Annotated in this window: 55 protein-coding genes and 3 pseudogenes (2 of these 58 cut by a window edge); 33 read left to right on the top strand and 25 right to left on the bottom strand. The window is 65.6% G+C overall.

Annotation, left to right across the window (positions count from 1 at the left end; all coding sequences use genetic code 11):
- Nucleotides 1–213 carry the beginning of a DUF1349 domain-containing protein gene (locus ACFY10_RS14580; RefSeq protein ID WP_390665430.1) on the bottom strand. It extends 411 nt beyond the left edge of the window, so 213 of the gene's 624 nt are visible here — the first part of the coding sequence; the start codon lies at nt 211–213; its stop codon lies off the left edge, out of view.
- Here ACFY10_RS14580 and ACFY10_RS14575 point away from each other — a divergent pair.
- The 5 genes from ACFY10_RS14575 to ACFY10_RS14555 all read left to right on the top strand — a co-directional run bounded on the left by ACFY10_RS14575 (nt 205) and on the right by ACFY10_RS14555 (nt 5,700).
- Nucleotides 205–552, top strand: coding sequence for a hypothetical protein (locus ACFY10_RS14575; protein ID WP_390665429.1), 348 nt, complete (start codon nt 205–207; stop codon nt 550–552). The two genes, ACFY10_RS14580 and ACFY10_RS14575, sit on opposite strands and share 9 nt — an antisense overlap.
- Before the next feature lie 1,199 nt (nt 553–1,751).
- Complete coding sequence (locus ACFY10_RS14570; protein ID WP_390665428.1) at nt 1,752–2,762, top strand: ATP-binding cassette domain-containing protein; 1,011 nt, start codon at nt 1,752–1,754, stop codon at nt 2,760–2,762.
- 1 nt (nt 2,763) lies between these two features.
- Complete coding sequence (locus tag ACFY10_RS14565; protein ID WP_390665427.1) at nt 2,764–3,567, top strand: ABC transporter permease; 804 nt, start codon at nt 2,764–2,766, stop codon at nt 3,565–3,567.
- Between the two features lie 70 nt (nt 3,568–3,637).
- Nucleotides 3,638–4,384, top strand: a complete 747-nt coding sequence (locus ACFY10_RS14560) for an ABC transporter permease (RefSeq protein ID WP_390665574.1) — start codon at nt 3,638–3,640, stop codon at nt 4,382–4,384.
- 227 nt (nt 4,385–4,611) lie between these two features.
- Entirely contained in the window at nt 4,612–5,700 is a 1,089-nt protein-coding gene (locus tag ACFY10_RS14555; RefSeq protein ID WP_390665426.1) for a ParB/RepB/Spo0J family partition protein, read from the top strand.
- Between the two features lie 2,337 nt (nt 5,701–8,037).
- On the opposite strand, the gene ACFY10_RS14550 is transcribed toward ACFY10_RS14555, so the two are convergent.
- Nucleotides 8,038–8,811: a class I SAM-dependent methyltransferase gene (locus tag ACFY10_RS14550; RefSeq protein ID WP_390665425.1), complete on the bottom strand. Its 774-nt coding sequence runs from the start codon at nt 8,809–8,811 to the stop codon at nt 8,038–8,040.
- A gap of 225 nt (nt 8,812–9,036) precedes the next feature.
- Between ACFY10_RS14550 and ACFY10_RS14545 the strand changes: the two genes are divergently transcribed.
- From ACFY10_RS14545 to ACFY10_RS14520, 6 genes are all read left to right on the top strand, one after another.
- Nucleotides 9,037–10,617, top strand: coding sequence for an AMP-binding protein (locus tag ACFY10_RS14545; RefSeq protein WP_390665424.1), 1,581 nt, complete (start codon nt 9,037–9,039; stop codon nt 10,615–10,617).
- Between the two features lie 5 nt (nt 10,618–10,622).
- Nucleotides 10,623–10,859: a hypothetical protein gene (locus ACFY10_RS14540; protein ID WP_390665423.1), complete on the top strand. Its 237-nt coding sequence runs from the start codon at nt 10,623–10,625 to the stop codon at nt 10,857–10,859.
- Between the two features lie 62 nt (nt 10,860–10,921).
- Entirely contained in the window at nt 10,922–12,154 is a 1,233-nt protein-coding gene (locus tag ACFY10_RS14535) for a type III PLP-dependent enzyme (RefSeq protein ID WP_390665422.1), read from the top strand.
- Nucleotides 12,151–12,411 (top strand): hypothetical protein, encoded by a 261-nt coding sequence (locus ACFY10_RS14530; protein ID WP_390665421.1) that lies wholly within the window; start codon nt 12,151–12,153, stop codon nt 12,409–12,411. Before ACFY10_RS14535 ends, ACFY10_RS14530 begins: the two co-directional genes overlap by 4 nt.
- A gap of 23 nt (nt 12,412–12,434) precedes the next feature.
- The gene (locus ACFY10_RS14525) at nt 12,435–13,583 is read left to right on the top strand and encodes an acyl-CoA dehydrogenase family protein (RefSeq protein WP_390665420.1); all 1,149 of its coding nucleotides are present in this window, start codon (nt 12,435–12,437) and stop codon (nt 13,581–13,583) included.
- A gap of 101 nt (nt 13,584–13,684) precedes the next feature.
- On the top strand, nt 13,685–14,803 hold the full coding sequence (locus ACFY10_RS14520) for a glycosyltransferase family 2 protein (RefSeq protein ID WP_390665419.1): 1,119 nt from the start codon (nt 13,685–13,687) through the stop codon (nt 14,801–14,803).
- Nucleotides 14,804–14,834: 31 nt separating this feature from the next.
- Here ACFY10_RS14520 and ACFY10_RS14515 read toward each other — a convergent pair whose 3' ends face one another.
- From ACFY10_RS14515 to ACFY10_RS14500, 4 genes are read right to left on the bottom strand one after another with little or no spacing between them, the layout of a single operon-like run.
- Nucleotides 14,835–15,683: a PHP domain-containing protein gene (locus ACFY10_RS14515; protein WP_390665418.1), complete on the bottom strand. Its 849-nt coding sequence runs from the start codon at nt 15,681–15,683 to the stop codon at nt 14,835–14,837.
- On the bottom strand, nt 15,680–17,350 hold the full coding sequence (locus tag ACFY10_RS14510; protein ID WP_390665417.1) for a carbamoyltransferase: 1,671 nt from the start codon (nt 17,348–17,350) through the stop codon (nt 15,680–15,682). The genes ACFY10_RS14515 and ACFY10_RS14510 overlap by 4 nt, the downstream gene beginning before the upstream one ends.
- A 58-nt stretch (nt 17,351–17,408) precedes the next feature.
- The gene (locus ACFY10_RS14505) at nt 17,409–18,311 is read right to left on the bottom strand and encodes a hypothetical protein (protein WP_390665416.1); all 903 of its coding nucleotides are present in this window, start codon (nt 18,309–18,311) and stop codon (nt 17,409–17,411) included.
- Between the two features lie 8 nt (nt 18,312–18,319).
- On the bottom strand, nt 18,320–18,589 hold the full coding sequence (locus ACFY10_RS14500; protein ID WP_390665415.1) for an acyl carrier protein: 270 nt from the start codon (nt 18,587–18,589) through the stop codon (nt 18,320–18,322).
- 830 nt (nt 18,590–19,419) lie between these two features.
- On the opposite strand from ACFY10_RS14500, the gene ACFY10_RS14495 reads away from it, so the two are divergent.
- The 5 genes from ACFY10_RS14495 to galE all read left to right on the top strand — a co-directional run bounded on the left by ACFY10_RS14495 (nt 19,420) and on the right by galE (nt 26,212).
- Nucleotides 19,420–20,595 (top strand): hypothetical protein, encoded by a 1,176-nt coding sequence (locus ACFY10_RS14495; protein WP_390665414.1) that lies wholly within the window; start codon nt 19,420–19,422, stop codon nt 20,593–20,595.
- Between the two features lie 122 nt (nt 20,596–20,717).
- Nucleotides 20,718–23,069 carry a carbamoyltransferase C-terminal domain-containing protein gene (locus ACFY10_RS14490; protein ID WP_390665413.1) on the top strand — a complete coding sequence of 784 codons (2,352 nt, stop codon included), beginning with the start codon at nt 20,718–20,720 and terminating at the stop codon, nt 23,067–23,069.
- 91 nt (nt 23,070–23,160) lie between these two features.
- The gene (locus ACFY10_RS14485) at nt 23,161–24,153 is read left to right on the top strand and encodes a glycosyltransferase family 2 protein (protein WP_390665412.1); all 993 of its coding nucleotides are present in this window, start codon (nt 23,161–23,163) and stop codon (nt 24,151–24,153) included.
- 35 nt (nt 24,154–24,188) lie between these two features.
- A complete protein-coding gene (locus tag ACFY10_RS14480; RefSeq protein WP_390665411.1) occupies nt 24,189–25,166 on the top strand; it encodes an NAD-dependent epimerase/dehydratase family protein in 978 nt (325 codons plus the stop codon).
- A 50-nt stretch (nt 25,167–25,216) separates the two neighbouring features.
- Nucleotides 25,217–26,212 carry a UDP-glucose 4-epimerase GalE gene (gene galE / locus ACFY10_RS14475; protein WP_390665410.1) on the top strand — a complete coding sequence of 332 codons (996 nt, stop codon included), beginning with the start codon at nt 25,217–25,219 and terminating at the stop codon, nt 26,210–26,212.
- A 14-nt stretch (nt 26,213–26,226) separates the two neighbouring features.
- Here galE and ACFY10_RS14470 read toward each other — a convergent pair.
- Nucleotides 26,227–26,492: pseudogene (locus ACFY10_RS14470) on the bottom strand (transposase family protein); the annotation flags it as partial.
- A gap of 611 nt (nt 26,493–27,103) precedes the next feature.
- Between ACFY10_RS14470 and ACFY10_RS14465 the strand changes: the two are divergent.
- Nucleotides 27,104–27,967, top strand: a complete 864-nt coding sequence (locus ACFY10_RS14465; protein WP_390665409.1) for a class I SAM-dependent methyltransferase — start codon at nt 27,104–27,106, stop codon at nt 27,965–27,967.
- 177 nt (nt 27,968–28,144) lie between these two features.
- On the opposite strand, the gene ACFY10_RS14460 is transcribed toward ACFY10_RS14465, so the two are convergent.
- The 12 genes and pseudogenes from ACFY10_RS14460 to ACFY10_RS14405 form a co-directional block, all read right to left on the bottom strand.
- Nucleotides 28,145–28,732 carry an RES family NAD+ phosphorylase gene (locus tag ACFY10_RS14460; RefSeq protein ID WP_390665408.1) on the bottom strand — a complete coding sequence of 196 codons (588 nt, stop codon included), beginning with the start codon at nt 28,730–28,732 and terminating at the stop codon, nt 28,145–28,147.
- 116 nt (nt 28,733–28,848) lie between these two features.
- Entirely contained in the window at nt 28,849–29,469 is a 621-nt protein-coding gene (locus ACFY10_RS14455) for a hypothetical protein (protein WP_390665407.1), read from the bottom strand.
- Nucleotides 29,470–29,629: 160 nt separating this feature from the next.
- Entirely contained in the window at nt 29,630–29,902 is a 273-nt protein-coding gene (locus ACFY10_RS14450) for a hypothetical protein (RefSeq protein WP_390665586.1), read from the bottom strand.
- A 9-nt stretch (nt 29,903–29,911) separates the two neighbouring features.
- Nucleotides 29,912–30,172: pseudogene (locus tag ACFY10_RS14445) on the bottom strand (Ku protein); the annotation flags it as partial.
- Nucleotides 30,141–30,455: pseudogene (locus ACFY10_RS14440) on the bottom strand (Ku protein); the annotation flags it as partial. The pseudogenes ACFY10_RS14445 and ACFY10_RS14440, both read right to left, overlap by 32 nt.
- Before the next feature lie 73 nt (nt 30,456–30,528).
- Nucleotides 30,529–30,690, bottom strand: coding sequence for a hypothetical protein (locus tag ACFY10_RS14435; RefSeq protein ID WP_390665406.1), 162 nt, complete (start codon nt 30,688–30,690; stop codon nt 30,529–30,531).
- The gene (locus tag ACFY10_RS14430; protein ID WP_390665405.1) at nt 30,687–30,908 is read right to left on the bottom strand and encodes a hypothetical protein; all 222 of its coding nucleotides are present in this window, start codon (nt 30,906–30,908) and stop codon (nt 30,687–30,689) included. Before ACFY10_RS14430 ends, ACFY10_RS14435 begins: the two co-directional genes overlap by 4 nt.
- 50 nt (nt 30,909–30,958) lie before the next feature.
- Nucleotides 30,959–31,468, bottom strand: coding sequence for a hemerythrin domain-containing protein (locus ACFY10_RS14425; RefSeq protein WP_390665404.1), 510 nt, complete (start codon nt 31,466–31,468; stop codon nt 30,959–30,961).
- Nucleotides 31,469–31,630: 162 nt separating this feature from the next.
- Nucleotides 31,631–32,584, bottom strand: coding sequence for an aminotransferase class IV (locus ACFY10_RS14420; protein WP_390665403.1), 954 nt, complete (start codon nt 32,582–32,584; stop codon nt 31,631–31,633).
- 588 nt (nt 32,585–33,172) lie between these two features.
- Nucleotides 33,173–33,652, bottom strand: a complete 480-nt coding sequence (locus ACFY10_RS14415) for a hypothetical protein (RefSeq protein WP_390665573.1) — start codon at nt 33,650–33,652, stop codon at nt 33,173–33,175.
- On the bottom strand, nt 33,649–33,867 hold the full coding sequence (locus ACFY10_RS14410) for a hypothetical protein (protein WP_390665402.1): 219 nt from the start codon (nt 33,865–33,867) through the stop codon (nt 33,649–33,651). The genes ACFY10_RS14415 and ACFY10_RS14410 overlap by 4 nt, the downstream gene beginning before the upstream one ends.
- Nucleotides 33,864–35,411, bottom strand: coding sequence for a class I adenylate-forming enzyme family protein (locus ACFY10_RS14405; protein WP_390665401.1), 1,548 nt, complete (start codon nt 35,409–35,411; stop codon nt 33,864–33,866). The genes ACFY10_RS14410 and ACFY10_RS14405 overlap by 4 nt, the downstream gene beginning before the upstream one ends.
- Before the next feature lie 335 nt (nt 35,412–35,746).
- On the opposite strand from ACFY10_RS14405, the gene ACFY10_RS14400 reads away from it, so the two are divergent.
- Nucleotides 35,747–36,664, top strand: a complete 918-nt coding sequence (locus ACFY10_RS14400; protein WP_390665400.1) for a metallophosphoesterase family protein — start codon at nt 35,747–35,749, stop codon at nt 36,662–36,664.
- Nucleotides 36,665–36,722: 58 nt separating this feature from the next.
- Here the strand turns inward: ACFY10_RS14400 and ACFY10_RS14395 are convergent, their stop codons facing one another.
- Both ACFY10_RS14395 and ACFY10_RS14390 read right to left on the bottom strand, forming a co-directional pair.
- Nucleotides 36,723–37,565 (bottom strand): phytanoyl-CoA dioxygenase family protein, encoded by an 843-nt coding sequence (locus tag ACFY10_RS14395; protein ID WP_390665399.1) that lies wholly within the window; start codon nt 37,563–37,565, stop codon nt 36,723–36,725.
- 40 nt (nt 37,566–37,605) lie between these two features.
- Entirely contained in the window at nt 37,606–38,547 is a 942-nt protein-coding gene (locus ACFY10_RS14390; protein ID WP_390665398.1) for an SDR family NAD(P)-dependent oxidoreductase, read from the bottom strand.
- Between the two features lie 209 nt (nt 38,548–38,756).
- Here ACFY10_RS14390 and ACFY10_RS14385 point away from each other — a divergent pair, with 209 nt between their 5' ends.
- The 14 genes from ACFY10_RS14385 to ACFY10_RS14320 all read left to right on the top strand — a co-directional run bounded on the left by ACFY10_RS14385 (nt 38,757) and on the right by ACFY10_RS14320 (nt 54,142).
- Nucleotides 38,757–39,662: a phytanoyl-CoA dioxygenase family protein gene (locus ACFY10_RS14385; RefSeq protein WP_390665397.1), complete on the top strand. Its 906-nt coding sequence runs from the start codon at nt 38,757–38,759 to the stop codon at nt 39,660–39,662.
- The gene (locus ACFY10_RS14380; protein ID WP_390665396.1) at nt 39,649–40,617 is read left to right on the top strand and encodes an SDR family NAD(P)-dependent oxidoreductase; all 969 of its coding nucleotides are present in this window, start codon (nt 39,649–39,651) and stop codon (nt 40,615–40,617) included. Before ACFY10_RS14385 ends, ACFY10_RS14380 begins: the two co-directional genes overlap by 14 nt.
- 218 nt (nt 40,618–40,835) lie before the next feature.
- Nucleotides 40,836–42,203, top strand: coding sequence for a hypothetical protein (locus ACFY10_RS14375; protein ID WP_390665395.1), 1,368 nt, complete (start codon nt 40,836–40,838; stop codon nt 42,201–42,203).
- Nucleotides 42,204–42,323: 120 nt separating this feature from the next.
- The gene (locus ACFY10_RS14370) at nt 42,324–43,022 is read left to right on the top strand and encodes an L-threonylcarbamoyladenylate synthase (RefSeq protein WP_390665394.1); all 699 of its coding nucleotides are present in this window, start codon (nt 42,324–42,326) and stop codon (nt 43,020–43,022) included.
- 233 nt (nt 43,023–43,255) lie between these two features.
- The gene (locus ACFY10_RS14365) at nt 43,256–44,893 is read left to right on the top strand and encodes a B12-binding domain-containing radical SAM protein (protein ID WP_390665393.1); all 1,638 of its coding nucleotides are present in this window, start codon (nt 43,256–43,258) and stop codon (nt 44,891–44,893) included.
- On the top strand, nt 44,890–45,561 hold the full coding sequence (locus tag ACFY10_RS14360; RefSeq protein WP_390665392.1) for a hypothetical protein: 672 nt from the start codon (nt 44,890–44,892) through the stop codon (nt 45,559–45,561). The genes ACFY10_RS14365 and ACFY10_RS14360 overlap by 4 nt, the downstream gene beginning before the upstream one ends.
- Complete coding sequence (locus tag ACFY10_RS14355) at nt 45,558–46,643, top strand: radical SAM protein (protein ID WP_390665391.1); 1,086 nt, start codon at nt 45,558–45,560, stop codon at nt 46,641–46,643. The genes ACFY10_RS14360 and ACFY10_RS14355 overlap by 4 nt, the downstream gene beginning before the upstream one ends.
- Nucleotides 46,640–47,737: an enolase C-terminal domain-like protein gene (locus ACFY10_RS14350; RefSeq protein ID WP_390665390.1), complete on the top strand. Its 1,098-nt coding sequence runs from the start codon at nt 46,640–46,642 to the stop codon at nt 47,735–47,737. Before ACFY10_RS14355 ends, ACFY10_RS14350 begins: the two co-directional genes overlap by 4 nt.
- The gene (locus tag ACFY10_RS14345; RefSeq protein ID WP_390665389.1) at nt 47,730–48,764 is read left to right on the top strand and encodes an HAD family hydrolase; all 1,035 of its coding nucleotides are present in this window, start codon (nt 47,730–47,732) and stop codon (nt 48,762–48,764) included. The genes ACFY10_RS14350 and ACFY10_RS14345 overlap by 8 nt, the downstream gene beginning before the upstream one ends.
- Nucleotides 48,761–49,564 carry a class I SAM-dependent methyltransferase gene (locus ACFY10_RS14340; protein WP_390665388.1) on the top strand — a complete coding sequence of 268 codons (804 nt, stop codon included), beginning with the start codon at nt 48,761–48,763 and terminating at the stop codon, nt 49,562–49,564. The genes ACFY10_RS14345 and ACFY10_RS14340 overlap by 4 nt, the downstream gene beginning before the upstream one ends.
- Nucleotides 49,555–51,531 carry a hypothetical protein gene (locus ACFY10_RS14335; protein WP_390665387.1) on the top strand — a complete coding sequence of 659 codons (1,977 nt, stop codon included), beginning with the start codon at nt 49,555–49,557 and terminating at the stop codon, nt 51,529–51,531. Before ACFY10_RS14340 ends, ACFY10_RS14335 begins: the two co-directional genes overlap by 10 nt.
- The gene (locus ACFY10_RS14330) at nt 51,528–52,448 is read left to right on the top strand and encodes a TIGR03621 family F420-dependent LLM class oxidoreductase (RefSeq protein WP_390665386.1); all 921 of its coding nucleotides are present in this window, start codon (nt 51,528–51,530) and stop codon (nt 52,446–52,448) included. The genes ACFY10_RS14335 and ACFY10_RS14330 overlap by 4 nt, the downstream gene beginning before the upstream one ends.
- On the top strand, nt 52,445–53,224 hold the full coding sequence (locus ACFY10_RS14325; RefSeq protein ID WP_390665385.1) for a phytanoyl-CoA dioxygenase family protein: 780 nt from the start codon (nt 52,445–52,447) through the stop codon (nt 53,222–53,224). The genes ACFY10_RS14330 and ACFY10_RS14325 overlap by 4 nt, the downstream gene beginning before the upstream one ends.
- Before the next feature lie 30 nt (nt 53,225–53,254).
- Entirely contained in the window at nt 53,255–54,142 is an 888-nt protein-coding gene (locus ACFY10_RS14320; RefSeq protein ID WP_390665384.1) for an SMP-30/gluconolactonase/LRE family protein, read from the top strand.
- Nucleotides 54,143–54,168: 26 nt separating this feature from the next.
- Here the strand turns inward: ACFY10_RS14320 and ACFY10_RS14315 are convergent, their stop codons facing one another.
- Complete coding sequence (locus tag ACFY10_RS14315) at nt 54,169–54,600, bottom strand: hypothetical protein (protein WP_390665383.1); 432 nt, start codon at nt 54,598–54,600, stop codon at nt 54,169–54,171.
- A gap of 112 nt (nt 54,601–54,712) precedes the next feature.
- Between ACFY10_RS14315 and ACFY10_RS14310 the strand changes: the two genes are divergently transcribed.
- Nucleotides 54,713–55,126, top strand: a complete 414-nt coding sequence (locus ACFY10_RS14310; protein WP_390665382.1) for an acyl-CoA dehydrogenase family protein — start codon at nt 54,713–54,715, stop codon at nt 55,124–55,126.
- Between the two features lie 4 nt (nt 55,127–55,130).
- On the opposite strand, the gene ACFY10_RS14305 is transcribed toward ACFY10_RS14310, so the two are convergent.
- The 3 genes in view from ACFY10_RS14305 to ACFY10_RS14295 are tightly spaced (at most 37 nt apart) and all read right to left on the bottom strand, a layout consistent with a single transcriptional unit that may run on beyond the window.
- The gene (locus ACFY10_RS14305; RefSeq protein ID WP_390665381.1) at nt 55,131–55,694 is read right to left on the bottom strand and encodes a flavin reductase family protein; all 564 of its coding nucleotides are present in this window, start codon (nt 55,692–55,694) and stop codon (nt 55,131–55,133) included.
- A 5-nt stretch (nt 55,695–55,699) separates the two neighbouring features.
- Complete coding sequence (locus tag ACFY10_RS14300; protein WP_390665380.1) at nt 55,700–56,728, bottom strand: LLM class flavin-dependent oxidoreductase; 1,029 nt, start codon at nt 56,726–56,728, stop codon at nt 55,700–55,702.
- Between the two features lie 37 nt (nt 56,729–56,765).
- Nucleotides 56,766–56,780, bottom strand: the 3' end of a protein-coding gene (locus tag ACFY10_RS14295) for a phosphopantetheine-binding protein (protein ID WP_390665379.1). 261 nt of this gene lie beyond the right edge of the window; only the last 15 of its 276 coding nucleotides appear in the window; its start codon lies off the right edge, out of view; the stop codon is at nt 56,766–56,768.

The raw sequence follows: 56,780 nt of genomic DNA, 5'->3' as shown, positions 1-56,780 counted from the left end.
CGTCAATTGGAAGTCGCCAGTGACATCTCCAACGATCCGCAGAAGGTCAGCACCCGTGGTGGGATCCTTGCGTGCCGGATCGAGGAACAGGTCGGTCCGTGGACCTGCCGTAATGCACAGAGTCTCATCCTCGACACGCCATGTGGTGCCGACAGACGGTCCCTCCGGCGCGATATCGAAAGGAAGACCGGGCACGGTCAATGAATGATTCATGAATTTCCTTGCATCGGCGTTGCTACCCCTGCACACCAAGAGGCAGCGCAGGCCGCCTCAGGCTGTCTGTTCGCCATCGCGTGGGAAAAGGGAGCAAATTCCCTCGGCAGTGGGCGTGATGCGGCTCTTACTCCGCAGGGCGTTGAAATGATTGCCCATTGCGACGCGTTGCGTAAGAGGCATAAACCTGTAAAAAAGTATCATAGGACCCAAACGGTACAAATAGAGTGCGTGATGTGGCGTGATCAAGTCGTGAGGGATAAATATTATCAGATCGGGATAAATGGCTCACTTTGGAAACCGCTTTCTCTTGCGGTGGTGGCGCGATACGCCCAATAGATTCCTTTTTCTCCGATGCGTTGGGGCGCTTGAGGTTGGCGGATTTTCGCCTATCGGAAACAGGGCCGTACGCGGGGGGCCTTGACGCGGCGATCGCCCTCCATGTCTTGATCAAGGAATTGTCAAAAGTGGGAGATGGGCGTTTGCATGAATCGCGGGGTCGCAAAGCCTGCAACTGCTTCGAATGGCCCACTTATGCGGTCAATTCGGGCGAGATGTTCTCACGTTCGAGGATTCGAACCTGCTTTGGCGCACTTCTCGTACCCCTTGTGAGAAGCCCTTGACGATCGGATTTGCTCGTGTCAGTCTCGACCTTGCTCGCTGGGAGAAATACGGATGGAGCTGGTTCATGTCCAGAGTCGATCACGGTGAAGAAGGGTCGCGCCGATTGTTGAGCGTCTGCGGGATCTCGACCCGGACTAATCGTTCGCTGGATTCAATGCCTTTGCGGGCGCGAGCTGGCGCTGGGGTCTACTTGCCTTTGTGAGGGCGTGTCTCGTTTCGGGACCCTCGATCATGAGATGAGGCTTGTCGCGATCCGCGGAGATCGGATCTGTGTCCTCGCCTCTCTCTTGGTTCTGGCTTGTGCTTGTCGAGCACTGTGCAAGTGACGTCGATGAAGCCGGCGTCGTCGAGCCGGTGCGGCGCGGCTTCGTGTGGGTGGCCCGGGATGCCAGCCCTCGAGCGGAGCAGGAAGCGGCCGTGCGGTCGACTTGAGTATACGAAGCGCGGCGTAAGCCGACGCCATGCGCAGCCGCTCGCCAGGACGCAGACGATGGCCGAGAACAGCGTTTCATCGGGCGTGGTCCTGTGGAAACCGTTTGTTGACCGGAGCCGCCCTGCCTACATAGTCGCTCCTGCCACCCTCTGGATGGTCGGTTGTGGGGGTTGGTTAACCCTTTCTATTTCCCTTGTCCCGCGGTCCGGCTGAGGTCGGTTCCATTTCAACCCTGGCGTAAGGAGGTAAAGCCTCCGTGAAGTTTCGGCCCATCTTCTAAGGGAGGCTGGGATTTCGCATAATGCGACATGTCCGTATCGACGGCAGGGGTCGTGTCTTCAGGAAACGGTTGAAGGACACAGCCCTCTTCTCGTCGCAAGCCATCGTTCACAAGGTCGCCGCGGTTCGCGCGCCGCCGATCCTCTGTCTCACGTCCACCCCTCCTCCATCGTTCCTTGCATCTCACCTGAAGGCTCATCGAGTGACTGACAGCATCGAAGTGCGGGGCCTGTCCCGGACCTTCCACACCACTGTGCGCCGCCCGGGCTTAACCGGCACGCTGCGGTCCCTGGTCAATCCGGAACGGGTCGCCAAGCGTGCCGTCTCTGACATCACCTTCGACGTGGTTCCTGGCGAACTCCTCGCCCTGCTAGGCCCGAACGGCGCCGGGAAGTCCACCATCATCAAGATGCTGACCGGCATCCTCACCCCCACCGCCGGCGAGGCTCGCGTTGCCGGTGTAGTGCCGTACGAGGAACGGGAGCGCAACGCCCGTAACATCGGTGCGGTATTCGGGCAGCGTACGCAGCTGTGGTGGGACCTGCCGGTGCGCGAGTCGTTCGCGATCCTGCGGGACATCTACGAAGTTCCGAAGGCCGAACACGCCGCCCGCCTCGCGGACTTCAACGACCTGCTGGACCTGTCCTCCTTCTGGGACACGCGCGTACGGCATCTCTCGCTGGGCCAGCGGGTGCGCTGCGACCTGGCAGCGGCCCTGCTGCACGACCCGCCGGTGGTCTTTCTTGACGAGCCGACGATCGGTATGGACGTGGTGGTCAAGGAGCAGGTCCGCGAGTTTCTCCGCCACCAGGTGGAGGAGCGTGGTCGTACGGTCCTGCTGACCACGCACGACATGACGGAGGTCGAGCGGCTCGCGGAACGGGTCGTCCTGATCAACCACGGGCGGCTGGTCCTCGACGGCACCCTCGACGAGATCCGCCGCAAGTTCGGCTCGACCTGGCAGGTGCGGGCGACACTCGCCGACGCGCGCACCGACGTCGTACCGCCACCACCGGGCATAGCACTGCTGCGGCAGGACGGCAGGCAAGTGGTGTTCGGGCCTGATGGGGTCGACGCCCCGACCGTCAACCAGGCACTCAAGGCGGTCATCGAGCGGTACGAGGTGACGGGCATCGCCATCGACGAGGCCGACCTCGAGGACGTGATGCGGGCCGCGTACACGCATGTGGGGGCCGCGGCGGAAGGGGGCTGAGATGGCTGTCCTGCATGCCTGGCGCACCGCCCGTGTCACCCCGCTCAGTGAGCTGCACGCCCCGCCCCGGATGACCGCCGTCCTGGTCAGACTGGCCGTGCAGGTGGTGCTGGTGGCGTCCCTGTGGAACGGTCTGTACGCGCACACCGGCATCACTGCCGGCATGAGCCGTGAGCAGGCGGTCACATACGCCGTGCTGGCCGTGCTCGCCTTGCGCCTCAGGGAGTTGGACCAGGGCACGGGCCGGGACGCCGTCCAGCAGCACATGCACTTCGGGACCATCGTCTACTGGTACCTGCGCCCGCTGTCGCCCCAGCGCTACCACGTCCTGCGCGCCCTTGGCGAGCAGATATACGGGTTCGCGTGGGCTCTCGGCGGATATCTGGTCTGCCTGGCCTTCGGTGTCGTCGAACCGCCCACGTCCGCTGCGACGGCTGGGGTATTCGCGCTCAGCCTGGTGCTGGGCCAGTGGGTCTTGTACTACGTGATGCTCCTTATCGACCAGCTGTGCTTTTGGACGCTCCGCAACGGTGCCGCGCTGCTCATCCTGCTCTTCGCGCAGAAGCTCCTCGCCGGCATGTACGCACCGCTGTGGTTCTTCCCGGACTGGTTCATCACGCTGAGCGGCTTCCTGCCGTTCCAGGCCACGCTGAGTGTGCCGTTGTCGATCTACGTCGGCCGGACCGAACTACCCGACGCGGGAGTTCAGTTGCTCATTCAGGCCGCCTGGATCGTCGTGCTGGCGCTGTTCACCCGGTGGGTGTGGCGGCGGGCCGCGCGGCGCGTTGTCTCGCAGGGAGGCTGAGGTGTCGCTGAAGTCTGTGAGGTCTCTGCGCATCGTGTGGCGCATCACGCTGCTCAACATCCGTGCCTCGATGGAGTACCGCGCCGAGTTCCTGCTGAACATCGCGATCGGCGCGATCTGGCAGGTGTCGGTGATCGTGTTCGCGACGGTGCTGTTGGCGCGGTTCACCGGGATGGGCGGCTGGGACAGCTCGGACGTGCTGCTGATCCCGGCGATCCGGATGCTCGCGCACGGGTTGTTCGTGCTCCTGCTGGGGCGTATGCACTTCATCGGCCGGCAGATCCAGGAGGGGAGGATCGACGTATATCTGTTGCGCCCGATGCCGGTGCACCGCCAGGTCCAGCTCGCCTACTTCCCGACCAACGCCATCGGTGACCTGACCGTCGCGGCGGGTCTGATGGTGGGCGCGCTCAGCCGCAGCCACCTGGAATGGACGGCGGGCCGGGTCTCGTACCTGATCGCGGCGGTGATCGGCGGTATGTTCCTGGAGGCAGCCCTCTTCACGACGATGGCCTGCGCGGCTCTGCGCTACCCGGCCGCCGATTACTGGAGCCGTTGGCTGGAGGAACTGCTCGGCACGTTCGGCAGCTACCCGCTGAACGTACTCCCGAAGGCGGTCGGCGGCTTCCTGACGTTCGGCCTCCCGCTGGCGTTCGTCGCCTACTTCCCGGCCGCCGTGCTCGCCGACAACGGTCATGAACTCGGCCTTCCATACTGGGCAGTTGCGGCCTCGCCGCTGCTCGGCGCGCTCGCCTACCTGGGGGCACGGCTGCTGTGGCGGTGGAGTCTGGGGCACTACACGGGAGTGAACGGGTGACGGCATCGGAGCAAGCGCTGTCTGGTGCCCGGTCTCCGGGGCTGCTCGGTGTCGAATACCTTGACCGCATCACGACCGTTCCAGAAGCACGGTCCGTATCAACTTCTCTACTGGTCCTTCGACGTGAGTGTGACCCATGAGATCCGAGTGCGAATTCGCACCACCGACGAACCTGACAGTGCAGCGTCCAATGTTTTGTCAGCGAACTACGGGCAGGGATGTCAATTATGAATTCGGGGATTCATAAGAACAACACGGCGAGTACTTCGGGACAAACCTCCAGGCCGATCGACGATCTCGTCGGATGCGAGGGGGAGGTCGTATCGGTAGCTGTCTCTGATCTGCTTCCCGCCGACTCCCCGCGGCTGGCGGGAGAAGATGACGAGCACATAAGCATGCTCGCTGACGCGGAGACGGAGCTTCCGCCGATCGTTGTGCATCGGCCCACGATGCGCGTGATCGATGGGATGCACAGGCTCCGCGCCGCCATGCTTCGAGGTTCCGAGCGAATCAAAGCGCTGTTCGTCGACGATATGGATGGAACAGATCTGTTCGTTCTCGCCGTCAAGGCGAACATCGCGCATGGCCTGCCGCTCGCCTTGGCCGACCGGAAGGCGGCGGCGGCGCGTATCGTCAGCTCGCATCCGCAATGGTCGAATCGCTACATCGCGAAGGTGACGGGGCTGGCGGCGGGGACGGTGCGAAGCATCCGCGAGCAGACATTGGGAGGGGCATCGCCGCAGCAGAGCAGAGTCGGCCAGGACAGCAAAGTACGACCGCTGAGCACAGCCGCGGGACGCAAGGCAGCCGGTGAGATCCTGAGCGCCAAGCCCCATACGTCGCTGCGGCAGGTTGCCAGGGACGCAGGCATCTCACTCGGTACCGCCTTCGACGTAAGGAAGCGGCTGCTCAGCGGCGAGGATCCGCTGCTCTCTCGGCAGTGCGGCCCGTTGCCGGACGAAGAGTTGAGCCATTCTGCTGACCAGCTCGCGCAGAGAGCGGGCCAGGCTAAGGGTCATGACAGGCCGTCAGCGGGCCAGCGAGAGGGAAGGCGGGCGGAGCATGTAGGCGTGCGGGACTCCTCGGCGATCATGAGCATGCTGATGAGGGACCCGTCCTTGCGCTTCACCGACTCTGGCCGGCTCCTGCTGCGCCAGCTGCACAGTCGAGGTATATGCCTGTCGGACTGTGAGGAGATGATTGAGAGCGTGCCCCCACACTGTCTGCGCACGGTGGCCGATTACGCGCGTCAGGTAGCCGAGTCGTGGGCGCAGTTCGCCGAACAGCTGGAGCAGCGCGAAAGGGCGATGGCGTGACCGAGCCGTTTGGCGGGGCACGTCATCCAAGGAGGGCTGGTCTGCAGCCACTCGGATAGGGGCGCAGCGGGAACGGATGGCCGGACGTGAGCTCAATTCTGCATGGGCGAAGTGGTGTTGACCTGGAGCGCCAATAGACGGTGACCTCGACGTCCTCGTCGTTCACGACCTCGCCAGGCACCTGTCGGTCGGTGCGATGGAGGATGTGGGTCCGGCGACTGCTGCTTCGCCATTTGATGCCACCGACCTCGATCTCGGAGGGCGCCGACGGCTAGCGAATCAACGCGGTCGGCGCGCTCCCGCTCTCCGTACACTGGATCGCCTGGACGCTTGCAAAAGACCTTGATCTCGGATCGGTGCTGGTCAGCCGAGTCCGAGGAGGGGCGAGTAGCCGCTCGAAGGGTCGGGAGTCCGGGGGGAATCCGGCGGCGATGTCGGTGAGGCCGGCGGGGCGGAGATGACTGACGGTCAGGCTGCGCAGGGTGGCAGTGTTCTCCGGCACGTGTCCGGTGTGCACCTTCGATGCGCCCTCACGGAAGGTGCTGGGCGGATGCAGGGGAGCCGTTTTACGATCAGCCGCTGCGATCTGACGATCCGTTCCGGGGGTGCCTGGCGGCTGGTCATGGCGGTGATGGACCTGTCCCTGAGTGGTGGACCTCTGAGCCCGACCCCGGCGGGGCCGCGCAGGAGGTATCTCTGATGGTGATGAAGGTCTACTCGCCCGAGTTCAAGGCGGATCTTGTAGACGCTGCGCAACTGGTCCGGGGCCGGGCTGCCCGCTACGGCCGGGGCAGCATGACGAGCACGGGCACAGAACGCGGTGAATTCCCCTGCTGACGGCTGAAAAGATTCAGGCAACGCAGCCCGCGCCGCATGTGAGCAGGCTGATGTTGCGCTTGCCGAGCGGATCCGGACGGTGCATCCCGAGTAGGGCGGCCCCTACGGCCGCCTCCCGGATGACATGCGGCGGCGAGCTCGTGAACCACAAGCGCGTCGGGCAGATGATGCGGAAGTTCGGCATCGCGGGCTGCGGCTGCGCAGGCGCGTGACCACCACCGTGCACGTACTGTCCGTCACCCCGTGTCGGACCTGTTCGGCGCGACGGTGATCGACTGCTCAGTCCGGCACCTGCACATGGGCACGGTCTTGCCGCTGCCAGTCATCGCGACGGCAGGTGCGCGGCGAGCGTGGTGTCCTGCCGAGAGCCGCGGGTGCTCCGGATGAGTCGTCGGCGGTCGCGGTGCTGGACGTGACGCAACGTGGAAGGCGCCCATATGAAGGGCGCCGAGTACTGCGGCGCGCCTTGGCCCGCTACCTGGTGGCCGCGGACACCTTCGCCGCGGCCACCACCGCCGGGCAGGCCACCAGCAGCACAGCCGACAGGCTTCTCAGATCAAACCGCGACGCGCAGCCCACACAGCTGCTTCGATGGGGGTGCGGACGCCGATCTTGTGGCAGAGAGCCCGTATACGTCGCCGAAGAGTCCGACCGGATGTGCAGAGAATCCGAGCGATCTTTTGAGCTGGAAGTCCCTGCGCCAATAGGAGAAGCAATTGGAGATCCTCGACGGTGATCTCCTCCGTACGCGATCCCGTTTTGAGGAGCGTCGTTGGAGGACAGCCAACGCCATGGGATTCACTGGTCAGCCCCCTACTGCTACTGGGGCCCATCTGTTTAGGTAGGGCGGACATCTCAGTGGCGACCTCCGTGGTATGCCGCTCGCCTGTACGGTAGACTGGATCAATTTCGATATGGGAGGGAGGCATGCGCATTCATGATTCGTCAAGGTGTTCATCCGGAGTGCAAAGTAAATCCTTCCGGTCCGCAGAGGCGACCTGTTCGAAATAGCGAATCACCCTCAACGGGCCCACCCTGCCGAACGTCACGGTAGCCCATCTCTGAGTTGTATGCTGGTTCGCGCGCAAGCCATGGGTGTCGATAATCAGCCTGCGAAGCGAGGCGGTCGGAAACGTTATCGGCGGGGCTTATCCGCGCCAGGTCCACTCGGATGAGCATGAGGTAGGGGCCTCTCGAACAGCGGCGTGGTAAGAAGCTGTCGGCACCCGGCACTGGGCCTCGCTCCCAGTCGACGCACCGATAGCCTGCGTTGCCAAAGTCAGCGCCTCACGCCGCGATGCGGAGAACTGACTGATCCCGGGCGTTCAACTGGTCGTATTCCTCGGTTGAACGCCATCTCGGATTCTCGATCGAGGCACATGAACGACGGCATGGCTATGCCGACGATGGTTTCCGCGTGATCCCAAGGCTCTTGCCACCGCAGCTCGCCGCCGACGTCGTGGGGGGCCGAGAGGTGGCGCTCGAAGGCCAGTCCATCAGTCACACCTTGCGCGCACTCCAGATCGCCTCGATCGGCCATCGGCTCGTCCACTCGAGGGGCCGGTCACTGAAACTGGTGGAGGCGCCGGGAGGCGGCGGCTCCTCGATGAGTGCCTCCAGCATCAGGCCACAGGAGTGCAGCAGTTGTACCCAACCCCCGTAACTCAGCACGTAGTCGACGGCGGTGGGCGCGACCTGGCGGGTATGCAATCCGAAATAGGCGCGCCGCAGCGCGGGCGTCAGCGTGCGGTCGTCGCTGTCCCAGCACATGGCGAAGAACGGCGTATTCGTGCAGAAGGCGAGTTGGCCGCCGGGACGCATGACTCTGGCGACCTCGGGGACCGCCAGGTGGGGGTCAGCCCAGGACATCCCGCCGTAGTCGGAGAGCACGAGATCGAACACCGCGTCGGCGAAGGGTAGAGCCTGGGCATCGCCGAGCACGGGCGCGAAGCGATCCGCGCGTGGAGCGTGGCCGAGCTGCGCTCCGGAGATGTCCAACCCGACGACCCGGGCGCCGCGCCCCGCCAAGGAGGCCGACCAGTGGGCTGCCCCGCAGCCGAGTTCGAGCACGGTTTTCCCCTTGACCGGGTCCAGAACTCGCAGTTCGCTCTCAGGCCGGCGCCACAGCCCCCAGGCCTCGGCATTCGGCCCGTGCAGCAGTCCACCGTGCTTGCGCTGGTAGCCGTCGCTCCAGTCGTCCCAGGTACTGCGGTTGTCCCGAGTGATCTGCCGGGCGCGTTCCCCAACAGTGCCGTATTCCAATTCTGAGCTCATGGTTCGGACTCCGTTTCGCTGGGCTCGGCACATTGCTCTTGAATGAAGGGAACTTTCGCTGTCATCCTTCGGGCGATTCAGCCCCGCTCCTCGCCAGCCCCGGCGACTTCCTAGCCGCAGCCGATGGCGTCGATCTGGCCCTCTGAGGGGGCAAGTCGCCCTCAGGAGCGGATATGCCCCCGCAAGGGTGTGACCGTCTCACGGTTCCCTAACAAAGGATGCGCGATGACCACACATCCCTCCCTCCTTGCAGCCACGGGACCGGTCGAGTCTGATGACGGTGATCCGGCGCTGCGGCTGGAGGAGTTGGTGCGTCGCAGTGCCCGTCGGGACCCGGGCAAGGAGGCTCTCCGGATCGGTTCCCTCAGTGTCTCCTACGGCGAGCTGATGGGGATGGCCGAGAGCTGGGCGGCGGTCCTGCGCGCCGCTCATCCCGCCGATACGCCGCAGTTCATCGGGGTGCTCTGCGATCGGACGTTCACCGGGTACACCGGGATACTGGCGGCACTTTGCGCTGGGGCCGCGGTTGTCCCCCTCGCCGTGGACACACCGCCTGGGCGGCTTGCCGGCCTTCTCCGCGACCAGCCGTTGGACGCGCTGATCGTGGACGAAGCGGGAGCTGCGAAAGTCAAGAACGTGGCTGCGCTGTGCCCCCTACCGCCGCTGTACGCCCCCGAGTCCGATCCGACGGCGGTGACCAGTGGTCACGTGGTGCGCACCATACGAGAGTGCCAGAACGAGACGGCCTACGTGATGTTCACCTCGGGGTCGACGGGTCGGCCCAAGGGGGTCTCGGTCACTCATGCGAGTGCCTGTCATTTCCTGACGGTGGTCTGCGAGCGCTACGGACTCACAGCTCGTGACGTCTTCAGCCAGACCTTCAGCCTCACATTCGATCTCGCCTTCTTCGACTTGTTCGCGGCCTGGTCGTGCGGCGGCACGCTGGTATACGTGCACTCCGCAGCACTCGCTCGGGTGGCGCGGGTGGTGGAGAGAGAAGGACTGACCGTCTGGTTTTCCGTCCCGGGCGCGATCCAGTTGGCGCGGCGGTCGGGGGCACTGGACCCCTGCAGCATGCCCTCCCTGCGATGGAGCCTTTTCTGCGGGGAACCGCTGCTTGCCGCCGATGCGGCGGCCTGGCAGCGTGCGGCCTCCGGCTCCACGGTCGAGAACCTCTACGGCCCGACCGAGTTGACGATCGCCTGCACGGCCTACCGTTGGGACCCCGCACGCGAAGAGGAGGGGGCCCACGGCATCGTGCCCATCGGGGAGCTCTTCCCGGGCCTGGAGAGCATCCTGCTGGCAGAGTCCGACGAGCCTGCCACGGAGCAAGGAGAACTGTGCGTGACGGGGCCGCAGATGTTCTCCGGCTATCTCGACCCCGCGGACGACGAGGGGCGTTTCTTTTACCACGACGGTCGGTGGTGGTATCGCACCGGTGACCTGGTTCGCCGCAGCAGCCATGCCGGCTTGATCTTTCTGGGGCGCACTGACCTTCAGATCAAGATCAGGGGGTACCGCATCGAGCCAGCGGAGGTCGAACATCACCTGCGTCTGCTGCCCGGTGTGGAGGACGTGATCGTTCTCGCTCTCGGCGAAGGGGCCGCCCGCAGCCTGGTCGCCTTCTGTGCCGGATCGGACCTGGACTCTGCCCGGCTGGAGAGTCAACTGCGCGAAGAACTACCCGCGTACATGGTTCCACGTCGATACGTTGTGCTTGACCGCCTTCCGGTGAACGAGCGCGGCAAGACGGACCGCAAGGCGCTCGCCACTTCCTTTTCCCCATCCGACCCCGCCCGACCCTGACGAGGGTGTGTCACACGTACCCCTCCCCTGTCGGAGCGGCCAGCACGGCGGAGATCGAGGCCACTGCCCTGGACGTCCCCTGTGTCACACAGGCCGCCGTGCGGCCTCCGGGCCCGGACGGCGAGTTGCACCTGTGGGTCGCCACGGAGCACAGCGCGGAGGAAGTGCTGCGGTCCCTGTTCGAACGGCTGGAGGCAGCCAAGGTTCCCGACCGCTGCTGGGTCCTGGACCGGCTGCGTTAGACAGCCCATGGAAAGGTGGGTAAGAAGCGTCTGTGGGAATCCCTAAAGTCGTCCACGACGACATGACGAAGTGGGGAGACCAGTACGGCACCCCGCTATACATCTATCAGCTGGAGGCGGTACGAGAGGCCGCCAAGGCCCTGTTGCGCAGTATTCCAGAGGAGGCGCACCTCTATTACTCGCTGAAGGCCAACCCGCACCCTGCCTTGGTGCGGGAGCTGGTGTCGCTCGGCATCCGCGCGGAAGTGAGCTCGACCGGCGAACTCACCGCCGCGCTGCGCGCCGGAACGCCCACGGCGGCGATCCTCTTCACCGGTCCGGGCAAGACAGATGCTGCCCTGCGTGAAGCCGTCGGTGCCGGCGTGCGCCGGTACTCCGTCGAGTCCGCCGCCGAGCGGACAAGGCTGGCCGCTGCCGCACGGGCGCGCGGAGCCCGCGTGGAGTACCTGGTGCGGGTCAACGCCACCACCGCCCGAGCGGGCGGGGTGGGGTTGCGGATGACGGGCACTCCATCGCAGTTCGGTATCGACGCCGACCAGCTGGACACCCTTCCGGAACTGTTCGAGGCGGATGACGCGACACAGCCGTTCGGCTTCCATCTATTCCCCGCTACCAATATCGCCGAGCCGTCGGCGCTGCACCGGGAGTTCGAAGCCAGCGTCGCAACCGTGGCCGAACTCATCAGATGCACAGGGTTCGAACCGTCCATGGTCGACCTGGGCGGCGGCTTTGCCGCACCGTTCGCCAAGCCGGGCTTGCTGCCCGACTACGGAGGCCTGCGCAGATCGCTCTCCACGGAGCTGGACAGGCATCTGCCCGGCTGGAGGGAAGGCCGCCCGGCCATTGCGTTCGAGTCGGGTCGGTATCTAGCCGCCACCTGCGGCACCCTGCTGACCACGGTGCTGGAGGTGAAACGCAGTGGCGGCAGGAGGTATGCCGTGCTGGACGCCGGCACTCATGTGCTGGGGGGGATGGCGGGGCTGGGGCGGATCCTCGCTCCAGGAGCGGAGCCCGAACCGATCGGCACCGCAGAGGACGGGCCGGTGAGCCTTGTCGGGCCGCTGTGCACCCCCCTCGACGTGCTAAGCAGGGCCGCCGTGATCGGCCCAGTGGAACCGGGGGATGTGTTGCGCATCCCCAATACCGGTGCCTACGGCCTGTCCGCCAGTCTGATGGGCTTTCTCAGCCATCCCATCGCTGCCGAGGTTGTCCTCGACGGTGTCCGGGACATTGACACCCGCCAGTTGCGGCTGACCCCGGTCGCGCTGAAAGCATCGGAAGGATCAGAGATATGACGCCCCCGTGGGATTCCTCTTTTGAGCATGTGATTCGCCCTCTGCTGCGCTCGCTCCCCGTGGACACCCCGCTCCTGCCGCAGCAGGACCTCGCGACTATGGGATTGGACTCGATGACCACCGATGAGCCGTTGTTGCAGTTGGAGGCGACGTACGCCATCGAGATTCCGGACGACCTGCTCCGCCCCAGCACCTTCGCCAGCCCTGCCAGTCTCTGGCAGACCGCGCAAACGCTGCGAACGGAGCACAAGGGATGACAACCCTCGATAGGGAGTACGGCGTGCCGATCGCCGAAGTGCTCGGCGTACTGCGGGAGCACGCCGGCCATGCCGACAAGCGGGCCGCCTTCCCCGTCGCCAGCATGGATGCGATCAGGAAGGCGGGGTTGCTGGGTTTCCTGGTGCCTGCGGAGTACGGCGGCCGGGGTGCCGGGCTGCAGGACTTCGTCGGCATGGCTCAGCGGCTGGCGGGAGCCTGTACTAGCACGGCATCCATCTGGGCCATGCACTGCCAACAGGTTGACGCCGTGGTCCGATACGGCGCCGACGCGCTCAAGGACGAGCTGCTGCCGTCCGTCGCCCGAGGCGACACCTACCTGGCGTCAGTGACCACGGAGGAGGCCAAGAACTGGAGCTTCATCACAGCCCATGCGCCGGTCACTTCGGACGTGAACGGTGTACACCTCGACCGCCTGGCGCCGGTCGTCTCCGGCGGCGAATACGCCGACGGGTTCCTCATCACCATGCGAGCGGGCGAAGACGCCTCGGTGCACGATGTGTCGCTTGTGTACGCCGCACGGGGCCACGTGGCGATAGAGAGCTCCGGCGATTGGGACACCCTTGGCATGCGAGCCATGGACAACGTGTCACTTCGGATCTCCGGCATGGTTCCCGAGCACCACGTGGTCGGCGGCCCCGGCGCGTTCCGCGCTATCGCCTCGGAATCCGCCATTCCGTTGGCTCATCTGGGTCTGTCTGCTTGCTGGCTGGGCGCCGCTCGGGAGGCGTTCGCAGAGTTGGTGCGTCATCTGCGCAGTCCCCGGCGAAAGGGCGGGCCGTCGCTGTCGTCCGATCTGGTACGTGAACGGTTGGCCCGGATCCGCTTCGACCTGGAGCTGGTGCATGCCTATCTGTATCGGGTTACGAGCGAAGTGGCCGAGTTGCGCGAGGGCGGCGACAAAGTCTCCCCGCAGGTGATGCAGATACACCTCAACACACTGAAGCTGGCCGCGTCTGAGCTGTCGTTCCGCGCGACGGACCGCATGATCGATCTTGCAGGGCTCTCCGTAGGGTACTCGGCACAATCACCGATCCCACTGGAACGGGTCTTCCGGGACTTGCGATCGGCGAGCCTGAATTACTCCAACGACCGGCTGTGGACGGCCAACGGCGCATTGACCCTGTGGGATCGGCACATAACGCTGGCCTGATTGGGCCGCCCGTTTCGGCCGTGCGCCAGTTAAGCACCGGTCCGTAAGAGCGTTGGGCATATCGCCGTGCAGCATTCGAACAGACGCCGTCAGGAGTGCCGATGAAGGTCAGTGTCGTCATCCCGTCCTACAACGCCGGCGAGCAGCTCGGTCGGCTGCTGCTGAGTCTCACCTGGTGTCGGCTCGACGCCGGCGACTCGCTCGAGGTGATCGTCGTGGACGACGGATCGACCGACGGCACCCGCGAACTGGTAGCGGGAGTCGGCGGCGACCTGGACCTCGTCTACATCTTCCTGCCGCGCTCTGCCGCCTCCGGGCGCGCGGCCGCACGCAACGTCGGCATCGAGAAGGCGAGCGGCGAACTCGTCGTGATGGTCGACGCCGACCAGATCTGCGAGCCGGGCTTCGTCGCCGCGCACGTCGGCTTCCACCGGCTTCGCGAGGATCTGGTGGTCGTCGGACCGCGGCGGGATCTCGGGGAAGGGCGCTTCGACGACGCGCGACTGGCCGCGGGATTTGCCAGGTCGGCCATCCCCGAGGTGGTCCGTGGCGACGGCCGCGAGCTGGTCTTCGCCGAGTTCTCCGAGAATTTCAACCAGCTGGAGACCTGCTGGCACCACATGTTCAGCTGCAACGTCTCGGTCCGACGCGAGCACGTGATGGCCGTGGGCGGCTTCGACGAGGGCTTCACCGGATGGGGCCTGGAGGACTCAGAGCTCGGATACCGGCTGCGGCGGGCGGGGCTCGCTTTCGCTTACCAGCCGGCCGCCGTGGCCTACCAGCGGGGCCATGGTGTCACGCCGGAGATGTTCGTCGAATGGCAACGCAATCTCGCCCACTTCGCGGCCAAGCACGCCGATGCCCCCGAGGTCTGGGCGCAGGCAGTCATCGGTATGGCCTTCAACCCGGCTGACCGCAGCATCGGCTGGCTGGAGAGCATGTGCCGACTGGAGTTCGCGGCACGTGCGCTCGCCGGCAGGCTGCCCGCGCTCACCGGGCTCGCGTGGATCGAGGCGAACGACGGGAACGCCGCCCGGGTCCTGGCCGACATAAAGGACCGTGTCGCCACCGAGGACCTCATCGTGATCGACGACAGCGACGGCGCGGTTCTCGCCGGCCCGGTGCAATGTCTCGACACGACCAGGGCGCTCCTCTACTTCTGGCGCCCGACCGCGCAGGCCCGTGACGCCCTCCGCCGGCGCCACGTGATCATCGACTGAGCAGGTGCCGATGCAGCCGGTCACACCGGAGTCAGCGGGCCCGCCACAGGCCGTGCGGGTCCACCGCGGCGAAACCCGCCGCCTCGGCGAGCGTGGCTGCCTCCTCGAAGCGGCGTGCCACCTGCTCCGGACGGTGGGCGTCGCTGGCGAAGGTGATCGCCGACCCCTTCAGTTCGTGCCACCAGCGGAGGATGTCGACATGCAGCGGACCGCATGTGTTCACCTCCAGCGCCTTGCCCCTCGCCGCCAGCATGGACAGCACCGCTCTGTATTCGTCCTCGAAGTCCTCCGGCCGGTACTCGCCCGCGCTGGAAGGCCAGTAACGCGCTGCATAGTCGATGTGGGCCAGGACGTCGAAGTCGCAGAAGCCCGACACGAGGCTGAGGACCTGGCGCAGATAGGTACGGACGACGTCTGCGGCGGGGGCGTTCGCGAATGCCGCATCGACGGTCGTCCGGCCGGAGTCGGCTGAGGGCAGTGTGTGCATCGAGACGAGTACGCGGTCGAACTCCGCACGGCGGAGGGTCTCCACGACCCGCCGCTCATGCAGATGGGGCTCGCCCAGTTCGACTCCGCTGAGGATCCTGATGCCCGGAAAGCGTTCTCGACAGCGATTGAGGCACTCCGCGTAACCTTCGACGTCGAAGGGCGGGGGAGTGAGCATGCCGTCCGTCACCAGGGGCCGCTGCCACTCGGACGGCTCGATGTGCCCGATGCTCCGCACCGTGAAGTCGGCATGCTCGGTGAACGCGATCGATGGCAGCCCGAGTCCGATCGCCCGCTCACAGGCCGACACCATGGATGTGTAGGGAGCGTCCCAGGACCATTCGCTGTGCACATGGCTGTCGCCGGGCAGCCCCGGGCGCCGCTCCTCGCTCATCCGGCCGGCTTTCGCACGAGCATGGAGCCGATGGCCAGGGCGTCGAGACCGGAGCCGTAGAACGAGCGCAGCGCGTCGAGAGGCGAGTTCACCACCGGCTCGTTGGCGAGATTGAACGACGTGTTCAGCACGATCTCGGGGTGCCCCAGCGTACCGACGCTCTGGAGAAGGCGGTGGTAGGTCGGAGAAGACCCGTCGTCCACGATCTGAGGGCGGCACGAACCGTCGACGTGCACGACGGCGGGGATCTGTGCGCGCTCGGACTCCCGGACCGCGCACGCCGCCAGCATGAACCGTTCCGGGCCTGTGCCCGCCCCCGGATTGACCAGGTATGCGTCGGCCGCGGCGCGCGTCAGGCTGGGCGCCAGTGGTCGCCACTGCTCCCGGTTCTTGATGGTGTTGACTCGTTCGTGCATCGACCGGGTCAGCGGCGAGGCGAGAATGGAGCGTTGCCCCAGAGCCCGCGGACCCGCCTCCGCCCGGCCCTGGAACCAACCGACCGTCTTTCCGTCGACGAGCAGAGCGGCGACGGCCCCGGCGATGTCGTCCTCCGCCGTGAACGGCACCGCGTTCGCCCGCAGTACGTCGGCGATGTCGGCGTCCTCGAATTCGGCGCCGAGCGCGGCAGTGGCCAGCGGCTCGCCCCTGTGTTCCCCCGCCGACGCGGCGACCGCGAGCGCAGCACCCGCACTAGTGCCCGCGTCTCCGCTGGCGGGGAAGACGAAGAGCCGGTCGACGAGCTTCGATTCCCGGATCGAGCCGTTGGCGGTGCAGTTGTAGCCTACGCCGCCGCCGATGACCACGTTCCGGCAGCCCGTCTCCCGCACCGCACCCTCCACGATGTGCGACAGCACTCGTTCCAGGACGTGCTGGCCGGACGCGGCCACGCTCTTGCGCCACGCGTCCGGTTCCAGGTCTACGTTCGACCGTGCCGTGGAGCGGGAGTAGGAATAGCCAGGCCGGCGCGGGGGACCGAACCGCTCCGCCACCCGCGCCTTCCAGGCCTGCACGAGCGGCGGGCCGAAATCCGGTCGCTCGGGATCCTGCAGAGCAAGGCCGCTGCGGATTCCTTCGTCGTCGAGGGTGAAGGGCATCCAGTCCTCATCGGGCTTGGCGTACGATGCCAGGCCCATGACCTTCCCCTCCTGGCCGAACCGGAACCCGAGGTAGTTGGTGACCCCCAGGTAGAACATACCGAGGGAATCGGCGATGTCGTATTCGCGCAGCACGCGCATGCTCCCGCCGCGGGCGTGGCCTATGAGGGTCGAGACGCCATCGCCCACACCGTCGACGCTCACGACGGTCGCCTCGTCGAATCCCGAGGTGTGAAAGGAGGCGGCCGCGTGTGCGAGCGGGTGTTTGACCTTCTCCCATTGCGGCCGCCTTCCCCCGGCGAAACACGGATGGTCGACCATCGTCCTGTACATGTCCCGATGGGCGTTGTCGCGGTCCGCCTCGAGCCAACTGGTCGCGATGACGTCGACGTCGGCCATGGTGATCCCGGCGGACGCGAGACAGTGGGCGGTGCTTTCCAGTGGCAGGCAGTTGGGCGCGTGCCGGAGCCGGTTGAATCGTTCCTCTTCGGCGAGAGCGTGAAGCCGTCCGTCGATCACCAGCGCCGCAGAGGCGTCGTGTCCCAGGCCGCCGGCCAGTCCAAGGATGATCATTTTTCGCCCTTTCCCGTATACGACGCTTTGGTTGCCGTTGCGGCCCCACAGGTGTGCGTCAGCGGATGCGGTAGCGGAGCGCGAGCACGGAGTACGCCCACCTGTTGGAGGTGAGCACGAGCACAGGCGCGCCGTCCGGCAGCGCATCTCGATCCGTCAATTCCGCCAGCCCGCGGATGGCGTCGACGCTGAAGCAGTGACCCGCTTGAAGGTCGGGAACGAAATGGTGCGCGATTCCCGAGGCATGGGCCAGAAATCGCCGTGACCCGGTCGAGTACGCTCCGATCAGCATTCCCGCCGCTTCCTGCGCTGTCCAGCCTGCAGCCTTTAGGGACGCGCGCGTGGCCGCACTTACGCCGTTGATCACGGATCGTAGGGCCGCCGTGGCGGGCAGCGGCCCCGGTGGCGGGGTCTGCGCCGTGGAGCGCAAGGCCACCAATTCGAAGCTCGGCCCCGGCGGCTGTTCCCGCGTGACGACGCAGACCCCGGCGGCATCGCCGAGGACGGTCATACTGTCCGCAAGGATCCGCCTGTCCGGCCTGGCCGCGTCGGAGGCGACGACCGCAGCCGGGCCGACCTCACGGCACTGCCCTGCCGCGGCGAGGACCGCGAATCCGAAATTTCCGCAACCGTTGCCGGTCACGATGAAGGCCGGGGTTCGCTCGTGGCCGGACTGCGACTGCAGGGTGCCAAGCAGCTCGTGCGGAGGCGTGTGTTCGAGGTTCTCGGTGGCATGGACCATGGCGGTCACTTCTCCGGGCCGATCTTCAGACACGGCTCGCAGCAACTCGGCAGCGTGCACCACGGCGCGCCCGTCGAAGACGGACGCGGAGACCGCTCCCGATTCCCGCAGCATGTCGCGGTTGGCGACGACGTCCGCGTCGTTCAGCTCGGCGAGCGCGACAATCTCTCCCAGCGCGACGCGGAAGTCGGAGAGATAGAGACGGGATGTGTCGAACATGGCGTGCGCTACCCCGCTCGCCCGAGCACCAGGGAGTCGACGACGGCCGTCAGCGAACTGACCGATTCGAACGTCGCCAGGTCGAATGCGGAATCGGGAAACTCGACGTCGAGGGTCTGCTCCACTGCGGCGATGATCTGCATCAGCTGAAGGGAAGTCACATGCAGATCGGCAAACCGGTCTTCCTGCGTGATCACGTGGTCGGCGGGAAGATTCTTGAGGACCTTGCGGAGAATCCGCACAACTATCTCCAGACTTTCAGTCTGTGACTCGGCCATGACCAGCCTTCTCCTTGAGGGTGGGTCTACGCATACGCAAACCCGCGGCGTTTCAGATGCACGGGCCGACGAGCATCATCGTCATCTCAGGTCGGCTCGGACAACCCTGAGGCCGGCATATCGAGTTGGTGCTTTTTCGGCGGTGGGACATCGAGCCTGCTCGCTGAACGGGGGCGTACCGGACAAGTTCATCTCCGGCAGGAGCAAGCCACTCGGGGCTCGTCAAGCCGCAGGCTGACGGACCAGTGGTGGAGCTCCTTGCCGTTGCTGAAGAACCGGCGGCTCTCGCCCTACCACCATGGCCGTCGCGAGCATATGAGCGGCATCGCCCAAGCCTTCGCCGGACTGCTCTTACACCCATGGACCCGCCGCCCTCTCCCTCGGTTTTCGAGGGCGAACCGCTCAGTGCCGCACATCTCGACGTGCCATGGCCAAGCACAAGGTCGTCAACCAGCGGCAGGGGGAGTCCGACGGCGTTCAAGTGCATGTTTTCGCCGCTTGAACGGTGCTCGCAGCACAGGCGACGGACGTGAACGCCCATGCGGGTCGGTGTTGTTGACGCGTGGAGTGGCCTTCGGCACGCTGGCCACTGCTCGATGATGTCCACTCACATGCCGCGCCCGACGTCCTCCGGCGCGCGCTTCCGTGCACCGGTCGGCAGCACCGGAGCCCGGTGGACCGTCTCGGATCGGGCCCGACCTCGCAGCGAGGGCGACCCGTCATTAGCGCAGAGCCCCGATGCGCCCTGGCGGTGCGACCGCTCCGCGGCGGTGCCTCGAACTGGAAGGCAAGAGCTCTTGAACTCAACAAAAGACATCCATGTCTCCACCGTGGTGATGGCGCATCCGGTGCGGAAGGAACAGGCGTTGCAGCTCCAGCGGCGCCATCCCGAACTGGCGGTGGAGACCGTCTTCGACCCCGACCCCGGAGGGAAGCCCGCCACGCTCCGCACGGCCGTTGCCGCGTGGAGCCGGATACGCCCGGGCGCGACACATCAGCTTGTGCTGCAGGAGGACGTGCAGCTGTGCCGGGACTTTCCCGCGGTCTTGCAGCAGGCGCTGTCGGTCGCGCCCGAGGGCGCCATCGCCCTGTTCGCGAACTGGAACATGTCCAGCGCGCAGGCGGTTCGTCTGGCGGCGCTGTGCGGGGCGTCGTGGACGCCCAATATCGAGGAGTGGGCTCCCACCCAGGCGCTACTGCTTCCGGCCGATGTGGCGCGGGATTTTGCCGGCTTCGCGGAGCGGTACTCAGCGGACAAGCCAGACAACCGCGCGATGGCCGAGTACCTCGAATTGCGCGGCATCCCTACCTATATCGCCATCCCGAATCTGGTCCAGCACCGACCCGTGCCGTCCCTTCTCCTCAACGACCTGCTGTACGGCATCCGCGATTCCGTGGTGTTCCCCGAGACGGCCGACGTAGGCGTTGAGCCATTCACCGACCGGGTGGTCTCGCCGCCCGCGGTGGCGCATATGGGCCTGTGCGACTTCGAGATCATGTGCCACTACGACCCGGTCATCGCCGAGCCCCGGATGCCGACGATGGGGCACGAGGTCCTGGTCCGCTTTGGGATGTCGACCACCGAGTTGGCCGAGAGCTTCATGAGCGACCTTGACTACCACCCTGAGGCCAGGGCGACCGGCTGGGCGGAGACGCTGCTCTTCCAACTCTGGATCACCAGCTTCATCCAGGGCGTGATCGCAAGGGGATTGCCAGGACTCGGCAGCATCAAGGACCTCGACACGGCGTTCGAGAACCATCGGTGGGCGCGGACGGCGCTGGACACGTTCGCGGCCGGCGCTCTGCGGAAGATGTTCACTCACAGCGATTTGCGACGCAACTCTGACCCGTTGACGCCGCTGTGCCGGACGGGCCTACGCGCCGGATTCATGGCCGTCGACTCCTGGCCGGGGCTGACCGCGCTGTGGCGACCCGACCTGCACGGGATTCGGCCCCAGTGGAACTCGGGGGAGAAGCAGCCGGCCGAGGCGGCGGCCGCGCTGTAGCAGCTCGGCCGACTGCTTGCGAAGCCGTCGATGTGGGGGAGCCAGCTGGCCTCTCGAAGGCTCGACAGCCGCTTCACCAGAGCCGAGCACCTGCAGAGCGCAGTGATGTCCGTCGTCCAGAGGTGCAGCGAGCTCATGATGGTCGCAATATCGAAAGCCTCTGCACTCAGTTCGGTGTCGAGCCCTCCGACGCCTATCTTCCGATCAGTGGCGGATTCGGACTGAACTGCCCGACGAATACGTACCTGCTCGACCGGTTCGACTTCAAGGGTCTCACGCCGCCGTGTGCGAACGACGCGGGCCAGGCGTTGGGAATCGGTCTCTTGGGCCTGCACAATCTCGGTTTGCTGGACAGGTCCGGCTTCAGGCTGAACTCGGCATACTACGGTTGCGAGTTGAATGACGTCGATAAGAGCATCGACTACTATGCGGAATGGATATCCGAGGTCAGCGACTTCTCGCCGGAACAGCTCATCGAGGACATCATCGAGATGCCGATCGCATGGGTCGCCGGCGCGGCTGAGCTCGGCCCCCGGGCCCTGGGGCACCGCAGCCTTCTCGGAGATCCGCGCTCTCCTGAGACGAAGGCCGTACTCAATCGTGTCAAAGGCCGTCAGTGGCGGCGGCCGGTCACGCCGCTCGTGCTGGAGGACCGTGCGGCGCACTGGTGTGTTCAGAACTGCCCGTCGCCGTTCATGCTCGAGGCCGTGCAGGTGAGGCCGGAGCGCCGCAGTCGGGTCCCGGTGATCCTCCACCTGGACGGCTCGGCTCGGCACCAGACGCTGGAGCGAGCGGTGAATCCGTTGCTCTACGACGCCCTTGCCGCATTCGACCGCCAGGTGGGGGTGCCCATCTTCTGTAACACTTCACTCAATAAACCTTTCCGGACTACGAATTCGACTTTCTCTCGACAGACCCACCGCATCAGCCCGCCGACGTGGGGACAACTTGGCATGTGGCTGATGCACCAACAGCTGCACTCGAGAAGCGAAACGCTGAACCTGCAGCTGCGGGCCAGCTTTCCGGAAAGTGTGACGCCCGACAGCATCGTCCGAGCCGTGACCGTTCTCGTCCGCCGCCACGAAGCCCTCCGCACGACCTTTGACGAGACGATCGAGGGCCGACTCCGGGCACTGACCCAGGGCGAGGGAGAATTCGCCGTCAGAATCTACAGGCTGACGGATTCACCGCTCCCGACCGACGACCTGGTGGAAAGGGTGATGGGGGCCGAACGGAAGCATCTCTTCGATCTCGGCAAGGATGTTCCGGTCCGGCTGGCGGTGATCGAGCTTCCCTCCGGAGCGTGCCGCGTGTCCCTTGTGGTCTCGCACATGGCAGCCGACGGCTACTCGTTGGGAGTCCTCAAGCGCGAGCTCGAGGAACTCGTGGCCGGGGGACCCGGTACGGATGCCGGTCCGCGGGATCCGGGCGACGACGCGGTTCGGCTGCAATCCTTCGAAATCGCTGCGGCCGAAACGTCGGCCAGAGGCGAGACGGAGAACAGGGTCTCCCTAAAGTACTGGCACGAGACTCTCCGCCACGCGCCACGCACCAGGTTTCCATGGGGCCGTGGCACGAACGGCAGCAAGCCGGAGGTCCGGGTGGTCCTGAACTCGCGAGCCGTGGTCCTCGCGGCCGGCGAGCTTGCCGCCCGGTACGGAGCCAGAATGTCCGGCGTCGGGCTGGCGGCGATATCGGCCGTGCTGTCCGCGGTTTCGGGCGATACGCAGGTCATGTACCAGGTGGCGTGCAGCAATCGAGCGTCGGAGGCGATCCGGGCGTCCGTCGGGTGCATAGCCCAGGGCGGTCTGTTCTTCGTGGAGACCGAGACCCCGCGGTTCTCGGACCTCCTGGCTCGAGCCGGCCGGGCGGCGCTGATGGCTTACTCTTCCGCCCGTTACGACTCGGTCCTGCGCAACGCGGTCGCCGCTGAGGCCGGTCTGCGGTGTGGAGTCCGGTTCGACCTGCACACCATCGTCAGCGACGAACTCTCCGCGGCTCGCCCGCCGGCCGGTTTCCCGCAACGGCCCGGTCCCGCGTCCATGAACGTGGCTCTCGGCGAGACGCTGATCGAGTACCGCAGCTCGGAATCGGTCGCCTCCGAGCGGTTTCTCCTGCACCTGGGCAACCGGGACAGCATCGCGCGCCTGACCGTCCGGGCCGATCCGGAGACGTTCACCGAGCAGCTCGTGAGCACGGTCCTGCACGGCATCGAATCCGTGCTGGTCGGTGCGTGTCGTGCGGACCGGTCCCCTGCCGACCTCGCCTTGGACGCGGGAGTTCGCACTCCGCAGGAGCGGGGGGCGGACTGGGTGCACACGGACATGGGGTGGGTGGACCTTTCCTCCGTCGCCGAGATGGTGGAGCTGCACCGGGCTAGCGAAGGTGACGTCCGTTCAGTACGGCGAGGAGCGCGGAGTCGTGGCGTACCTCGATGCCAGGCGCAGCCACGTCAGCGAGGAGGCGCTGCGTGAGGAAGTCATGAGCCTGCTCTCCGAGCACCCCTCCGAGGGGCCCCGGCGATACGTATTCGAACCGCTGAACTGAATGACGGAGTGGACAACAATGCAGCCGGTACTCAGCGTGATAGTTCCCTTCTACTGCGTCGAGCGTTACTTCGAGGCATGTCTCGAATCGATCGCAGCGCAGACCCTGCGTGACCTGCAGGTGATCATGGTCGACGACGGGTCCACGGACGGAAGCGTGCGCACAGCCGAGAAGTTCGCCGAGCAGGATCCACGCTTTCAGCTGCTCCGGCAGTCGAACCGCGGCCTGGGCGCCGCGCGGAACGCGGGACTGCCAAAGGCCGGCGGGCGCTACATCGCCTTCGTCGACAGTGACGACATCGTCGCACCCGACGCCTACGAACTTCTCGTCGGATCGCTCGAGGCGTCCGGATCGGACATCGCCTGCGGCGGGGTCCAGAGGTTCAACCGGGACGGTTACTATCCGTCCTCTCTTCACGAGGGAATCTTCGACGAGGCCAGATCGCGCACCCACATCACGCGGCAGACCGATCTCATCGGGGACAGAACCGTCTGGAACAAGGTCTACCGGCGCTCGTTCTGGGACGACCATGGCCTGATCTTTCCCGAGCACCAGCTCGAAGACGCGTGTGTCACCGTGCCGGCGCATGTCCTGGCCACAGCGGTCGACGTCGTGACCGGGCCGGTCTATTTCTGGCGTCAGCGTGACGACGGCCCTCCCTCCATCACCCAGCGGCTCTTCGACCTTGACATCGTCGAAGGGCGCGTACAACAGCTGACCAAGGTGTCCGGATTTCTTGCCGAGCACAGCGCACACCTGAAGCGGATCTATGACCTCGTCGCCCTGGAACACGACCTGTTCATTCTGGTGATGGCGTTGCCGCACATCGCGGATGCGTCCTACCGAATCGGACTGCTCCGCTTCATGAAGAACTTCCTGGCCGGCGTCGATCCGGAGGTTTTCGACCAGCTCGGTGAAACCCATACAACGTGCTACCAGATCGTCCGGAACGGTGCCATGGGTGAGGTGGTCGGCTTCGCCGAGGAGCAGCCCAGGACTGTCTTCCTGTAATGCGACACATAATTCCTGCGGTCCTGGAGGGTGAGATGCCGGAAAAGAAGGTAATAGTTGTTCTCGGCGGTGGTGGATTCATCGGCTCGCACCTCTGCCGACGGTTTCTGGACGAGGGCTGCCGAGTGGTATGCGTGGACAACTTCGTCACCGGTAACCGAGAGAATCTCGCACCGCTGGCAGACAGGCGGGGCTTTGAACTCGTCGAGGCGGACATAGCGGACGGGCTCGATGTCGCCGGGCCCGTCGACGCTGTTCTGCACTTCGCTTCGCTGGCATCTCCCGTCAGTTACCTGACCTTTCCGGTGGAGACGCTGAAGTCGGGCTCCATCGGAACCTTCCATGCCCTGAACCTTGCGCAGGAGAAACACGCCCGCTTCCTGATGGCTTCCACTTCGGAGGTCTACGGCGACCCGTTGGTGAACCCGCAGCCGGAATCATACTGGGGGAACGTCAACCCGATCGGCCCCAGAGCCTGTTACGACGAATCGAAGAGGTTCTCGGAGGCTGCGGCCTCCGTTTACGGAGAAGCATTGGGAGTGAACGTCGGCATCCTTCGGATCTTCAACACCTTCGGTCCGCTGATGCGCATCGACGATGGTCGAGTGATCCCCAACCTGATAAGTCAGGCGCTTTCCGGGGCCCCGCTCACCGTGGCAGGCAACGGTAGTCAGACGCGGTCCTTCTGCTACATTGACGACCTGGTGGAAGGAATCGTGCGCGCGACGCGTTCTTCCGTGCGAGGTCCCATCAATCTGGGAAACCCGAACGAGATGTCGATCCTGCAAGCTGCACAGCACATCCTGAATCTGACCGGATCGGATTCGGAAATCAACTTCGTCCCGCTCCCGACGGACGACCCGCACATCCGGCGCCCGGACATCTCGTTGGCGTACAAAGAACTCGACTGGACTCCAGAAATCGAGTTCATCGACGGCCTCTCCCGCATGATCGCCTGGGTACGCGCGGTCACGGCGGGCCGTGGGCTGCACGAGGCGTCCGCAGGTGTGTAGGCGCAGCCCGTGGGAGAGCGTCCCGACCACTGTGAAGGCAGGGTGTGACCGTGAGAGTCCTGGTCAGCGGCGGTGCCGGCTACGTGGGTTCCTTCGCCGTCCGTAGTCTGTCGTCCGCCGGACACGAGGTCCTGGTCATCGACGATCTGAGCACGGGGCGTCGGGAGGCGGTGGGTCGTGTTCCGATGGTGGTCGCCGACATACGCGACGAGGCGGCGATGGACAGAGCCTTCTCCGGCTTCCGCCCCCACGCCGTCATGCACTTCGCCGGGCTGAAGTCGTCCGAGGAGTCGATGACCGAAATCGGCAGGTACCTGGACGTCAACGTGCGCGGGCTGACCACGATTCTGGAATGCTCGCGGCGCCATGGCGTCGGTCGCTTCATATTGTCCTCGTCTTGTTCGGTTTACGGCACGCCCGACAGCGCGCCCGTGACGGAGGAGTCCGCGGTGGCTCCTCAGAGCCCTTACGGCGAGTCAAAGGCCATCGGGGAGCGCCTGGTCCAGTGGTACGGCCGGCTGACGGACATGCGCTTCGCCAACCTGCGCTATTTCAATGCCGCGGGTGCCGCCGTCGACGGGTCGCACGGTGCCTTCGTGGCACCGAGCGTACGTGAGATCTTTCCCATGGTGATCCGTGCGAGTCTGGGACTGGTCGACGGGATCCGGATCATGGGGAACGACTTTCCGACTCCGGACGGCACGGCTGTCCGCGACTACATCCACGTCGAGGACCTGGCCGACGCGCATCTGCGCGTGCTGGAAGGGCTGGACACGGCCGACACGTCGGGAAGTTACAACATCGGATGCGGGACCGGTGTCAGTGTGCGGGAAGTCGTACACGCCGTGCGGAGCGTTTCCGGTCGCCGTCCGCCGGTTGCCGTCGGGCCAAAGAGACCGGGCGATCCCGCCGGCCTGTGGGCCGACACGACGCGAATGAGGAAAGTCTTCGGCTGGGAGGCCAGACACAACCTGCTGAAAATCGCCGAGACCGCATGGCGATGGCATCAGGAGAATCCCACGACGCTCGGATTTCCCGCTGGGTGAGAATCGTCGAGCGGGAGGACCTTTAGCAGTCCAGGCGCACGTTCGGCGAGCAGGTCGATGACCTGGCTGGTGTAGGCGTGGGCGGTGGACTCGCTGATCCCGAACCCGGAAGCGATCTTCGCCAGGGTGATGTGCTCGCGCAGGTACAGCCAGTGCCACCATCGCGCGCTGGGACGGACGGAGCTTGCAGCGCCGGTCATGCTCACGGGTGACGACAAGCATGGTCACCCACTCCACGAGCGCATGCGGCAGGTCCAGTGGCGGCAGGATAGATGACCAACGAGGCCCCCGAGCAGCGTTGTTGAGACGTCAGACATCTCGATCAACAGCTCGGGGGCCTCGCTCGTTGCGCTTCGCGGCCTGTCACCTGATCAGGGACCAGTTCGAAGAAGCTCAATGACAAGGGCGAGCCGATCGTCAACAGCGCACACGAGGCGTTGAACTTCTGTATTCGAAAGGGCATTCGTGTCGCTTACCTCGACGGGCGCCGTGTGGAGCTGAGGGCGTCGGCACTGGACGTCATCCCACCGGATGGGCCCGCTGTTCGGTCCTCCGTCCTGTTCTCGGATGACGCGCAGGCCCGCGAGCAGGCATGGCGCGAATGGCGTGACCGCGACTTTTCGGACGAGGGCCTACCCCTCCGGGTGCGCTAACCTTGGCTCGAAAAGGAAGCGCAATTCTCACTCCACGGGATGACGATGGTGAAGGGCCCCTTGCTGGCCTGGATGTCTGGGTATTGACAGTCGATGTCGGCGTCCGATGAGTCATTCGCCCCGATTCCGGTGCTCGGCTGCAGGGTTCTGGCCTGCACGATAAAACTGCTATTCTTAGCAGGTCACTGGAAATGGCCTTGTGTCTGACAATTGCATCGCAGCAAGGGGTAAACTCGTCATGGTCGACGGATGGCAGTGGGATGGGTCACTATTCAAGGGAGCGTCCGCATATTACGAGCGCGGACGGCTTCCATATGCTCCCGGATTCGTCGAGAAACTGAAAGTGGTCCTGGGCCTTGACGGGCACGGCAGGCTCCTCGACATCGGTTGCGGTCCGGGCATCGTCGGGCTCGCCCTGGCGCCGCTCTTCTCCGAGGTGGTCGGTCTCGACCCGGACCAGGACATGCTGGTCGAAGCCGAGCGGCAGGCCATCCGTCGCGGGGTGGCGAACACGCGCTGGGTAGCCGCGCGTGCCGAAGACCTGCCTGCTGGTCTGGGCACGTTCCGAGTCGCGATGTTCGCCCAGTCGTTCCATTGGATGGCCCGAGACCAGGTCGCGTCGACCGTGCTGGACATGTTGGAGCCCGGAGGCGCGTTCGTCATCATGAGCGAGGCCAAGGATGAGTCCGGTGAGTCGCTGCCGAGGCAGCTTCCCCAGTCATCCCCGTACCCGGTTCCCCCCTACCCGGAGATCGGCGAGCTCATTCGACGGTATCTCGGCTCGGTGCGCCGCGCGGGCCAGGGAGTGATCGCCAACGGCACTCCGGGCCGCGAGTCCGTCGTCCTCGCGCGAGCAGGGTTCGAGCGCTTCGAACGGCATACCGTTCCGGCCGGCCAGGTGATCGAGCGCTCCGCTGACGACATCGTGGCCTGGGTGTATTCCCTGTCTTCCTCCGCGCCGCACTTGTTCGGGGATGAACTGCCGAACTTCGATCGGGATCTGCGGGCGCTGTTGGAGAAGACGTCATCCGACAATCTCTTCGCCGAGTGCCTGCCGGCAACGGGCATGATGATCTGGCGCAAACCGCAGGTCGAGGAGTGATTCCAGCGACGATCGCCCCGTGGGTCCGAGCACTTCCTCGGGTGTGACCGCTGCCGCTGGTGCTTCTCTGAGCCGTTTCCCAGTACAGGATCCGCGCTTCCGTGAGCGCTGGCGGCCGATCGAGCACTGGGCCCGAGCCACACGGTCGTGATCGTGGGCGGCGGTGGGTTGCCGGGGCTATCGGCCTTTGGTGCTGGGCGGGTCCACGACGGGAAAGTGCTCGACGTCGTCCTGGCGTGGCTCTATGGGCTTGAGGCCGTAGGCGCGCGCGAAGGGGTAAAGGTACTCCCCGGCCGGGGTGTTAGGAGGGTCGGGCCACTCCATTTCTCCGGGATCGTCCACGGGACCGAACAGGGCGATGGACCGTGCCGTGGGCTTGGCGTCGTGCCGCGGGTAGTACAGGACTCCCTCGAAGCCCGCCTGTTCCCATAGCCGCGCCCACGCCTGCGGGGTCACGTACAGGGTAAGGACGGGCAGCTCTCTTCCCAAGGCGCCGATGACCGGGCATCTGCGACGGGTCAGATCGGCGACTCGGTAGGAGCGCGTGGTCGTGATGCGGGAGACGGACAAGTCCTCCAGTGCGGTGCTGACGATGTTCGGACCCCGCAGAATGGCATAGCCGAGGTACTCCGCCAATGCGGTCAGGGGGTCGGTAGCGGTGTAGCACGTGCCTCGCGCCGGCTCGGTGGTGTCGAAGCGTGATCCGTTCCTTCGGCTGTGGTTGAGGCAGGAGAAGTGCCAGCAGCGCCACCGTGATTCGTGCACACGGTAGATCCGGCGGCCTGCTGCCACGGTCCTTACGGGGAACTGCCGTAGGCCTGCGTCGGGCGGGGGCGCGGGGAGAAAAAGCTGTCTCGGGGGAAGTTCGTGTGCCGCCTGGCTCACCGCGACCACCTCGCCGCGTACGTGCGGGCGTCTTCGAGTACCGGTTCGAGCGAGTGATTGCCGCGCAGCCACTCGACGGGCGTGGCGCCGCCCAGTTGCGGGTTGGGCGCCGTGGCCCACTGCACGACCAGCCACGGACTCCCCTGAAGGTCGCGGAAGACGGCCAATGCCTTGGCCACACGGCTGTGCAGATGCCGCCCGGTGAACTGCCAGACCGGAAAGAGGAACCCTCCGCCGTCCGTCCTCACCATCAGCAGTTCGCGTACCTCACCCTGCTTTTCTGCTTCGGCGGGTGAGACTCCCAGCAGCTCCGCAGCTCCAACAAGGTTGTAGAACGGGCCCCACCCGTCATGAACCGGCTTGCGAGGGCGCAGCTGTCGTACATTCCCGGGCGAGCCCGCTTTCGCCTCTCCCCCTTGGGGCGACGCCCGTCTGCCAGCGCTGACGCTCTGACCTGAGCCGGCTCTCTTCTGCTGGGACTTCCGCGTCTCGGCGGCGGCGGGCTTCGCGGGCAGGCGATATTGCTTCGCCGCCTTGCCCTTCGTCGGTTTCTCAGCGATCTTGACGGTCTTCCGGGTCTTGCCCAAACCCGGCTTCGGGGCCTTGTCAGAGGTCATCGGCTCGCCTCGTCCTCATCACCCCCGAGTTCCAGTCTCCGGCAGCGGGGCCGATCGTGCAGACCTGCGGTCCTCTCTCGGCCTCGGCCCGCCTGCTACCCCCTCCGCTAAGCACGCGGACTGCGCCGTCGTCCGACGAGCCGCCGACTGCGCGGCCTGATCAACTACTCCGGCGTCGGGACTTCGCCGTGTCCTTCTTCACGGCTCCGGACGGCGAGGTTCTGTGGCCTTCACGGGCGGCTTCCACGCTGGCCTCGAGCATGGCCATCAGATCCACGACGCGCCCGGGCAGTAGCTGGGTGGCCGGAGCATGGGGTGGTTCAATGCCCTCCAGCTTGGCCGTGACGACCCGTTCCAGCGCCTGCCGGTACTCGTCGTGCTGCTCCTCCCACCGGAGGTCCTTGGTGAGCTGGTCCATGAGCGTGCGCGCCATCCGCAGCTCCTGAGGGCGCGGGGCGGGCGCGTCGGGCGCGAGGCCGGTCGTCGGGCGCACTTCGTCGGGCCAAAGCAGTCCCTGAAGACACAGCACATCGTCACGGACTCGAAGCACTGCCAGTGACTCCCGGGTGCGCAGCACCAGCCGTGCGATTCCGACCAGGCCGCTCTCGGCAGGCGCCTCGCGAAGCAGCACATAGGGTCGAGACCCGAGACCCGAGACCCGAAGCGCCGAGGTAGTAGGCGCGGTCCGGAGGAACAGGGTCAACCGTCTCGCCCGGGACGAAGCCCAGTATCTCGATCGCTCGAGCCGTAGGCAGCGGCAGATCGGACAGGTCCTCGTCGGTCAGGACTACCACGCATCCGTCGGGGGCCTCGAAACCTCGGACGACCTCGACATACGGCACCTCTACGCCCTCGGCTTCGCAGTATCGGCGCTGTCGTATTCTCGACCCGTCCTTCGCATGGACCTGTTTGAGACCGGTGGAGCGCTGTTCCGTGGCGGCATGAACCGTGACCGGGATGCTCACGAGACCGAACGTGATCGACATCCGCACGATCGTGGAGACGGCCATACCTCCATAGGACGTCCGACCAGCGCACTTCGACCGCCGTGCGCGACGTCTACAGGCCGAGGACGGCGCGGAGGGCGTTGTCGACGAGTTCTTGCTGGTCGGGGCCGATGTTGCCGTGCAGCGTGTCGGTTTCGAAGCGGATTGCGCCGAGCTGGAGGAGGTTGACGGCGACGAGGGAGGCGTCGACCGGCGTGGTTAGATGCACGCTCATCGCCGTGTCGGGGTGCTGTGCCGGAGCGCGGAGCACGACGGTGACGACCCGGCGTCCTTCTCGTCGTCCTTCACCCGCCGGTAGCTGAACGCCTTCACCCCCAGCGGATGGGCCAGGTGCACCTCGGCCCCGGCCTCGGCCAGCGCGTCGGCGGCCCAGTACCAGCCGAGCGTGGCCTCCAGCACCACCTTCGGCTGCGGCCCTGCCTTGGCAGTCACCCGCGAGCACCAGCGCCTCTACCCCACCCCTGACCAGGACCAATACGAGCTCATGGCCTGATCACAGACCTCCCTCGTGCCATGCCGAACCGGAAGACCATGCCGGGCCAGTCAATATCAGGTACTCCGCCATCGAGCGCCTCGCTGATCGTCCGCTCTTCATAGCTGAAGCGGGATTCCATGATCGCCGCCAGGCCGTCAAGCTCACGCCCGATCGTCTCCAGAACCGAGCCACGCGATTCGGCAGCTCTCTCGGCGAGTTCACGCACCCGGGACAGGATCGACGAGATCATTCCATGATCCTCAACAAGATTCGCGACCGTCGCTGCGAGATCCGGGCGTTCGCGCAGCAAGTGGGAGAACATCCCGTTGTCCTCGCCTTGATGGTGCGACGTCAAGGCGGCACAAAAGGCCAGGCAATGGGTGACAAGCGCATCGTCGCTCAACCGGCGGTGTCCGAGACTTGTCCTGATCTCGTTGATCTGGCGACGCAGTTCTTGATGTGCTTGTGAGAGCTGCAGGCTCAAGGCGACTACACGGTCGCCGTCGCGGGAAGCCACGGATGGCGGTCCCTCGGTGCCGCACCTCCATGCCTGACGCAGTCCGCCACCGGCACGCGATGCTGCCGCAATCTGATCACGCAACGCGGCGAAACGGCAAGCACAGTGCCCGCCCGCGCCTAAAACCAGCTCCGTGCTCCGACGTTCTGCCAGCTCAGCGCTTCACTCCAGAGGAACCGCACCCATCTGCGTTAGTTGCCTCACGGCCTTTAGTGCCTGCTGTTGCAAATTGACTCCCACGAAGGTTTCGAATCTCCTTAAAATCGTCTGCGTGAGGGGTCCCATAGCGCCGTTTTTCACCATTTGGCCATTTATGGAACGTACATGGATCAGACCCATGAGCGTCCCAGTCAGGAATATCTCATCGGACGACAGCAACATCTCGGCTGTGACTTGGCGCTCACAGACATCGATTGAGGCTTCGCGCGCTAATGCGATGATCGTTTCCCGAATGACTCCCGGAACGACCATGGCTGATGGTGGTGTCTCTAGGCGATTCTCGGTGACACGAAAGACGTTGTATCCGTCTCCTTCGGTAACGAATCCATCCGGATCGAGGAGTATTGGCTTCAGGTCCTTGTCGATTCGCATGACTTCGGCGCGAGCCAATTTTAGATCTAGGCGTCCGCGAGTACGGATGGTGGTCGGGATGAGACTCGCCGGAATTGAGCGTTGATTAGGTATCCAGGTATTAACCCCCCGGGCATAGGCCTCAAACATGCTGGCTAGCTCTCCACGAAAGGGTGCGCAACCTACGAGGAAGGTGGGTGGGGAGCTGCTATTGAAGCCTCGAAACCGTGGGTCAATGCCATTGCTGGCGGCAATTACGATGTGCCATTCGGTAGTTGACGATTCTGTCCGCTGATTCCATTCGAGGAGATGTTCTATAATGTCGAGGATTTCCTCGTCCGATTGCTCGATGCGGATTCCAAGCTGAGTAGCTCCGACGCGCAGGCGACGCAGGTGTTGCTGGGGTGCAAATGGTTTGACCGCAAATGTACGTATCCGGTCAATGGCAACCTCCGTAGCGATATACCCGGCGTCGAACATTGAGATCAACGCGGCCGATTCCGGTACGAAGTCGCCGTTATAGGCCTGTCGAATAGACTTGGTCAAAGCTTCAGCCCTCCGAATGCATACATGAGAGTCAAAACCCATTTTTGGCACCCATAAGTTATCCTTACGTAGAGTCGCGGTCCAGCGTTCACGCTTCCCTCGTCGATGTCGACTCCAGAGCGGCCGGCGCATGGCTGAGCTGACCGCGGCCGACCCTGACCGAGCTGTCCGACGCGTTCGCGGGCAGTGCCGCCCGCCGCGGCAGTGCGTGGGACAACGACCGCGGTTTCCTGCACGCGGCCTGGGCGGTGCGCTGTTCTCCTCGGCATCGTTGAGGTCGCTCCACCCAACTGGCGTCGCCGCGACCACACTGAAGCTTCCCCTTGCATGGTGTGGTGTCGGCGTACTTGTGCCATCGGTGGTGGCAAAGGCGGGCGGGATGTTGGTGGTGGCGGCGCCAGGTGGACCACCACAGCACGTGGTCGCGGTCTCGTCGGGGTGGCGGAAGGATCAAGGCCCGTAGCAGGCGGAGGAGTTCGAGGCTGCTGAGGGGGACGAGGTCGGCCTCGGCGGGTTCGTCGCGGGTGGTCTGGGCGGCACGTTCGAGAGCGGCTGTGACGGCCAGATAAGCGTAGGCGACCAGGGCGATCACGCTCCAGCGGTGCCAGGAGTTCCAGCAGGTGACCTGGCCTTTGTCGAGGCGGTCTCGCGGTGGACTCTGGCGGCCTCAGTGATACTGGCAACCAATGAGGCGAACAGGCCCTCCTCATCCCGCGCATTGCTCAAGGCGAAGAAGTGCATCCCTATGATGTGTGCGCCGGGCAGCGGTGCGAAGAGCTCTGGGTCGGCTGTCACCGCCGCTGAATCCGTGCCGAACTGCGAAGCGGTTCCTGTCATCCGTAGGCCGCTCGTTCCATGGGATTCATGTGCGTTGAGTCGGAGCAGACATTCCGCAGTGCGTCCGAGCATCGCTGCGCCGGCGGCCACTCGTCGGTAGTCATGCACGGACTCGACGGAGAAGCGGGTCACGCCTGCCCGGAGGGCATCCTCGACTTCCGCTCGGGTCTTGACAGGGCCGGTGTACATCAACGCGGCACCTGTGAAACCGGCTTCGAGTACCGCTGTCAGTTCACCCTGAGAGCTGATCTCGGCATGGCAACCGCCAACCGCAGTGATTTGGCTACCAGAGGGTGCGGATTTGCCTTCAAGGAGTAGTACAGCGTCGACGGCTCCGGAAGGGCCTGACGCAACCCCTTCGCTGCGGCGTCAACCTCGCTGAGTTCGTACAAGTGCAGAGGACTGCCGTAGGCGTCGACGAGGTCGGTGCGGTTCGAGGTGTTCACGAGCGCTCGTTCTCCCACTCGTCCAGCACCGTTCTCGCTACTTTGCCGTTCGCGGTGAGGGGAAGAGCCTTGATGACTCGGCAGATGGTGGGCACCTTGCCCTGTTCGAGGAGTTTCCCGAGCCCGGTCAGCGCTGCCTCGGGTGTGATCTCTCCGACGAGGTACAGCACCGCGTCACGGCGAGCGGACGGCGGCAGCACTGCCGCTTCGCGTACACCGGTGAGTGATCGTGCCGCTGATTCGATTTCCACCACTGAGGTCCGGATGCCTCGGCGCTTGAAGATGTGGTCACGGCGTCCGCTGAAGTACAGATAGCCATCTGCGTCAAGGTGACCGAAGTCGCCCGTGTACAACACTCGTTCACCGCTCACCGGATCAACCCTGAAGGCATGCCGGGACAGTTCGGGGGAACGCCAGTAGCCGGCCATCAGATGGGGGCCTCGTACTGTGATCTCCCCGGTATGCCCGGGAGGCAGTGCTCGTCCGTCCTCGTCCACGATGCTTACCGACGTGCCTCCGATGGCGCGTCCCACTGAGTCTGGATGGACCAGATCACCGTCGGGCTCCATGATCGTTATGCGTTTGCACTCCGTGGTGCCGAACATCAACTGCACTGCGGCACCGGGAAACTGATTACGTAGCTGTTCGACGGTGTCCTGTGAGAGGTGCTCGCCCGTGTTCGTGAACAGCCGGACTCTGGTAGGAGCGGGATCTCTCCTTCTGAGGGCGAGCAACATGGCGCCGAGCGACGGCACGATGGGTACGACGGTCGCGCCCGCCATCCGTACCGCGGCGAGGAGACGCATATCGCCAGAGGCATCCGCGAGCACCGCTTCGCAGCCCACCCGAGCGCTGAGGAACAGCTGGTAGAGGCCGTAGTCGAAGGAGAGAGGCAGCCGACAAAAGACCACGTCGTCCTTGCTGTAACCTACGCGGTCGGCAACCGCGGAGACGGCGAAGGTCACTGCGGCGTGCGGGCAGGCCACCGCCTTGGGCTGAGCCGTACTGCCCGACGTGTAGAGGAGCAGGGCCAGGTCATCGGGAGAACGTTCCGGTGCGAAGAAGCCGTGTGGGCGAGGATCCGCCAACTCGGCGGCTGACCGCGCCTCAGCCAGAGAGCTGGCGGGCACAGTCTCCGACACCCAGCTCAGTTGCTCCGCGTCGTCACTGATAAACAGAGTGGGCTCGGCGTCAGCGAGAATGTGTGACAGCTGGTAGCGCCGTACGGTCGTGCCCACCGGAACGAATATTGCCCCGATCTCCAGGCACCCGTACAGAAGAGCGAGGAAGGCTCGTTGAGGTGTTGCCCTGACGACAACGCGGTCACCGACAGTGACCCCTTTCGCGAGCAGCCACACCGCCGTCGCGCGGGAGGCGCTTGAGAGTTCTGCGTATGTCCAGCGCCCCCACCCGTCGCGTACAGCAGGGGCATCTGGATCAGCAGCCACAGCACGGACGAGAAGCTGATCAACGAGATTCAGGCCGCCGTACGGCTCGTTCCTCGCATCTTCCGGCACAAAGTTGGATTGACGAATCCTCACCATGACATCCAATTCTTTGGCACGTTGGGGAAGAGGACAGAAGTTGCCGGACTGGATCTACTATGATTTTGTACAACCGCCCGCTGAAGCTGATCCGAGTGGTCATCCCCATAGAGTAGCCGAGCTATTGAACCGGCGCGGGCCAAGCAGTGTTCAGTTCGCCGGAAGCGATGTGTGTGCTGAGCGCGTGGCTATCGGTCGGGTCAAGACGCAGTTATGCAATGGATAAATCTCCCGTGCCGTTGAAGGAGGCGTTCGACGTATCAACTCCACGGCGTAGCCCCTCCGAAGTCCTGGCGTAACTCCCCGGGCAACGCTGAAGGAGCTCGCTGAAGTAGATGCTTTCTGTCGGAGATAGGGGAACTGTGACAGCATCCGCCCACACGCCTGGCGCCCCGTTGCGTCTGGTTCAGATTTCGGACACTCATCTCTCGCGGTGGGACGGTCCGTTGCGCCGAAACTTCACTAAATTGGCAAACTACGTCAACGAAGTCCTCCGACCGGACCTCATCGTGCATACCGGTGATGTCATCCTGTCCAATCCGGACGCGGATGCCGACTACCGGGCGGCGGTCGAACTTCTCGGTCAGCTCTCGGCACCTGTCCGCTACCTTCCCGGCAACCATGACGTCGGAGAGGCCTATGACGACACTTGGTGGGGCACGACCAGCGAGCGTTTGGCACGCTTCCGGAAGTACTTCGGCGAGACACCGTGGCTCGAATGGTTCGGCGGCGTTGGCTTGATCGGCCTTGACAGTCAGCTGCTCGGGAACGGACTGCCCGAGGAGCACGAGCAATGGCGTCGCCTTGAGGACCTGGCCGAGACGGTTGGAACCAAGAGCGTCATGTTCTTCCAGCACACCTCGTTCTGGACCGGGGCCATGGGGAGCGATGGACGCCCGGGCTGCCTCGCGGAAAGGGACCGTGAACGTCTTCTCGACATCTTCGGCCAGGCGCGACTGCTGGGCACTGGTAACGGTGACGTCCATCGGTACCGAAAGGTCTGGCACGACACGGCCTTCGAGCTGTGGGGGCCTTCGACAGCGTTTCTCGTGCACCGGGAGGAGGCGGCGAAGCTTCCAGCGGGTCTGGAACAACTTGGTGTCGTCCTGTACGAGTTCGAGCACGAGAACGTGGCCGCGACCTTCCAGACCACTCCCGGTCTTGAGGAGGTAGAGGTGGGAGCATTCCCGGAATCCCGTCGGGTGCGTGAGGAGATAAGGGCGGCCATTCGAGACTTCGAAGCGGCCGTGTGAGAGCGCTGGGCCCAGTGGCAGGAAGGCCACTGGGCCCAGCGCTCGGTGCCGGCGGGTGTCAGCCGACCTCGGTCGGGGCAGGCCGGTGCACGGCCGGGAAGTCAGTGTGCTCGAGGACCTCGAACGGGCGGATGCCGCGCTCAGCGATCGTCTCCGACGGAATCCCCATGTACACCGCGTCCGAGGGGAAGTACGTCGGACGGTAGACCCATCGCGACTCCTTCCCCACATTCGCGTCAGTGCCGTGCACCACCCAGCTGCAGTGCGCCATGACGTCTCCGGGCTTGAAGCTCATCGGCTCGGACATCGAGCAGGACTTAAGCCGGGGCGCCCTGCGATGCGCCTCCTCCAGCGATACGCACTCTCCGCCTCGCCACAGCGGACCGAGCTTCTGCGACCCGGACATATAGCGAACACCGCCTTGCTCCGGGCCGACGTGGTTAAGGGGGATCCAGAAGTAGATCCACGAACGGTCCGTGGGATTCTTGTCCTGATGCCATCCCAGCGCCTGCCCCAGGTCCTGCCTGCGACTCAACGGCACCTTGACCAGCAGAATGTCGTCGAAGAAGCTGTGCGCGGAATCTCGGCCCAACAAGAGCGCCGCGTTGCGTCCTATCTGCGCAGAGTGGGAAATCTGCCTGAAGAGCGGATCGATGTCCGAGGGACGCCGGAACGACTGGGAGGCTGGCGTAGTCTCGAAATCGAATCCAATTCGGGGCTCGTTCTGGTCCCCCTCAGGACCCATCAGCGCCTGCGCCCTGTCCAGAAGCGCACGCACCAAATCGGGGTCTATCAGTTGGGGCAGGTGCACCCAACCGTTCTCCCAGAAGCTTTCGATCTCCGTCGTTGTCACGGTCCGGATACCGGGGACGTCGTGGATCTGTTCCTGGTCAACGGCCATCAGTGTTCCTCCGCTATGCGAAACCGACAGCGACCCGCCATCAGAATTCACGGTGCGGCCCCTGGAGAGCCTTGTACTCCGGATACGCTCCGTGCAGCCGCCGGAGGCCGAGGCGGACCTCCTCGATGCTCCAGAAGTCCTGCTTGTCTATGGACTCCTTGACGTCCCACGGGCTGTAGCGACCGATCATGCCGCCCATCACCCGGAAGACCTGACCGGTGATCCACGAGGCGTCCTCGGTCGCAAGATACGCCGACAGGATTGCCGAGTGCTCGGGCGAGCTGCTGTCGAAGGTGTCACCTTCCTGGGAGACGCGCGCCCCAACGTGGTCCGCCATGCGGCCGCGGACGTTCGCCGCCGTGACGGCGTTCACCGTGACGTTGAACGGGTACATCTCGTGGGCCAGCTCGAGGGTCATTGCGGCGATCGCCCCCTTGGCCGCCGCGTGGGTCACGCCCAGGTCGGGACGGCCGACCAGACCGGTGGCGGCAGTGAAGGTGATCAGCGAGCACGACTGCCCGTTTCGCTGCTCACAGTTGGCGCGCCACCGGCGGGAGGCCTCGGCGGCGACCAGATACGTGTGGGTGGCGTGTGAGTCAACGACCGACCGCCAGTCGTCGAGCGTGGACTCCCAGATCGGCATGACACGCAGGGTGCCGGCCGCCGCAACCACCGTGTCCACGTTCCCATGCTGATCGAACAGATCCGTGAACATCGACGCCACTTGGTCGGGGTCGGTGACATCGCAGTAATAGCCCGAGACGTCGCCGTGCGCATCGGCGAGTTGCTTCGCCACCGCCATAACGTGCTCGGAGTCCTGGTCGCCTCCCGTCACGCCCGCACCGTTGTCGGCGATGATCACGGTTGCACCCATCGATGCCGCCCGGGCCGCGATCGACGAACCGATGTCGCCGGCGCCTCCCGTCACCAGAATGACTCGATCCGCCAGGCTGAGCGGAACAGACAGAGCCGATGCCTTCATATGCTGCGTCCTTTCTCCAACTACCCTCAGTAGTTAGCGTGCCATTGTGGTCGGTTGGAAAAGAAGTGCAGAAGTGCGTTCAGTGAATTAGCGGAAATCGGCCGCCGCCCTGACATCCTCCTGGGCGCATCAAAACCCGTCAACCGGTCAGTCCCTTTGTGGGTACAGGCGACGCCAGGGAAGCCAGTTCAACTGGTCATGTTCCCCGGTTGAACGACGAGGTGGATTCCCATGCACGGCATGCGGCAATACCGTCTCTCTCGACGAGAGGATGGCATATGAACAACAACGTGTCGGTGGTGCGTGGCACGACGCCGAAATTCGATGTCGACGAGCTCCGCCGAGGCTATACCGATGAGGGTTTCTGCGTGATCCCCGAACTCTTTCCCTCGGAGCTCGTCGCCGAGGCCGCAGCGGCGGCCGAGGCGGTGGCCGAAGGTCGTACCGACACCGGGATGCAGCCTCGCATCCGGGAGCGGGAGGCGGGCAACGGATCGCAGCGGCTCATCAAGATCGCGGAGCCGCACAACGCGAGTAGGGCGCTGCGCGCACTGATCACCTCCCCCGAGCCGTGGCGGGCGATCGCAGCTGTCACGGGCGCCCGCATGCTGCAGGTATGGGCCGTGGACCTGTTCATCAAGCGACCGGTGTCCACGGGGCACGCCAACATCGGGTGGCACCAGGATGGCCCGTACGCCACCTATTGGAAAGGCGACATCTTCACCGTGTGGATCGCGTTGTCCGAGGTCTCGACGGACAGCTCTCCGCTTCGGTATGTCCCCGGTTCGCACCGCCTCGGCCCAGTCGGGAAGGCAGACCTCTTCCACACTGACCTCGATCTGGCGGGTGCCGGATTGGCGCTGCCGACAGGGTTCACCTGGACCGAGGTCGCCGCCGAGGTGCCGGCGGGCGGAATCGCCATGCACCACCGCGACACACTGCACGCAAGTGGCCCCAATCTGTCGTCGCAGTCCCGGATCTCACTCGCCGTCCGGATACGCACGGACCGCTGTGAACTGCTCTCCGAAGCCCGTCAGGTGGCTCATCTCACCGACGGGGAACTCGCACCGGTCGTGTACGACCGGACGAGCGAGACAGACCATGCAAAGGCTTGAAGCCTCCCGGCCGCTGGACCTGACCGGGCGCGTCGTCCTCGTGACCGGGGGTGCCGGCGACATCGGCTCCGCCATCGCCGCGCAGGCCGCTCGCCACGGGGCCACGGTGATCATCGCTGACAACGGCACCAGCGTCACCGGCATCGGTGACGACCCGAACCGGGCTGTCGGCGCGGCGGGTCGGCTCGCCGCCGAGTACGGTTCGGTGGTCGGTTACCACTGCGACCTCACGGACCGCCACCAGGTCGAGGCGATGTTCGAGAGCCTGCTCACCACGCACGGGACCGTCGATGCCGTGGTCGCTGCCGCCGCCACGGTCCGCGTCCGGCCGGTCTGGGAGCTGTCGTCGGCCGACTGGCGGAACGTCTTCGACGCCCACGCCACGCACACGTACCTCGTAGCGAGGGCGGCCTGTCGTCATTGGCGAACCACCGCCGCAGCGCGGTCCGGCTCGTCCCGCTCGTTGGTCACCCTCACCGCGGCGACCGGTCTGGTCGGCCGCCCTGACCTGGGTGTGGCGCACTCCGCCGCCAAGGGTGCCCTCGTCGGCATGACCTTGGAACTGGCGCATGAGATGTATCCCTACGGCGTCAGTGTGAACGCGGTGGCTGAAGCGAACGTCCGCGGCCGGGTAGCCGCTCATGTCGGTGCTCAACTCCCCGTCGCCAAAGACACGTTCGATGCCTGCTCACCCGATCACGTTGGAATGCTGGCGGCCTATCTGGCAAGCGGTGACGCCCCGTTCATCACCGGGCAGGTGTTACGGGTGGTAGGGGGGATGATCGGCCGCTACAGGGGTTGGCGCGAGACGGATTCACTCGTCCCTGACGGAAGCTGGACGATCGACACCGTGCGTCTGGGCGTGCTCAGGCTGTTCGACGTGTATCCGCGGTTCATGGCGCCGCAGGGGCGACAATGCGACCCGTTCGGACCGTCCCTGCCCACACCTGCCTGAGTCTGTTCAACCGCACAGGTTCCCCGGTTGAACTCACGGCCGGTGAGTTGAGCGATCCCGCGAGCCAGCCGAGGGAGTGTGGGCAGAGCTGAGGACCGTGAAGGGCCGCCGGTGCGACGGGTGCGGCGCCAGACCGGCCGGGAAGACGGAGCGCGCTGGGTCACCGAGTTGTGGGCGCGATGCGCCGAACAGCTGGAGTAACGCGAGAGGACGATGACGTGATCGAACGAATTGTCAGGGACGCGTCGGACCAGGATACGACCTGCGCATATTCGGGTGGGGGAGGAGCGGGAACGGGTGGCCTGACGTGGGCTCAACAATTCATGAGCGAAGTGGTGTCGGCCTCGGGAGCCGCAGACGGTGACTTCGACGTCCTCGTCGTTCACGACCTGGTCAGGCCCCTGTCGGTGGACGCGGCGCAGGATCTGGTCCGCCGACTGCTGCTTCGCCATCCGACGCTGCGGACCTCGATGACGGAGACCGCCGACGGGACGCCGGTCCAGCGGATCAGCGCCGAAGGTACGCTGCCGGTCTCCGTACACCGGACCACTGCCCCGTTCTCGGAGGACCCCCGGCGCTTGATGCCGGGGACCACGAGGGAAACGATGGTCCGTGGGCTGTTCATCGTCCAAGGCGACGCGGTGGTGCGCGTCGCCTTGCGGATCAACCACCTCCTCACTGACGCTGATGGTTCCCGGATCGTGTTCCGCGACTTCGCCACGGTGACGGCCGAGGTGCCCTCGGACACGATCGATGAGCCCGTCACGGTGTCGCCACTGGATCTCGGACGATTCGAGGAGTCCGGGGTGGGCCGGCAGGTTCAGCGCCAGTCGCTCGATCATGCCGCCTCCGTCTACGAGCTCTCGCCACCGACGATGTGGCCCGGTCGCCGGACTCCGGAGGCAAGTAGATTCTGGCTGGGAGAGCTGAGGTCGACCGAGTTGATCCTGGCACTGGAACAGCTGAAGGACAGGGCGGGCGTCACCCGGGCCGGCATTCTTGCCGGAGCACTGGGCCTGGTGACCGCGTGCCGGGCGGAGACCGAGTCCGCTTTACTGTTCCTCATCTCCGGCAATAGGTTCGACCTCTCGTGGACCTCCTACCCCGGTCTGATGACACAGGAGGCGATCCTGCATCTTCCGATCGGCGACACCGTCGCGGACACGATGAAGGCCGCCACGACCGCAGCGCTGCGCTCCTTGCGCAGGGCCCGCTACGCACCGGCTGAGATGGACAAGGTCAGGAGCTCCGCCGAGCTGAGTCGCGGCGCCAGCTTCGACAAGCTGGGGAGTGCTGTCGTCCTGAATCTTCTGTCCGTCGACGCCCCCGTCGCGGAAGTCCGTCGCGTCCCCACGACGTTCACGTGGAAAACGACGACGAACAAGGAAAATCTCGGACTCTACATAGATGCGTATCAGACCGATGACGACTTCGTTCTGGGCGTACGAGTCGATACCGCCCTCATGGCGCCGGACGAGGCAGAAGGGCTGCTGCGCACAATGGAGTGGGTGATCGTCTCCGCAGCTCTGCGCGATGCGACGATCGACGAGGTACGCACTCGCATTCGATCCGCGATTGGGCGGTGACCTGATCCGCGGTTGCCGGGACGTTCAACCGCGTAAATTCCCCGGTTGAACGGCTGTTTCGACGATGAGTCAGTACAGCAGGCATGCAATGCTGCCGCACTTAACGAGGGGATCTGCCTTATGAGGGTCGGCGGGCGGCGGACGATGACGGTCCTGCCGGAGGCGGAGGCCGCAGAGACCGTCGCGGTACTGGACGCAGGCGGCATCGTCGTCCTGCCCACGCGACGCTGGTACATGCTCTGCGCCGACTCGACCCATGCCGAAGCGTGCCGGCGTCTCTTCGAGGGCAAGGGGCGGCCCTCCACGAAGCCCCTGGCACTCGTCATGGCGTCGGACGCTGCTGTGACTGCGGAGTTCTCCTTCTCCAGCACGGCCCGTCGCCTGGCCGAAGGGCTCTGGCCTGGTGATCTCGCCCTCCTGCTGCCGTGGTTGAAGCCGGAGTCGGCTCAAGAACGGAGCTGGCTCGGTACTCGGACCGCGATGGTCACCCGGGATCCAGGTGTGCTGGGGAAAGTGGCGGCGATGACCAGGAATCCGCCTGCGGTGACCGTCGTCAGCCGCAGCAACGGGCAGGATGCCGAAGAACGGCAGCCGGCGCTGAGCCCGGCTGAGGTCAGACGTTTCGTTGAGCGCACATCCATGCCGGTCGACATGCTCGTGGACGGTGGCGTCTGTCCGCTGGGCCGGGGCCTGACCGTGGTGGATTGCTCGTCCACCCCGCGCCTGGTCCGGGAGGGAGCCGTGCACGCACGTGCCGTCAGCCACGTTCTGGGCGGAGCCGAGTGCGAGGTCGAAGTCAGGCCATCCGCAGCACCTTGACAGCCGACCCTGCAGACGATTTTCTAAACCGGCTGGTTCTCAGGGCGTGAAATGACAGGCGCCTTCGGCAAAATGAGGGGAATATTCGCTCCGGACATTTTCCGGCTGTTGGAGTAGCCCAGCCTGCCCATTCTTGCGACCAACGGCGCCGGTTCTTCGGCCTGGTTGTCGCCGCGCCGGGAATTCTGAGCATTCCAGCCCCTCACCGACCAAACCAAACCCGGAGGCGTCTGTTGGTCGAACTCAGTCACGGCCTCAGTCAGAAATCCGTCCTGGTCCTTTCCGGCGAAGGCCCGTACTTCAAGAACAGCACGTACTACGACGGGACGATGTTCGACGCTCACGGCACCCGTCCGCTCGCGCCGGAGTACCCCGGACATCCACTCGGTACGCTGCGCTTGATCGATCTGTCCTATTCGGACGGTTCACGGCAGCAATCATTGCTTCGCCCTAAACGCGGCTTCGTGCCGCATCTCACCTCCTACACCCTTGAGTCCATCTTGTCCGCGGCTGATCGGCCCTTCGAGCTGATGGATCTGCAGGATGTCTGGGACGGCGGCGGGGAACCGGCCGTCCGACACCCCGTCGTCTTCCTGTCGACCACCTTCATCTGCGACAAGGCAACCCTGCGCCGCGCCCTGACCTGGATCCGGGAACGGTGCGAGGGCGCGCTGGTCGTTCTGGGCGGGCAGTACAGCAACCTGAAGTACGACCCGATCCTGCGCAGCCAACCCGAGGTCGACATCGTCGTTCGCGGTGATGGCGAATACGCGATTCCGCTGCTGCTGGACGCACTCGACCGGGGTGACCGTCTGGATCAGGTGCCGAACCTGGTGATCCGTACCGGACCGGACAGCTACCAGATGACCGACTTCTCCTACATCGACCTGGAGGAGCACCCGTCGCCGGGGTTCGGGACCGGTCATCGTCCGGTGGTGCCCTACGAGTCGATGCGTGGCTGCCCGTTCTCCTGCAAGTTCTGCTCGTTCCCCTTCGCCTCTCCGAAATGGCGCTACAAGTCTGCGGAGAAGATCGCCTCGGACTGGGCGCGCTATCGAGAGGTCAACGGGGCGCGCCACATCCGTGCGATGGACTCGACGTTCACCGTGCCGCCGACTCGGATGCGGCGGCTGATGGAACTGCTGCCCGCGGTGGACGTGACGTGGGAGGCCTATACCCGGGCCAACGTCATCACCGGCCGGGAGACCGTGGAGAGGCTGGCCGAGGCGCACTGCGCCACGCTGTCCATAGGATTCGAGTCGATGAGCCCCAAATCCCTGACGCTGATGCGCAAGCAGGTCAGGGCCGAGCACAATCGCCGGGCCCACGAGGCTCTGTCCGGCGGCCCGGTCAAGTACCGGACCTCGTTCATGGTCGGTTACCCGGGCGAGACCCCAGAAGACTACGAACTCACCCACCAGTTCCTGCTCGGCGAGTACACCGGCCACTTCATGCTCTCAGCGTTTTCGATGACCGATGAGACGATGCCGGTGTGGCAGGACGCCGAACAACTGCGCATTGAGGTGGAGGACTTCGAGGACCCCGACGCCGCGTGGAGTCACATCGGCATGAACCACGTCACGGCCAAGCAACTGCGGAAGCGGACGCTGGACGACGTGCGGCTTCGAAACGACAACGCCGTACTCCTGCTCTGGCAGTCCGACTATCACACGCCGCTGATCCCGCATCTCTCCGTCCAGACCAACTTGTGGGCCGAAAAGCTCGTGGAACGACTGGGCATGCTGCCGGTCGACATCCCGGACGCACAGCGACGAGTGGACGCAGCCGCCGACCTGCTCGGCTCGCTGGAGTCCCTCGGAGTGCGCGCGAACGCATCGGTTCCCGTCATGACTCAGGAGCCGGTGCTGTGACCGACCGCCGATTCAGCTATCTCCGTCTCGAGGACGTCTCCGTGGAAGTCGACGACGGCACGTTGTACTGCGACCCGCTGACGTCACTGGTCGCCTACCCGTCCTTCGAGAGGTACCTGATCGAGGTGCTCCCGTCGTTCGCCGAGGACGGCCTGCACTTCGCGATCGGCGACGTGGACGGCTTGCGGGAGTACGTGTCCGAGCGACGGGCCGGTGACCCGACGAGTTTCGGGCATCTGGCGGGCAACGCCTGTATGAAGACGGTCGGCAGGGTGACCTCGGGATGGGCGGCGACCGAACTGGCCGATGCCGCGTTCCGCGTCTGCGGGACGTTCGGCGGAGACGAGGTCATCGTCGCGGCTTCGGGGATCAGCCACGAGCAGTTCGCGGAGAAGATCCGCGCACTGTGCAGCATGATCAAGGCTGCTGCCCCGAGGCCGTGCAGCTTTGCCCTGGGCACGCTCGAAGACCACACAGTGACCCAGAACGGGGCCTCGGTCGCTTACCGCCGCATCGTGTCGCTGGTCGACGCGCAACTCTTCCATGAGAAGGAGCAGGCACGGAGCAGCGGAAGACACCTCAACGGGTCCGTGACCGATCTGGGTCTCGTGAACCTGCTCGACCAGCAAGAGGCCGGGCATCCGGCACGGATTGGAGGCGGACTGTGAATCACACGATGACGACCGGCCTGAACGGCGAGAGCCTTCAGGCACTCGCGGTACAACACGGCGTGCCGTACCTGGACGTCGCTCTCATCGCGGCCAACTCCGAGGGCGCCCGTCCGCTGCAGGGCTACCCGAGGGCCCGGATGCAGCTTCGGCCGAACGGCTCGAGCGAGACGTGGCAGATCATCCTGCCGTTCGACAACGCGCAGTCCCCGTTCGAGGTGATCGACGGCTCGCTGCAGCTCGCGGGCGAGTCCATCGCTGACGTGGTCGCACTTGAGAACGACGACGTCGTACTGACCTACCTGCGTGCAGGCGGCCGGTCCATCACCCTGAACACGCATTCACGGTCCAAATGCACGGGGTGCCTGTTCTGCCCAAATGTCATCGAGGACGCCGCCGACGAGACGCTGGCCACGGCCGATCAGCTCAGTGAAGTGCTGGAATGGCTGATGGCGGACAACGGCTGGCCGGACCTCGGGCACGCTGAGGTCATCACCGTCTGCAGCGGTTGCTTCCACTACCCCGGGATGGCGATCGACCACATGGCCGCACTGCGGATCGCGGCCGACCGCTACGGGTTCACCGGCCGACTGCATCTGCTGTCCTCCGTGCTGCGGGACCGCGACGACCTCGAGCGATTGCGCGAGAAATGCGGTCCGTTCCATCTGACACTGACGATGGAGTGTTTCGAGCGGAGGTCGCTGCTGCTCAAGGACACCAAGGCCTCGCTCACCCTGGAACGGGCCGGCGAGATCCTGGAGGACTGCAGGGACCTGGACATCATCGGCGATTTCACGTACGTGGCCGGACTCGACTCCCTCGAGACGGCCGTGAACGGGATCGCACACTTGGCCCCACGGGTCGGCACCTTCCCCAGAATCCAGGTCTTTCAAGCGCACAACGACTACATGCGGCGGGCCCGGCACCGCGAGGCCGAGGACCTCAACTACTACCTTGACCTGAGGTCGGCGCTGGAGACGGTGTTCGCGCCGACCGGACTGGCGCCCAGGTCGTGGGAGAACTACCGGCCGCTGTGGTACTCGGAGTTCGCCGGCTCGCCGGTGCCGGGGCCGAGGGTATGAGTCCGGGCTCCATCGACGGCCATACCGTGCGGGTGGCGGACGTTCAGGTGCGTGAGTTCACGGCCCCGGCCCCCGCACCCGCTCTGCATCATCCCGCGGTCCGGCCGGACGTCCGCCGTGACGCCGTGCACGGATGGCTGGTGGGAGTCAGTGACGGCCGGACCTGGGGGTGGTGGGGGCCGGTCGATCAAGCTGTGGCCGCTCGCATCCCCGACCTGGTGTCCGCCGCGTTTCCCACCTTCCCGGCCGAGGTCGAGGCGGCGGACTTCGCACGCCGACTGCGCCGGGCCACTCGACATGGGCACACCGGTCTCCTCGCACTCAGCGTCGGTTCACTCGAGCTGGCCCTGTGGGATTTGGTCGGAAAGCAGGCCGGACTCCCGGTGTGGGCCCTGTTAGCGCCGCAAGTCGTCGAACATGCCGTCCCTGCCTACGCCACGTGTTTCGGTGTGGATTCGACGCCCAGACGGGTGGCCCGGGTGATGGACGAGATCGCCGACTCCTTCGCCGTGCAGAAGTGGCGCCCAGACGTGCTGGGGGCCGCCTTGATCGATGTGACCAGGGACTTCACCGCACGGCGCGGGCCGGGACGGCTGGCCGTCGACTTCCACGGCACCTGGTCCCCCGAGCGGGTGCGACGGGCCTGCCATGCGTTGGGCAATGCACTCGCCTGGGTCGAAGAGCCGTATCACCCCGACGAGGTGGACACGGCGAGGGCGGACGAGTTCGGAGTACCCCACGCGGCGGGCGAGCACTGCTACGCCACCGCTGACGCGGTGCAGTTGCGGGCGGGACACGTCGACGTCTGGCAGCCCGACGCGGTGTTCTGCGGCGGCTTGATGAATCTGACACAGCTGGTGCGCGCAGCAGCGAAGGCCGGTGCACGCTGTGCCCCTCACGGCGGCGGATTCCTCCCGGCGTTGCATCTGGCGGTCGCCGGCGAGCAGATTGACCTCGTCGAGCTGCATCTGCTGCTGGAACCGCGGCGCAGTGTGCACCTGGCCGAACCGCCCCTCATGGATGTGAATGAACTGGCCATCCCGACAGCCCCCGGCTGGTGCGGTGAACTTCGAACGGATCTACTCGATGGCTGATCCACAACCCGTGCTTCTGATCGACGCCGGCGGAACACTGATCACCCGGACCCGGCCCGGGCTGACGGCCCGGGTCGTCCAGGCCGTCCGTCAGGCCCAGGGACTGACCGTCAAGGAGGAGTCTCGCCTGCGTGAGGTGATTCTGACGGCGGCCGACCCGGATTCCTGTCTGCGCGCACTCGACATGCCGTCGGACATCCGAACGCTGGTGGCGGAGGTGCTGGCTGAGGATCCGGGGGACGCCGTCGTGCTGCCCGGCGCAGAGGAACTGCTGCGTACCGCCACCGAACTCGGCTGGAAAGTCGTCGTCACGAGCAACGCCGGTCCCGGGACTCCGGATCTGCCGGACGAGCTCGGGCGCCATCTGAGCGGTGTCGTGGAGTCGCGGTACTGCGGGCTGGTCAAGGAGGATCCGCGGTTCTGGACCAGACTGATCGAGACTGGGCAGTTCGACCCGCGGATGGCGCTGGTGGTCGGCGACAACGAGCAGTCAGACCGGCGAGCCCCTGCGGCTGCCGGACTACAGTCCCGGCTGGTGGTCAACGGCCTGGCGTCGCTCACGGAGGATCTCGGGGCGGCGGGTCCGTTGCCGGCGGACGCGACGGCGGTCGTGGCCGGCGACCACGTCGGCTGGGCTGGCCGGGACATCGTCGTCGCACCGCATCTCGACGCCCTGGTCGTCCGGGTCACCCGAGCGCGGGTGAGGTACTCGTCGGGCTCCGTGTCCGGGACAGCCGTCGTGGTGAAGCGTCGTTCCGGCCCGCCTGCGGTGTTCGGCCATCAGGCGCAGTTGCCAGGTGTGGCTTGGCTGCTGCGAGGCAGAGAACGATCGCCGTACAGGATCCCCGCGAGTCTGCGGTCGCTGCTCGAAGAGAAGGACCTGTCGCTGGATGTGCTGTCCGCGTCCGATCGGAGGCACGCGCTGTCCATGATCCACGAGGCCAGGGCAGACTCAACGGTCTCAGAACGCACGGCCGATCTCGTGCGCTTCCTCGAAGATCGCAAGGAGTATGGAGCCCCGTCATGACGCACGACCGTGAGCTGTTCTCGGGCACGGCGCACTACTACGCGCGCTACCGTTCGCCCTATCCTGCCGAACTGCTCGACAGCCTCGCCGTCACCTTTGGCCTGGGCGCCGGCACCGAGGTCCTGGATCTTGGATGCGGTTCCGGCCAGCTCGCGTTGCCGCTGTCGCGGACCGGAAGCACCGTCTGGGCCATGGACCCTGATCCGGACATGATCGTCGAAGGCGTCCGCACGCAGGCCGACGGCGAATACGGCAACGTGCGCTGGATTCTGGGCCGGGGCGAAACCGTGCGTTCGGCGGGCCTGCCCAAGGTGCGGCTGTGCACGATGGGAGCCTCGTTCCACTGGATGGATCGCGATCTCGTGCTGAAGGCGCTCGACGAGACCGTCGAGCCGGACGGCGGCGTGGCGCTGGTCTCCGGTTCGGCGAGCATCTTCTCGAAGTCCGGTGCGGTGGAAGGAGCCTGGCTCGACGTCACCCGCGAAGTGATCACCGAATTTCTCGGGCCGCAGCGGCGGGCCGGGCAGGGCACCTACAGCCATCCGAAGCGCGGCCACGAGGAGGTTCTGCTCGACTCCTCGTTCAAGCGGCTGGAGACGAGCCGGTTCACCTCCACCCGACTGATGTCGGTGGACGACATCGTGGGGCAGCAGCTGTCCACCTCGTACGCCTCACCCGTGCAACTCGGGGAGCGGCTGCCGGAGTTCCGCGCGGAGCTGTCGCGTCGACTGCTGGAGCTGAGCCCCGGTGGCAGGTTCGAGACCGTGGAGCACACCGATCTGATCCTGGCGTGCCGGTGACGACGCCGGGAAGCAGCGCGGCTGTGGACTACTGGCGGGCGGCCTGCCTCCTCGGCTTCAGTCATGCCGCCGGCCTGACGTGGCCGCCGCCGGGTGCGCCACAGCGGCGACGAGCCGTCGGACACTGGGGCTGCAACCCCGGCATCGCCTGGGTGGCCGGGCACCTGGCGCAGGTGTCGAGCGAGGAGTTCCTGCTGATCGTGGGGACGGGCCATGCGGGGAGCTATCTGTTCGCCCAGCAGGCTCTGGGCTCTCCGGCCGCAGTGGCCTCGATCAGCGATGCCAACCGCCGGTACGGCCAGCCCGGCGGCGCCCCCACCGAGCTGCTCGGGGTCCCCGACGTGCCCTACGTGGGCGGTGAACTGGGGCCGGCGCTGGGTGTCGGCCAGGGCATCGCGGCGTCCCTGCTCGGAGTTCGCGTCGTAACAGTGATCGGCGACGGCGAGTGTGAGACCCCTGCGGCTCTGGCCGCGTTCGCCCATCACGACGTGCTCGCGAGGGCGCCCGGCAGCTGCTGGCTGCCGGTGGTCAACGTCAACGGCGCCCGGATGGGTTCTTCGGCCCGGTTCTCGCCGAAGGGGCTGCAGAGCCTTCTGGAGGGCATGGGGTACACGGTGCTCATCAGCGGCGCGCACACCGACGAGGCCGCCGAGGCCGCCCGACGCGCGTGGGAGCTGACCGAGTCCGGAGTGCCGGTCGTCTGGCTGAGCGTCACCGACAAGGGCTGGCCGGCACCGGAACTGCTGGGCGGTCGGCCGTTCCGGGGCCCGCACGCGCACAAGCCGCGAGGTCTGGACCTGGCGGACCCGGACGTCCGCGCCGACATCGACGACTGGCTGGGCAGGCTGAACGACCCACCGGTGATCTCCGAGGACGGCGTCGCGTCACCCGCGGTGCGAAGGCTGGCCGGCCGGATCCGACTGGACCTGCCGACCGCGCCCGGACGGCCCGTGCCGACCGCCGTTCCGGACGCTACCGGCACCGCTTCGCCCATGGTTGCCGTGGACAAGGTACTCGCCGACCGGTCGGTCCGGGTCTTCTCGCCGGACGAGGCGGCCTCCAATCGAATCGATCGCTGCCTGTTCGCCGGCTTGGTGACCGAGGTTCTCGCGGAGGAGCTCTGCTCGGCCTGGGCCTGGGGCACCATCGAGGCAGGCGTTCCCGCCGCGCTGGTGTCCTACGAAGCCTTCGCGCCATTGGTGGCGACGCAACTGGCGCAGTACATCAAGCTGATCACGGCCCGTCCGCCGGCCGGGCGCCCGCCGTACGCGATCGTTCTGACCAGTCTCGGCTGGGGAAACTCGCCCACGCATCAGAACACGGATCTCGTCGGCAGTCTGCTCGCCCGCACCGGTGACTGCCCGGTTCGCGTCGTGTTCCCGATCGGTGCCGGGTCCGCACAGCAGCGTGTGCAGGAGGTTCTTGACGACTGCGATGTCCTCGCCGCGGTCGTGTGCTCCAAGCAGCCACTGCTCGATCTTCCAGATCCCGGTGGTGCGGCAGTAGGAATCAGGTTGCGGTGCGCGACCGATGACGATGCGACGATCGTCGCGGTGGGCGACATCGCCGTCACCGAAGCGGCCGCCGCAATGGCCTTGGCGGCGGAGCACGACGTGCGGGTGGGGATCATCGCCCTGGTGGAACCGGGGGTCCTCGATCTCGATGCGGTACGCCAGGCCAGTCGTCCGGACCTCCCCACGGTGTGCGCCTCGTGGGTGGCGAGCCATCATCTGGCTTCCGTGTACCACGCCGTCCGGCCCACCGCCTCGGCGCATCGGGGCTACCGCGAACGCTGGGGGCCGACCGCATGGGAGACCTTGGCGGCCAACGGGTTGACGCGATGGTCGCTGCTGAGTGGTCTGCGCGCCGCCGGATGCCCGCTGCCGGCGGAACTGGATCGTCCGGCCGGTTCGGAACCCGGACCGCTCGACCTGGCAACCCTGTCCTACGAGGTGAGAAGCATATGAACCCGTTCCGTTTCGGCGTCCTCACCAAGGGCGCGCGTTCCCGGAAGGCCTGGCTCGAACTGCTGGCCAAGGTCGAGGACGCCGGTATCAGCAGTCTGCACATGCCGACGCATACGACGCCGCAGTTCTCGCCTGCCGTGGCGCTCGCCGATGCTGCGGCGCGCACCACGCTGCGGATCGGCACGCTGGTCCAAAACAACGACCTGCAGCACCCCGCCCTGCTGGCTCGCGAGGCGACGACACTCGCCCTGTTGTCGGACGGCCGGTTCGAGCTGGGTATCGGCGCGGGTTGGATGGAACGCGACTACCAGCAGCTCGGACTGCCGCTGGACCCGGGCGGGGAGCGGGTCTCCCGACTGACCGAGGCGATCGACGTTCTGCGCCGATGCTGGAGCGGCGAGGAGACGTCGTTCCAGGGCGAGCACTACACGATCCATTCGCTCCAAGGGCTGCGGGGCCCATCGGTCCCCCTGCTCATCGGCGCCGGCGGCGACCGCATGCTCCGGCTGGCCGCCGAAGCTGCCGACATTGTGAGCTTCTCCCGCAGTATGTCCGCCGGATCGACCGCTCACGAGATCGCTCTGGATGCGTCCATGGAGTCGACCGAGAGGAAGGCGCGGATCCTGCGGGACCACCTCGGGGCACGTGCCGCCGAGGTCGAGCTGAACATCCTGGTCATCCTGGCAGGTGTCGGAGCCGATGCGCAGGCCAAGGTGGACCACTACGTGTCGCAGACAGGCGTGAGCCCGCAGATGGCTCGCGAAACCCCGGAGAACCTGCTCGCCTCCTCGACTGACGAACTGGTGGACCTGCTCCAGGAACGCCGGGCGCGCACCGGGATCAGCTACTACGTGCTCCGCGAGCCGGATCTGGATCAGGCGCGGGCAGTGGTCGAAAAGCTGACCGGTACGCCGTGACGAACTCAACCCAGCTGACTGAAGGACTGATGATGCTTCACACAACCCGTGATGTTCACTCGGCTGAGATCAACGACGTTCCCGCCATCATCGAACGGCTGGAGGCGGACGGCGTCGTCCTGGTCCCCGGCTACCTGGATGCCGAAGCCGTCGCCCAGGCGACGAGCGAGTGTCGCGAACTGTTCGAGCGAACGCCGTCCTGGGCCCATCACGAGGACTACTCGGTGGGTCAGTCGGTCCGGATGGAACGCAGTGACGTCGACCCCGCCGAATTTCCAGTCGTCTCCTCGGCGTTCGCCCGCCCTGAACTGGAAAGCGTGGTGGACGCGTTCTTCGGGGAGGGCCACATCTTCAGCCGGACGATCTACGCCATCCTTGACATCGTCGGCAGCACCACTCATGTGCAGCAGCTGCACTACGACAAGATGCGGCACCTCAAGTCGTTCGTCTACCTGACGGACGTGGGGCCTGAGAACGGTCCGTTCCACTGTCTGCCGGGTTCACATCGTGTGGCCCGCGAGCAGCAGCGCGAGAACCGGGAGCGGCGCATCGTGCCGACGGACGAGGACGTTCGGCAACTGCCGAAGGGGATGGCCGGTCGGGGCATTCCGGTGCTGGGCGAAGCGGGCACGCTCATTCTGTTCGACAGCGACATCCTGCACCACGCCGGCATCGTCACCGAAGGAGAGCGCTTGGCGATACGCAGTCTCAGCTTCGGCTCCTACCGGTCCGAGACCTGGTACCGCAAGGATGGGAGTGTCGAGGTAGCTCCCTGAGCGGCCTGATACTGGGACGGGAGCAAGCCGGTGAAGGACATCGCCGTCCACTGGTGCGCCGCGCAGCTCGAAGTGGGCGAGGGCCCGCGCTGGATCGACGGACGACTGGTACTGGTGGACATCCCTTCCGGCACCCTCTATGAGGCCGACGGAGACGAACCGGGCCCCCTGCGGCAGCTCCACCGCCTGGAGGTGCCGTTGGGCGCGGTCGCTCCCGTCGCCGGGGCACCGGGCCAGTGGATCGTCGCCGCAGGACGCGGAATAGCCCTGCTCGACCGGTCGGGTGAGCTCGACTGGTTGGCCCGTCCAGCCAAGGGGGGACAGGCAGCCCGGCGTATGAACGACGGGGTCTGCGATCCGTTCGGCCGATTCTGGGCGGGGTGCACCGCCTGGGACACCACCCCCGGCGCCGGGGCCCTGTTCCGTGTCGACACCGACGGCACCGTCAGTCAGGTCCTCGACGGGATCACCACTCCCAACGGCCCGGCCTTCAGCCCCGACGGAACGCTGCTGTATCTGGCCGACAGCGACCGTTCCGTGGTCGACCGTTTCCCCGTGGACCCGGTCACCGGGGAACTCGGCGAACGGTTGGCGTTCCTGACGTTCGCGGCCGGTGGCCCCGACGGAATGACCGTCGACGTGGAGGGGAATCTCTGGGTGGCCCTCTGGGGGTGCGGCGAAGTCCGGCAGTTCACCCCTGACGGCGCCCTGAAAACGGTGGTCACGGTTCCGGCGCCCCAGGTGACCGCGCCGTGTCTGGGCGGCCCCGAGGGCAGGAAACTATTCATCACCACGGCCAGGTACGGTCTGGGTGCCGACGCCGGCGGCGGCTGCGGCGACGTCTTCGCCGCCGATGTGTGTACGCCCGGCCTTCCGGCTGCTTCCTTCGGCCCCTTGACACGCGGCGGACGTGGGTAGGCGGCTGGTTCCGGACGGTGGGTTCGTTAGCGGGCGCGATGGCGCAGCGCGAGTACCGACCACGAATAGCGTCCCGGCGCGAGCGCGAGCACCTGCGCGCCGTCCGGCAGGGTCTCCCCTTTGATCAGGTCCGCCAGTCCGCGGACCACGGCGACACCGAAACAGTGACCCGTTTCGAGCCCGGGAACGATCTGGCGCGGTATTGCCGAGGCATGGGCGATGAACCGGCGGGCTCCCGGTGAGTACGCGCCGACCAGCATGCCCGTCACCTCGCTCGCCGCCCAGCCAGTGGCCGAGAGCGCGGCCCGAGTGGCCGTACCGCCGTCGACCATGGCCCGCAGAGCCGCCAGGGCCGGTCGGGGCCGGGGTGGGAGCGCGCGCGTGGTCGTACGCAGAGCGACCACCTCGAAGCTGGGCCCGGGTGGCGGTTCCTGGCTCAGGGGCCGTTGCGTGATCACGTTTCGTCCGGAGCGCCGTGCTGGCCCCTTCTTGGAGGGGACACCCTGGTTTGGGCACGTGGCGGACGCAGTGCAGGCACGGTCTCAGTGATCATGTGAGTGTCGAAGTCCCATGGTCGCGCTGGTCAGGTCATCCCGTCGGCCGAGCACGATCGATATCCGATCCGAGCTCGTCAACGAGCGCTTGGCCCGCATCCGCATGGATCTTGAGCTGGTCAGTGCCTATGTGCACCGTGTACGCGACGAGGTGGTGGAACTGCGTGTGACAGGGCAGTCGCTGCAGCAGATGTCAGCGCAGATCCATCTGAACACGCTCAAGGTCACCGCAGCGGAACTCACCTACCAGGCGGTCGACCGCATGGTCCAATTGGCCGGGCTGCGCATCGGCTACAACCGCCAGTCTGTGCTTCCGCTGGAGCGGTGCCTGCGTGATCTGCGCTCGGCGAGCCTGAATTACGCGAATGACCGTCTGCTTGTGGTCAGTGGTTCGCTGACCCTCATGGACCGCTCGGTGCGGCTCGCCTGACCCATCAGTCCGACTCGGATAGGGCTGCGAACGAGCTTCCAAAGAAGAGCAGGGGAGTGGCGTCCGGGTGGCTGCTGAGTGCCACCACCCGGCCCACCACTAGGAGATGGTCGCCGATGCCGTACTCCTCGACCAGTTCACACTCGATGTGGGCCACTGTGCCGTCGAGTAGCGGGGCACCCGTGACCTCCCGGCACCATCGCACCCCCGCGAACCTGTCGACACCGCTGTGACTGAATTTCCTTGCGAGTTCGACCTGATCCGCGGCGAGGACGTTGACCGCGAAATGGCCGGCTTCCCGGATCCTGGGGTAACTCCTGGACGTGAGCGCGGGAGCGAACGCGACCAGGGGCGGCTCCAGGGACAGACTCATGAAGGACTGGCAGGTCATACCGGCCGGGCGACCGTCGTGCGAGGCGGTCACAACGGTGACGCCGGAACAGAACCTGCCGAGCACGTTGCGGAAAAGGGCAGGGCTGATGTCGGTGGTGGCGTCGGCCTGATCCGTCTGCGGCTCTCCCTTCCGCCCGGTCAACGGCTCGGGGTGTTCCTGCTCGTCGAGCTTCATCCCCGTCAAACCCTCCCGCGCAGCGCGGCGTTGTCCGCTCCACGGAGCCGTGACAATACGTTGCCGACGTGCATGAACTCCTGCTCCGTGGTCATCCGGCCGAGGAGGATGGTACGGACGCCACAGGTGACGTAACCCCTCGCGTAGTCGGCCACCCGGTCGTAGCTGCCGACCAGGTAGGGCAGATATCCTCGGCCATTCCGATAGGGGCCGGTCCAATAGACATCGTCATAGAGGACGCCCTCCTCCGCGACGCGGGCCATCCGCCGAATGTGATCTGATTCGGAGTTTTTTCTCCACCGAGCCTGGATCTGCCCGGCACGTGATTCCACGGACAGGGATTCAGCAGCATCCCAGGCCTCGGCATCCGTTTCCCTGGCAATGATTCCGAAGCGAACGCCGAGCCTGTTCTCTCCGCGGCGCGACTTCGCGAAACTGTCCGCGAACTGGCTCAGCGGTTCGGGGTGCGTCAGCGCGACATCGCCTATTGCGCGGGCTACCCGACGTCCTGCCTCAGATGAGCCGGGAACAAATACGCGGGGATAGTGTTCCGGAGGCAGGCACGAGTGCGTACGCAGCCCATGGAACGTGTAATGCTTCCCCTCGTGGTCAAGGCGCTCATTGGTGGTGAGCAGCGCTCGCAGTACGCTCATGTACTCAAGCGCTCGTTCGAACCTCCCGTCATGGTCGACCGAGTCGCCCACCTGCCGGAGCTCTGCTTCCTTTCCTCCGGTGATCAGGTTGATGTCCACACGACGGCCGTACAGGGAGACAAGAGTGTGGATGAACTTGGCAGCGGTGAAAGGTGGCAGTGAATAGGGTTGCAAGGCGATCAACGGCGTCAGGCTGGTCGTCTGCTGCAGGATCGCCGAAGCCGTCCCCCAAGGATCCGGCGCCCCGTGTTCGTAGAACACCAGCAATCCTCCGAAGCCATGGCGTTCGGCCAGGCGCGATACATTCCCGATATGGGTGAAGTCACTCTGGGAGGCTTCTTGCCCTGGCGCCGTTCCATACACCTCGAAGTCATTTTCCATGGGTTTCCTTCTCCTCGTGGACTGCGTGAGCGAGAGTTCACTCCTCACGATG

The organism is Streptomyces sp. NPDC001401 (assembly GCF_042895385.1).
Classification (GTDB): domain Bacteria; phylum Actinomycetota; class Actinomycetes; order Streptomycetales; family Streptomycetaceae; genus Streptomyces.
The sequence above is the reverse complement of the archived record's forward strand: the minus strand, read 5'-3'. Positions and strand labels throughout refer to the sequence as shown.

What these genes read in the sequence shown, in the direction of transcription:
- ACFY10_RS14545 (WP_390665424.1), top strand. Translation starts at nt 9,037, where the DNA reads ATGACCACACATCCCTCCCTCCTTGCAGCCACGGGACCGGTCGAGTCT.
- ACFY10_RS14345 (WP_390665389.1), top strand. Translation starts at nt 47,730, where the DNA reads ATGGCTGATCCACAACCCGTGCTTCTGATCGACGCCGGCGGAACACTG.
- ACFY10_RS14565 (WP_390665427.1), top strand. Translation starts at nt 2,764, where the DNA reads ATGGCTGTCCTGCATGCCTGGCGCACCGCCCGTGTCACCCCGCTCAGT.
- ACFY10_RS14340 (WP_390665388.1), top strand. Translation starts at nt 48,761, where the DNA reads ATGACGCACGACCGTGAGCTGTTCTCGGGCACGGCGCACTACTACGCG.
- ACFY10_RS14500 (WP_390665415.1), bottom strand. Translation starts at nt 18,589, where the DNA reads ATGGCCGAGTCACAGACTGAAAGTCTGGAGATAGTTGTGCGGATTCTC.
- ACFY10_RS14555 (WP_390665426.1), top strand. Translation starts at nt 4,612, where the DNA reads ATGAATTCGGGGATTCATAAGAACAACACGGCGAGTACTTCGGGACAA.
- ACFY10_RS14435 (WP_390665406.1), bottom strand. Translation starts at nt 30,690, where the DNA reads ATGAGCGTGCATCTAACCACGCCGGTCGACGCCTCCCTCGTCGCCGTC.
- ACFY10_RS14520 (WP_390665419.1), top strand. Translation starts at nt 13,685, where the DNA reads ATGAAGGTCAGTGTCGTCATCCCGTCCTACAACGCCGGCGAGCAGCTC.
- ACFY10_RS14575 (WP_390665429.1), top strand. Translation starts at nt 205, where the DNA reads ATGATTCATGAATTTCCTTGCATCGGCGTTGCTACCCCTGCACACCAA.
- ACFY10_RS14455 (WP_390665407.1), bottom strand. Translation starts at nt 29,469, where the DNA reads ATGACCTCTGACAAGGCCCCGAAGCCGGGTTTGGGCAAGACCCGGAAG.
- ACFY10_RS14550 (WP_390665425.1), bottom strand. Translation starts at nt 8,811, where the DNA reads ATGAGCTCAGAATTGGAATACGGCACTGTTGGGGAACGCGCCCGGCAG.
- ACFY10_RS14305 (WP_390665381.1), bottom strand. Translation starts at nt 55,694, where the DNA reads ATGAAGCTCGACGAGCAGGAACACCCCGAGCCGTTGACCGGGCGGAAG.
- ACFY10_RS14530 (WP_390665421.1), top strand. Translation starts at nt 12,151, where the DNA reads ATGACGCCCCCGTGGGATTCCTCTTTTGAGCATGTGATTCGCCCTCTG.
- ACFY10_RS14330 (WP_390665386.1), top strand. Translation starts at nt 51,528, where the DNA reads ATGAACCCGTTCCGTTTCGGCGTCCTCACCAAGGGCGCGCGTTCCCGG.
- ACFY10_RS14485 (WP_390665412.1), top strand. Translation starts at nt 23,161, where the DNA reads ATGCAGCCGGTACTCAGCGTGATAGTTCCCTTCTACTGCGTCGAGCGT.
- ACFY10_RS14535 (WP_390665422.1), top strand. Translation starts at nt 10,922, where the DNA reads ATGACGAAGTGGGGAGACCAGTACGGCACCCCGCTATACATCTATCAG.
- ACFY10_RS14380 (WP_390665396.1), top strand. Translation starts at nt 39,649, where the DNA reads ATGCAAAGGCTTGAAGCCTCCCGGCCGCTGGACCTGACCGGGCGCGTC.
- ACFY10_RS14390 (WP_390665398.1), bottom strand. Translation starts at nt 38,547, where the DNA reads ATGAAGGCATCGGCTCTGTCTGTTCCGCTCAGCCTGGCGGATCGAGTC.
- ACFY10_RS14515 (WP_390665418.1), bottom strand. Translation starts at nt 15,683, where the DNA reads ATGAGCGAGGAGCGGCGCCCGGGGCTGCCCGGCGACAGCCATGTGCAC.
- ACFY10_RS14505 (WP_390665416.1), bottom strand. Translation starts at nt 18,311, where the DNA reads ATGTTCGACACATCCCGTCTCTATCTCTCCGACTTCCGCGTCGCGCTG.
- ACFY10_RS14450 (WP_390665586.1), bottom strand. Translation starts at nt 29,902, where the DNA reads ATGGCGCGCACGCTCATGGACCAGCTCACCAAGGACCTCCGGTGGGAG.
- ACFY10_RS14480 (WP_390665411.1), top strand. Translation starts at nt 24,189, where the DNA reads ATGCCGGAAAAGAAGGTAATAGTTGTTCTCGGCGGTGGTGGATTCATC.
- ACFY10_RS14400 (WP_390665400.1), top strand. Translation starts at nt 35,747, where the DNA reads ATGCTTTCTGTCGGAGATAGGGGAACTGTGACAGCATCCGCCCACACG.
- ACFY10_RS14465 (WP_390665409.1), top strand. Translation starts at nt 27,104, where the DNA reads ATGGTCGACGGATGGCAGTGGGATGGGTCACTATTCAAGGGAGCGTCC.
- ACFY10_RS14370 (WP_390665394.1), top strand. Translation starts at nt 42,324, where the DNA reads ATGAGGGTCGGCGGGCGGCGGACGATGACGGTCCTGCCGGAGGCGGAG.
- ACFY10_RS14395 (WP_390665399.1), bottom strand. Translation starts at nt 37,565, where the DNA reads ATGGCCGTTGACCAGGAACAGATCCACGACGTCCCCGGTATCCGGACC.
- ACFY10_RS14560 (WP_390665574.1), top strand. Translation starts at nt 3,638, where the DNA reads ATGGAGTACCGCGCCGAGTTCCTGCTGAACATCGCGATCGGCGCGATC.
- ACFY10_RS14300 (WP_390665380.1), bottom strand. Translation starts at nt 56,728, where the DNA reads ATGGAAAATGACTTCGAGGTGTATGGAACGGCGCCAGGGCAAGAAGCC.
- ACFY10_RS14350 (WP_390665390.1), top strand. Translation starts at nt 46,640, where the DNA reads ATGAGTCCGGGCTCCATCGACGGCCATACCGTGCGGGTGGCGGACGTT.
- ACFY10_RS14405 (WP_390665401.1), bottom strand. Translation starts at nt 35,411, where the DNA reads ATGGTGAGGATTCGTCAATCCAACTTTGTGCCGGAAGATGCGAGGAAC.
- ACFY10_RS14510 (WP_390665417.1), bottom strand. Translation starts at nt 17,350, where the DNA reads ATGATCATCCTTGGACTGGCCGGCGGCCTGGGACACGACGCCTCTGCG.
- ACFY10_RS14310 (WP_390665382.1), top strand. Translation starts at nt 54,713, where the DNA reads ATGGTCGCGCTGGTCAGGTCATCCCGTCGGCCGAGCACGATCGATATC.